The organism is Brevibacterium sp. Marseille-P9724 (genome assembly GCF_902500275.1).
Taxonomy (GTDB): Bacteria; Actinomycetota; Actinomycetes; order Actinomycetales; family Brevibacteriaceae; genus Brevibacterium.
The window spans coordinates 1-57,671 of sequence record NZ_LR722999.1; the positions used below are offsets into that span (position 1 = coordinate 1).

General features: G+C 61.4%; 44 protein-coding genes, 1 pseudogene and 1 riboswitch (1 of these 46 running past the window's edge). Of the genes and pseudogenes, 13 read left to right on the plus strand and 32 right to left on the minus strand.

The window, feature by feature from the left end; genetic code table 11:
* Positions 1-260: 260 nt before the first annotated feature.
* From guaA to guaB, 9 genes are all read right to left on the minus strand, one after another.
* Positions 261-1,850, minus strand: a complete 1,590-nt coding sequence (gene guaA, locus GC119_RS09790; RefSeq protein WP_151953035.1) for a glutamine-hydrolyzing GMP synthase — start codon at positions 1,848-1,850, stop codon at positions 261-263.
* A gap of 50 nt (positions 1,851-1,900) precedes the next feature.
* A complete protein-coding gene (locus GC119_RS09795; protein WP_151953036.1) occupies positions 1,901-2,380 on the minus strand; it encodes a DUF3817 domain-containing protein in 480 nt (159 codons plus the stop codon).
* A complete protein-coding gene (locus GC119_RS09800; protein ID WP_226829398.1) occupies positions 2,377-3,216 on the minus strand; it encodes an SURF1 family protein in 840 nt (279 codons plus the stop codon). Before GC119_RS09800 ends, GC119_RS09795 begins: the two co-directional genes overlap by 4 nt.
* Positions 3,217-3,239: 23 nt before the next feature.
* The gene (locus GC119_RS09805) at positions 3,240-4,358 is read right to left on the minus strand and encodes a GuaB3 family IMP dehydrogenase-related protein (RefSeq protein WP_151953038.1); all 1,119 of its coding nucleotides are present in this window, start codon (positions 4,356-4,358) and stop codon (positions 3,240-3,242) included.
* Positions 4,359-4,414: 56 nt separating this feature from the next.
* Complete coding sequence (locus GC119_RS09810) at positions 4,415-5,188, minus strand: TenA family protein (protein WP_070574606.1); 774 nt, start codon at positions 5,186-5,188, stop codon at positions 4,415-4,417.
* Positions 5,189-5,300: 112 nt separating this feature from the next.
* Positions 5,301-6,200: a bifunctional hydroxymethylpyrimidine kinase/phosphomethylpyrimidine kinase gene (thiD, locus tag GC119_RS09815; RefSeq protein WP_151953039.1), complete on the minus strand. Its 900-nt coding sequence runs from the start codon at positions 6,198-6,200 to the stop codon at positions 5,301-5,303.
* The gene (gene thiE, locus GC119_RS09820) at positions 6,197-6,895 is read right to left on the minus strand and encodes a thiamine phosphate synthase (RefSeq protein WP_151953040.1); all 699 of its coding nucleotides are present in this window, start codon (positions 6,893-6,895) and stop codon (positions 6,197-6,199) included. Before thiE ends, thiD begins: the two co-directional genes overlap by 4 nt.
* Positions 6,892-7,749, minus strand: coding sequence for a hydroxyethylthiazole kinase (gene thiM, locus GC119_RS09825; protein WP_151953041.1), 858 nt, complete (start codon positions 7,747-7,749; stop codon positions 6,892-6,894). The genes thiE and thiM overlap by 4 nt, the downstream gene beginning before the upstream one ends.
* A riboswitch (TPP riboswitch) is annotated at positions 7,737-7,830 on the minus strand. It overlaps the preceding gene by 13 nt.
* A 191-nt stretch (positions 7,831-8,021) precedes the next feature.
* A complete protein-coding gene (guaB, locus tag GC119_RS09830; RefSeq protein WP_151953042.1) occupies positions 8,022-9,542 on the minus strand; it encodes an IMP dehydrogenase in 1,521 nt (506 codons plus the stop codon).
* Between the two features lie 194 nt (positions 9,543-9,736).
* On the opposite strand from guaB, the gene GC119_RS09835 reads away from it, so the two are divergent.
* Positions 9,737-10,147, plus strand: coding sequence for an HsmA family protein (locus tag GC119_RS09835; protein ID WP_070574616.1), 411 nt, complete (start codon positions 9,737-9,739; stop codon positions 10,145-10,147).
* A gap of 6 nt (positions 10,148-10,153) precedes the next feature.
* Here the strand turns inward: GC119_RS09835 and GC119_RS09840 are convergent, their stop codons facing one another.
* Entirely contained in the window at positions 10,154-11,194 is a 1,041-nt protein-coding gene (locus tag GC119_RS09840) for a pseudouridine synthase (RefSeq protein ID WP_151953043.1), read from the minus strand.
* 157 nt (positions 11,195-11,351) lie between these two features.
* On the opposite strand from GC119_RS09840, the gene GC119_RS09845 reads away from it, so the two are divergent.
* Entirely contained in the window at positions 11,352-12,683 is a 1,332-nt protein-coding gene (locus tag GC119_RS09845; protein WP_151953044.1) for an AMP-binding protein, read from the plus strand.
* A gap of 85 nt (positions 12,684-12,768) precedes the next feature.
* Here GC119_RS09845 and GC119_RS09850 read toward each other — a convergent pair whose 3' ends face one another.
* The 7 genes from GC119_RS09850 to GC119_RS09880 all read right to left on the minus strand — a co-directional run bounded on the left by GC119_RS09850 (position 12,769) and on the right by GC119_RS09880 (position 21,439).
* Positions 12,769-14,862, minus strand: coding sequence for an acyltransferase family protein (locus GC119_RS09850; protein ID WP_151953045.1), 2,094 nt, complete (start codon positions 14,860-14,862; stop codon positions 12,769-12,771).
* A 349-nt stretch (positions 14,863-15,211) separates the two neighbouring features.
* Positions 15,212-16,798, minus strand: coding sequence for a chaperonin GroEL (gene groL, locus GC119_RS09855; protein ID WP_070574625.1), 1,587 nt, complete (start codon positions 16,796-16,798; stop codon positions 15,212-15,214).
* A gap of 104 nt (positions 16,799-16,902) precedes the next feature.
* Positions 16,903-17,196, minus strand: coding sequence for a co-chaperone GroES (groES, locus tag GC119_RS09860; protein ID WP_070574627.1), 294 nt, complete (start codon positions 17,194-17,196; stop codon positions 16,903-16,905).
* 289 nt (positions 17,197-17,485) lie between these two features.
* Complete coding sequence (locus tag GC119_RS09865; RefSeq protein WP_151953046.1) at positions 17,486-18,415, minus strand: TatD family hydrolase; 930 nt, start codon at positions 18,413-18,415, stop codon at positions 17,486-17,488.
* 5 nt (positions 18,416-18,420) lie between these two features.
* Positions 18,421-20,001 carry a methionine--tRNA ligase gene (gene metG / locus GC119_RS09870; RefSeq protein ID WP_151953047.1) on the minus strand — a complete coding sequence of 527 codons (1,581 nt, stop codon included), beginning with the start codon at positions 19,999-20,001 and terminating at the stop codon, positions 18,421-18,423.
* A gap of 89 nt (positions 20,002-20,090) precedes the next feature.
* Entirely contained in the window at positions 20,091-20,897 is an 807-nt protein-coding gene (gene rsmI / locus GC119_RS09875; protein WP_264291082.1) for a 16S rRNA (cytidine(1402)-2'-O)-methyltransferase, read from the minus strand.
* Between the two features lie 32 nt (positions 20,898-20,929).
* Entirely contained in the window at positions 20,930-21,439 is a 510-nt protein-coding gene (locus GC119_RS09880; RefSeq protein ID WP_226829399.1) for a DUF4190 domain-containing protein, read from the minus strand.
* 102 nt (positions 21,440-21,541) lie between these two features.
* Between GC119_RS09880 and GC119_RS09885 the strand changes: the two genes are divergently transcribed.
* The 5 genes from GC119_RS09885 to GC119_RS09905 all read left to right on the plus strand — a co-directional run bounded on the left by GC119_RS09885 (position 21,542) and on the right by GC119_RS09905 (position 28,384).
* Positions 21,542-23,200 carry a dolichyl-phosphate-mannose--protein mannosyltransferase gene (locus GC119_RS09885; RefSeq protein ID WP_226829400.1) on the plus strand — a complete coding sequence of 553 codons (1,659 nt, stop codon included), beginning with the start codon at positions 21,542-21,544 and terminating at the stop codon, positions 23,198-23,200.
* A gap of 207 nt (positions 23,201-23,407) precedes the next feature.
* Positions 23,408-24,676, plus strand: coding sequence for an acylneuraminate cytidylyltransferase (locus tag GC119_RS09890; protein WP_151953050.1), 1,269 nt, complete (start codon positions 23,408-23,410; stop codon positions 24,674-24,676).
* 30 nt (positions 24,677-24,706) lie between these two features.
* Entirely contained in the window at positions 24,707-25,618 is a 912-nt protein-coding gene (locus tag GC119_RS09895; protein ID WP_151953051.1) for an N-acetylneuraminate synthase family protein, read from the plus strand.
* Between the two features lie 100 nt (positions 25,619-25,718).
* Entirely contained in the window at positions 25,719-26,924 is a 1,206-nt protein-coding gene (locus tag GC119_RS09900; RefSeq protein WP_151953052.1) for a glycosyltransferase family 2 protein, read from the plus strand.
* Entirely contained in the window at positions 26,921-28,384 is a 1,464-nt protein-coding gene (locus GC119_RS09905; protein ID WP_151953053.1) for a polysialyltransferase family glycosyltransferase, read from the plus strand. Before GC119_RS09900 ends, GC119_RS09905 begins: the two co-directional genes overlap by 4 nt.
* Here GC119_RS09905 and GC119_RS09910 read toward each other — a convergent pair.
* The 5 genes from GC119_RS09910 to galE form a co-directional block, all read right to left on the minus strand.
* On the minus strand, positions 28,373-29,830 hold the full coding sequence (locus GC119_RS09910; RefSeq protein ID WP_070776953.1) for a hypothetical protein: 1,458 nt from the start codon (positions 29,828-29,830) through the stop codon (positions 28,373-28,375). The genes GC119_RS09905 and GC119_RS09910 overlap by 12 nt on opposite strands.
* Positions 29,827-32,031 carry an acyltransferase family protein gene (locus GC119_RS09915; protein ID WP_151953054.1) on the minus strand — a complete coding sequence of 735 codons (2,205 nt, stop codon included), beginning with the start codon at positions 32,029-32,031 and terminating at the stop codon, positions 29,827-29,829. The genes GC119_RS09910 and GC119_RS09915 overlap by 4 nt, the downstream gene beginning before the upstream one ends.
* 55 nt (positions 32,032-32,086) lie before the next feature.
* Positions 32,087-33,592, minus strand: a complete 1,506-nt coding sequence (locus tag GC119_RS09920) for a hypothetical protein (protein WP_151953055.1) — start codon at positions 33,590-33,592, stop codon at positions 32,087-32,089.
* 68 nt (positions 33,593-33,660) lie between these two features.
* Positions 33,661-35,112: a hypothetical protein gene (locus tag GC119_RS09925; RefSeq protein ID WP_151953056.1), complete on the minus strand. Its 1,452-nt coding sequence runs from the start codon at positions 35,110-35,112 to the stop codon at positions 33,661-33,663.
* Positions 35,109-36,071, minus strand: coding sequence for a UDP-glucose 4-epimerase GalE (galE, locus tag GC119_RS09930; protein ID WP_151953057.1), 963 nt, complete (start codon positions 36,069-36,071; stop codon positions 35,109-35,111). The genes GC119_RS09925 and galE overlap by 4 nt, the downstream gene beginning before the upstream one ends.
* Positions 36,072-37,176: 1,105 nt before the next feature.
* Here galE and GC119_RS11220 point away from each other — a divergent pair.
* Positions 37,177-38,226: pseudogene (locus GC119_RS11220) on the plus strand (DUF6716 putative glycosyltransferase); the annotation flags it as partial.
* 141 nt (positions 38,227-38,367) lie between these two features.
* Here GC119_RS11220 and GC119_RS09935 read toward each other — a convergent pair.
* The 3 genes from GC119_RS09935 to GC119_RS09945 all read right to left on the minus strand — a co-directional run bounded on the left by GC119_RS09935 (position 38,368) and on the right by GC119_RS09945 (position 41,983).
* A complete protein-coding gene (locus GC119_RS09935; protein ID WP_083304162.1) occupies positions 38,368-38,835 on the minus strand; it encodes a GtrA family protein in 468 nt (155 codons plus the stop codon).
* A complete protein-coding gene (locus GC119_RS09940; RefSeq protein WP_226829401.1) occupies positions 38,828-39,787 on the minus strand; it encodes a glycosyltransferase in 960 nt (319 codons plus the stop codon). Before GC119_RS09940 ends, GC119_RS09935 begins: the two co-directional genes overlap by 8 nt.
* Positions 39,788-39,856: 69 nt before the next feature.
* Positions 39,857-41,983 carry an acyltransferase family protein gene (locus GC119_RS09945; protein ID WP_151953058.1) on the minus strand — a complete coding sequence of 709 codons (2,127 nt, stop codon included), beginning with the start codon at positions 41,981-41,983 and terminating at the stop codon, positions 39,857-39,859.
* A 178-nt stretch (positions 41,984-42,161) separates the two neighbouring features.
* Here GC119_RS09945 and GC119_RS09950 point away from each other — a divergent pair, with 178 nt between their 5' ends.
* Together GC119_RS09950 and GC119_RS09955 are read left to right on the plus strand one after the other, a co-directional pair.
* Positions 42,162-43,136, plus strand: a complete 975-nt coding sequence (locus tag GC119_RS09950; RefSeq protein ID WP_151953059.1) for a methionine ABC transporter ATP-binding protein — start codon at positions 42,162-42,164, stop codon at positions 43,134-43,136.
* A complete protein-coding gene (locus GC119_RS09955) occupies positions 43,136-43,840 on the plus strand; it encodes a methionine ABC transporter permease (protein ID WP_151953060.1) in 705 nt (234 codons plus the stop codon). The genes GC119_RS09950 and GC119_RS09955 overlap by 1 nt, the downstream gene beginning before the upstream one ends.
* An 87-nt stretch (positions 43,841-43,927) precedes the next feature.
* Here GC119_RS09955 and GC119_RS09960 read toward each other — a convergent pair whose 3' ends face one another.
* Together GC119_RS09960 and GC119_RS09965 are read right to left on the minus strand one after the other, a co-directional pair.
* Positions 43,928-45,634 (minus strand): formate--tetrahydrofolate ligase, encoded by a 1,707-nt coding sequence (locus GC119_RS09960; RefSeq protein WP_151953061.1) that lies wholly within the window; start codon positions 45,632-45,634, stop codon positions 43,928-43,930.
* 146 nt (positions 45,635-45,780) lie between these two features.
* Entirely contained in the window at positions 45,781-49,455 is a 3,675-nt protein-coding gene (locus tag GC119_RS09965) for a CDP-glycerol glycerophosphotransferase family protein (RefSeq protein ID WP_151953062.1), read from the minus strand.
* A gap of 156 nt (positions 49,456-49,611) precedes the next feature.
* Here GC119_RS09965 and GC119_RS09970 point away from each other — a divergent pair, with 156 nt between their 5' ends.
* On the plus strand, positions 49,612-50,889 hold the full coding sequence (locus GC119_RS09970; protein WP_151953063.1) for a CDP-glycerol glycerophosphotransferase family protein: 1,278 nt from the start codon (positions 49,612-49,614) through the stop codon (positions 50,887-50,889).
* 86 nt (positions 50,890-50,975) lie between these two features.
* On the opposite strand, the gene GC119_RS09975 is transcribed toward GC119_RS09970, so the two are convergent.
* From GC119_RS09975 to tagD, 4 genes are all read right to left on the minus strand, one after another.
* On the minus strand, positions 50,976-51,884 hold the full coding sequence (locus tag GC119_RS09975) for a glycosyltransferase family 32 protein (RefSeq protein WP_193215653.1): 909 nt from the start codon (positions 51,882-51,884) through the stop codon (positions 50,976-50,978).
* A gap of 132 nt (positions 51,885-52,016) precedes the next feature.
* Positions 52,017-52,898, minus strand: coding sequence for a glycosyltransferase family 2 protein (locus GC119_RS09980; RefSeq protein WP_151953065.1), 882 nt, complete (start codon positions 52,896-52,898; stop codon positions 52,017-52,019).
* Positions 52,898-53,734 (minus strand): CDP-alcohol phosphatidyltransferase family protein, encoded by an 837-nt coding sequence (locus tag GC119_RS09985; protein WP_151953066.1) that lies wholly within the window; start codon positions 53,732-53,734, stop codon positions 52,898-52,900. The genes GC119_RS09980 and GC119_RS09985 overlap by 1 nt, the downstream gene beginning before the upstream one ends.
* A 40-nt stretch (positions 53,735-53,774) precedes the next feature.
* Entirely contained in the window at positions 53,775-54,161 is a 387-nt protein-coding gene (gene tagD, locus GC119_RS09990) for a glycerol-3-phosphate cytidylyltransferase (protein WP_070574670.1), read from the minus strand.
* A gap of 168 nt (positions 54,162-54,329) precedes the next feature.
* Between tagD and GC119_RS09995 the strand changes: the two genes are divergently transcribed.
* The gene (locus GC119_RS09995) at positions 54,330-56,171 is read left to right on the plus strand and encodes a glycosyltransferase (protein ID WP_151953067.1); all 1,842 of its coding nucleotides are present in this window, start codon (positions 54,330-54,332) and stop codon (positions 56,169-56,171) included.
* 11 nt (positions 56,172-56,182) lie between these two features.
* Here GC119_RS09995 and GC119_RS10000 read toward each other — a convergent pair whose 3' ends face one another.
* On the minus strand, positions 56,183-57,469 hold the full coding sequence (locus tag GC119_RS10000; RefSeq protein ID WP_151953068.1) for a CDP-glycerol glycerophosphotransferase family protein: 1,287 nt from the start codon (positions 57,467-57,469) through the stop codon (positions 56,183-56,185).
* Positions 57,470-57,613: 144 nt separating this feature from the next.
* Here GC119_RS10000 and GC119_RS10005 point away from each other — a divergent pair, with 144 nt between their 5' ends.
* A protein-coding gene (locus tag GC119_RS10005; protein WP_151953069.1) for a DUF805 domain-containing protein crosses the window boundary here: on the plus strand, positions 57,614-57,671 show its 5' portion. The gene runs 596 nt beyond the window's last position; only the first 58 of its 654 coding nucleotides appear in the window; the start codon lies at positions 57,614-57,616; its stop codon lies beyond the right edge, outside the window.

Genomic DNA, 57,671 nt, shown 5'->3' on the forward strand with positions numbered 1-57,671 from the left:
GATGGTCATCGGGGCGTTACGGTGTGTCATGGAAGACCTCCGGGTCAGGGTGCGTGTCGTTACCCACCTCGATACCGGGGGTCTTCTCTGACCTCAAATCCCGTTCACAACCTCCCGAGGAACTACAGCTAACGGGTGTTGTTCTTGGCAAGAGGCGCCAGCAGCTGGCCAGGTCAGGCCGCACCCGCGCCTAAACGCAACTGCGCCGACAAGCATTCGCTTGTCGGCGCAGTGTTCTGAGTGGAAGGGCTACACCCCGCTCACTCCCATTCGATGGTGCCCGGAGGCTTCGAGGTGATGTCGAGGACGACGCGGTTAATCTCGTCGACTTCGTTGGTGATCCGGTTGGAGATCTTCGACAGCGTGTCGTAGGGCACGCGGGTCCAGTCTGCGGTCATGGCATCTTCGCTCGAAACGGGACGCAGCACAACGGGGTGGCCATAGGTGCGGCCGTCACCGGCAACACCGACGGAGCGGACGTCTGCCAGCAGCACAACGGGGCACTGCCAGATGGTGTTGTCAAGGCCGGCGGCGGTGAGTTCTTCGCGGGCAATCGCATCGGCTTCGCGCAGAATGCTCAGGCGCTCTTCGCTGACCGCCCCGACAATGCGGATGGCCAGGCCGGGGCCGGGGAACGGCTGACGGGCAACGATCACTTCCGGCAGACCGAGTTCGCGGCCGACGGCCCGAACTTCGTCCTTGAACAGCGCGCGCAGCGGTTCGACGAGTTCGAACTGGAGGTCCTCCGGCAGACCGCCGACGTTGTGGTGGCTCTTGATGTTCGCGGTGCCCGATCCCCCACCGGATTCGACAACGTCCGGATACAGGGTTCCCTGCACCAGGAATTCGATGTTTTCGCCGTCGCCTTCGCGCGATTCTGCAACGAGTTCAGCCGCGGTCTGTTCAAAGGTGCGGATGAATTCGCGGCCGATGATCTTGCGCTTGCGTTCGGGATCTTCAACACCGTCGAGTTCGCCCAGGAACTTCTGCGAAGCGTCGACTGTCACCAGTCGAACGCCGGTCGCTGCCACGTAGTCCTGTTCGACCTGTTCGCGTTCGTTTTTGCGCAGCAGGCCGTGATCGACGAAAACGCAGGTCAGCTGATCGCCCACGGCGCGGTGGACGAGAGCTGCGGCGACCGCGGAGTCAACGCCGCCGGACAGACCGCAGATGACCTTCTTGGTGCCGATCTGTTCGCGGATGCGGGCAACCTGTTCGTCGATGATCGAGTCAGCCGACCAGTCCGCACTGAGGCCGGCGACCTTGAACAAGAAGTTCTCGATGGTCTGCTTGCCGTATTCGCTGTGCATGACTTCCGGGTGCCACTGCACCCCGGCAAAACGACGCTCGCTGTCTTCTATTGCGGCGATGGGAGCCCCGGCTGTGCTGGCTAGGACCGTGAAGCCCTCGGGTGCGGTTTCAGCGGAGTCGCGGTGGGACATCCAGACGGTCTGCGCTGCGGGCAGGCCGGACAGCAGAGCCCCTTCTTCTGTCACTTCGAGTGCCGTCGATCCGTACTCACTGGCCCCGGTGCGGGCCACACGACCGCCGAGTGCCTGCACCATGGTCTGGAAGCCGTAGCATATGCCCAGCATGGGAACGCCGAGGTTGAACACCTCCGCGTCAATGGACAGGGCGTCTTCTGCGTTGACGGATGAAGGTCCGCCCGAAAGCACGATGGCGACCGGATTCTTGGCCGCGAATTCGTCAGCGCTTGCGGTGTGGGCAATGATTTCGGAGAAGAGCCCGGCTTCGCGTACACGACGTGCGATCAGCTGCGCGGTCTGCGCACCGAAGTCGACGACGAGGACGGGGCGAGCGTCCGTACCGGTTTCGGGGGTCTGGGTCATGCTTCTATCCTAAGCCTTCGCAGAGCTGATTCTGCTGGTGCAGACGGTGGTCAGAGGGCTGATTTCGGTGCGACGACGACAGCGTCGTCGAGTTCTTTTTCACCGCGGCGGTGGATTTTCGCTTCGACGATGAACGACATGACCGGAACAACCCCGGCCAGGGCCAAGATGATGAGGTTCTTCAGCCCCCACTTCATCTGCGAGTTCAGCCAGAAGCACACGATCAGGTAGGCCACGTAGCACCAGCCGTGTGCAATGGCGACGGCTGCGGCGGCGTTGAAGCTGCCGAAGGTCAGCGCTTCGGAGGGGTCGCCGCCCATCATGAGCCCCCAGATGAGGTACTTGAAGATCATTTCGACCGTCAGGATCAGCAGCATGACGCCGGTGATGATCGCCATGATCCGGTAGAACCGCAGTGCATTGCGGGCGGACTGCCAGCGGTTGAGGGTGAACACCGCATTGGGGTCGTCCTCGTTGAAGTCGGGACGGCGGTCCAGAGGGTCGCCGCCGTTCTGGGGATCCTGGCTCACTGGTCGTCTCCGTTCGTTCGAGTGCGGGGCATCTTTTCGCCGGCGTCTTTGACCACCACGTATTCAACGGGTCCCTGTTCTTCCCGGCGGAGAGAATTGTATTCGTCGCGCAGCAATCGGAACCAGATGTACACGGCGAAGACTGCGAACACGATCCATTCGACCGCGTAGAACGCCGATTGGAGGTCAAAGCCCGCATCCTGCGGTTCCTGGTAGGGAACATAGGACAGCTGGTCGCCGCCGATGCCGACTTCCGGATTCTCCTGCGGGAAGAGGAACGCGGAGTAGGTGTAGACGTCGAACAGGTTGACAAGCTGTGAGGTTGAAACGGACCGGACTACGCCTTCGGGCAGGCCCTTTGTGTCCAGGGGGCCTTCAATGGGGGCGATGCGGGCGTCAAGTGTGACTTCCGCGTCCGAGGCGGTGCTTGCCTTGGCCGTTTCGAGGTCTTCTGTCCATCCGCGCACCACCGGGATGGCGACGGGTTTGGATTCGAGTTCGTCGGTGTCTGCGTCCTGGGAGAACTGCGGGTCGTCAGGGGCGAACATGGTGACGACCCAGTAGCCCTTGACGCGGTTCAGGTAGCGGTCGTCGATGATGATCTGCTGGTCTGGCAGGAAGTGCCCGCTGATGGTGACCCGCTGGTCGGCCAGGTAGCCCGGCATGGGCCCCTGGGCTTGCATGATGTCGTTGAAGGGCTTCGCCACCGCCAGTTCGGGGTTGTCGGCCTGCTGGCTTTTGGACTGGGCGCGGTCAATCTGCCATGCAGAAAGCGTGACGAAAGCGGTGACCAGCAGCAGAACGAGCGCCAGGAATCCCAGCCATCTGGGTTTCAAGGCAAGACGAAGCACGGCGCCCCTCAGCTTTCGGCGTCGACGACCACGTTGACGCGCTGGAAGGATTTGAGGTCCGTGTAGCCCGTCGTGGCAAGGGCGCGGCGGAGGGCACCGGCGAGGTTGACTTCGCCCACTGCGGAGTGGCCCGGCCCGTGGATGAGCTGCTCCAGTGGTGCGACGGTGCCCATGTGCACGCGGCGGCCGCGCGGGAGTTCCGGGTGGTGGGCTTCTGCACCCCAGTGGAAGCCCTGACCGGGGGCTTCTTCGGCCCGGGACAGGGCTGAGCCGAGCATGACGGCGTCAGCGCCCATGGCGAAGGCCTTGACGATCGAACCGGTGGAGCCCAGTCCGCCGTCGGCGATCACGTGCACGTAGCGGCCGCCGGATTCGTCCATGTAGTCGCGGCGGGCAGCCTGGACGTCGGCGATTGCCGTGGCCATGGGCACCTGAATGCCGAGAGTGTGGCGGGTGGTGGATGCTGCACCGCCTCCGAAGCCCACCAGCACCCCGGCGGCACCGGTGCGCATGAGGTGCAGGGCAGGTGTGTAGGCGCTGACACCGCCGACGATCACGGGGACGTCGAGTTCGTAGATGAACTGTTTGAGGTTGAGCGGGTCGGTTGTGTTGGACACGTGTTCGGCGGAGACCGTGGTGCCGCGGATGACGAAAAGGTCAACCCCGGCGTCGACGACGGTCTGGTAAAACTCCTGGGTCCGCTGCGGTGTGAGCGCACCGGCAACGGTCACACCGGCTTCGCGGATCTGCGCCAGGCGGGCCGTGATGAGTTCGGCCTTGATGGGTTCGCGGTAGATCTCCTGCATGCGCTCGGTGGCGCGCTGGTCGTCGAGACCTGCGATTTCGTCAAGCAGCGGCTGGGGGTCTTCGTAGCGAGTCCACAGACCTTCGAGGTCGAGCACACCGAGCATGCCGAGTCGGCCCAGAGCAATGGCTGTTGTCGGGCTGACGACAGAGTCCATGGGTGCGGCAAGGTAGGGCAGGTCGAACTGGAAGGCGTCGATCTGCCAGTGGAGTGAAACATCCCGGGGATCGCGGGTGCGCCGCGAGGGGATAACCGCTACGTCGTCTAGTGAATAGGCCCTGCGTCCGCGCTTTCCGCGGCCGATTTCCAACTCTGTGCTCACGTATCCCAGCTTATCCCAGCGCACTGACGCGGTGCGGGTGGGCGGCACCTCGTCAATCAGGGCTTCGGCGTCGTCCAGTCCTCGTAGACGTGGGCGCTGGCCCAGAAGTGCAGTTCGTACAGGCTGGCCTGTTCGAACACGGCCTTCATTTCGGCGCGCATTACCGGGGTGGCCTGTTCCATTTCGCGTTCGAGGATCGCAACGGCTCCGCGGGTGGCTTCGTCGAATTCGGGGCTGTCGTACATGGTGATCCACGAAGCGAAGGGGTGCCCGTCGAGGTTGGATCCGGCTTTCTTCATGAGCACCTTGCCGATGTGGGCGTACACCCAGAAGCACGGCAGCACACCGGCGACACCCACCTCGTAGGGGCGCAGTGCGGCTGTGGCCATGAGGAATGACACGTAGCCCAGGGAAGTGGGACTGGCGATGACGGTTTCGGCGTCACGGCCTTCGTCCGAGCCGCGCTCACCGTGGCGCAGACCGCGAGCCTGCGCGGTTTCCTGCTGGATTTCCCTGACCAGCGGGGCGAAGCCCTCGTCTGCGAAGACGGCTTCGTGGAGTTCGTTTTCGGCAACAACGGCTTCTGATGTCGCTCCTGCCCAGAACTCCATGTCGTCGTTGCGGGAGGACTTGCTCGACAGCTGGGCCATTGCCCGGCCGTAGCCGTCCAGGTAGACCTCGTCCTGCAGCAGGTAGTGGACGAAGACCTTCGGGTCGAGGCTGCCGTCCGAGAGCTGTTCGATGAAGGGCAGGGCTTCGATGTCGTTGATGATGGGGGCCACGTGTTCCCAGAGTTCACGGCTGTGGGGGCCTGCGATGAATTCGCTCATTGTGTCTCCTGACAGTCGTTTTGCGGTCGTTGTTCCGCTTCGGTCTATTGCAGGGGTGCGCTGATGTGCTCAGCACTGTGCGGACACTGCTGCAGCGTTCAGTGCTCTGCGCTCAGCGGGTGATGTCGACAATGTGGTCGACCGGCCCGTGGGCACCGTCGGAGTTCAGCGACAGCTGCCAGTCGGCTGCGCTGCCGATGGCGCGGGCCAGGTAGTCAAGTGCCGCACCGACGGCATCCCCCAGCGCCTCCCCGCTCGAAGCGCCCGCAGGGTCTTCTCCCGCAGCCTCCAGGGCGTGCCTGCGGTGGGCGACCTCTGCGGCTATGGCCGCCGAAAGCGTGCAGCCGGTGCCGTGGGTGTTGGCCGAAAAGACGCGCGGGTGGCTGAATTCGCGCCACGCGATGTCGTCGCCTTCGGCAACCGCGAGGATGTCTGTGACGATGGAGTCTGCTGCGTGCCCGCCTTTGAGAAGCACGGCCCTCGGCCCCATTTTCAGCAGGCGGGCGGCCTGTTCACGCATCTGTGCGGGAGTGCCGGCTTCGTCTTGTTCATCCCCCAGCAGGAGTGCTGCTTCAGGCAGGTTGGGAGTGATGAGACCGGCTTGCGGCAGCAGAGCAGTGCGCACCGCGTCGATTGCGCTCTCTGCCAGCAGTCGGTGGCCGGAGGTTGCGACCATGACGGGGTCGACCACCAAAAAGCCCAGTCTGCCGGCCGCCGCATAGTCTGCCGTGGTCTGCACGAGTTCCGGTGTGCCTAGCATGCCGGATTTGCTCGCGTCAACGTGGATGTCATCGACGACCGAATCGAACTGGTCGATTACGAAGTCGTGGTCGATCTCGTAGATGCGGCTGACTCCGTGGGTGTTCTGCGCTACGAGGGCCGTGATGATGCTGGCTCCATATGCGCCGCGAGCCGTGAAGGTTTTCAGATCCGCCTGGATTCCCGCACCGCCGGAAGGGTCGGTGCCGGCGATGGTGACGGCGACGGGAGGACGATGGTCTGCTGCGGTCATAAGCTTTCTCCTGTGTAGGCCGCCAGAATGTCCCGGGCTGCTCCGGCCGGGTTTGTTGCGGTCATGATGGCTGACACAACGCAGATTCCCGCGGCACCCGTACCGCGCAGCGCTGCGGCGTTGTGGTCTTTGATCCCGCCGATGGCAAATGCGGGCAGGCCCGCTTTTCCGGCGCGGTCGCGGAAACCTTCCGGGCCGATGGCACTGCGTCCGGTCTCTTTGGTCTGGGTGGCGTACACCGGCCCGATGCCGACCAGATCGACGTTCTGGCTTCGAGCGCGCGCAAAGTGTTCGGGCTCCTGGGCTGAAACACCCAGCAGCGGTTCCGCACCGATGCGCTGGCGCACATCGTCTGCCGACATGTCGCCTTGACCCACGTGCACGTGGACTTTTCTGCCGCGCTCCAGAAGGCGGGCTGCGACATCGACGCGGTCATTGACGAAGACGGGGACGTCAGTTTTGATGCTGTGCTCAGCGCGTGCGCGCTCAACGGCATCGAGCACGCTCAGGGTGAGCTTTTCGAAGCCTGCGTCGTCAATGTGCTTATCGCGCACCTGCACGATGCCCACTCCCCCGGCAACTGCCTGGGCGACGGTCTCGGCCACCGTGCGCCCGGCGCTTTCGGCCATGGCGGTGTCAGTGACCAGGTAGAGGTCGGTGCGGTAGTCGGACAGGCGGTCCAGTGGTGCGCTCATGCGGTTCCTCCCGTTGTCCACGCGGTCTCAATGCGGGCCAGGTCGTCTGGCCCCACGGCGTGCAGGCCATCGAGGAAGTGCGCGGCGAATGTTCCGGGTCCGCTGGCTTGTGTGTGGGCTGCCTGGGCGGCCGAGGTGAAGTGCAGGTGCGCTGCTGCCGCGGCCATGCCTGTTCTCACCCGGGGGCTGAGGTCCTGTGTCTGCCGGGTGTGGGCAGCTGTCGCGGCGTAGGCGGCGGTAAGCGCTCCGAGCGAGCACCCGGTGCCGATGACGCTGGGCATATAGGGACTGCCGCCTGTGATCGTCACGGTGTGGGTTGCGGAGTCGTCGGCGAACACAATGGCGTCAGACTCCCCAGAAACGGCGGCGACAATGCCGGCCTGGGCGAGGCTTGCCGCGGCTGCCAGGGCGTCGTCGACTGAGTGCGTTGAGTCGGTTCCGCGGGCGCTGCCGGACTGCTGGGCCAGGCCGATGATTTCGGAGGCATTGCCGCGCACAATGGCCGGGCCGCTGTTCAGAGCGCGCATAATCCTGGAGGTGCGGTGCGCGGAAATCCCAAAGCCCACGGGGTCGAGCACCCACGGTTTGCCGGACTGAGCGAAAGTGTCGATGGCACCGTCAGCTGACAGGTACTGGTGCGATGTTGGTGTGCCGAAGTTGATGAGCAGGCCGTCTGCGATTTCGGCGAAGTCTGCAGCGTCGGCTTCATGATCGATCATGGCGGGGCTGGCACCTGCCGCCAAAAGCACATTTGCGGCGAACTGCTGAACGACCGTGTTCACAATGCACTGCACGAGCGGCGTGCGCTGCCGCAGAGTTTCAAGCAGTGCGCCCGCATAGTCTTTGAGTTCCATGACATCCCTTCGCTGGTCCTAACCACACAGGTTCAACGGGTTAATCTCAGCCGCCGCGTGGCGGCACCCCGTGTCACTTCGCTCACCCTAACACCCACCCCTGACACAGACCGACAGCGCAAGCCCACGACGCAGACCCAATCCTGTACCGCAGACCAGCGCAGCGGGCCCGGCGGCCGCGACCTCCGCCTCGTGAGCAGACAGCTGTGCGCCCGGCCATAGGCACGGGCGCACAGAAGACGATCACAGACAGCCGGATCGGCTGCGGCGGATCAGTGGTAGTTGGGGGCTTCCTGGGTGATCTGAATGTCGTGCGGGTGGCTTTCCTTCAGACCCGCCGTGGTCAGGCGCACGAACTGGCCCTTGGCCTTCAGTTCGGCAATGGAGCGCGCACCCACGTAGAACATGGTCTGGCGCAGGCCGCCCGTGAGCTGATAGGCCACCTGGCGCAGCGGACCGCGGTAGGAAACGCGGCCCTCAATGCCTTCGGGCACAAGGTCGGTGTCGGTGACGACATCGGCCTGGAAGTAGCGGTCTTTGGAATAGGAGCGTCCCTTGCGCGGAGCCATAGCCCCAAGTGAGCCCATACCGCGGTATGCCTTGTACTGCTTGCCGTTGACCAGGATGAGTTCGCCGGGGCTTTCCTCACAGCCTGCCAGCAGCGAACCGAGCATGACCGAATCGGCACCGGCGACAAGAGCCTTGCCGATGTCGCCCGAATACTGCAGGCCGCCATCGCCGATGACCGGCACACCGGCTTCGCGGGCAGCCTGGTAGGCCAGGTTGATTGCGGTGACCTGCGGGACACCCACACCGGCGACAATGCGCGTGGTGCAGATGGAGCCCGGGCCCACACCCACCTTGATGGCGTCAGCCCCGGCGTCGATGAGCGCCTGAGCTCCCGCGCGGGTGGCCACATTGCCGCCGATGACCTGCACGTCCTTAAACGCCGGATCCTTTTTGAGCGACGTGATCATGTCGGTCACACCGCGGGCGTGGCCATTGGCGGTGTCGACCACCAGGACGTCCACACCTGCTTCGGCCAGCAGACCCGCCCGCTCAAAAGCATCGCCGTAGAAGCCGACCGCAGCACCCACGAGCAGGCGGCCTTCGCCGTCCTTTGAGGCGTTGGGGTATTCGTCGCGCTTGACGAAGTCCTTGACCGTTATAAGGCCCTGGATCTTGTTGTTCTCGTCAACCAGCGGAAGCTTTTCGATCTTGTGCTCCGCCAGCAGTTCGTAGGCCTTTTCGGCGGACACATTGTGGGGAGCGGTGATAAGCGGCATCTTCGTCATGATTTCGCCGACCGTGGTGGTGGCGAAGTCAGTGCGCGGCACAAAGCGGAGGTCGCGGTTGGTGATGATGCCCACGAGAGTGTTGTCATCATCAACCACCGGAAGGCCGGAAATGCGGTACTGACCGCACATGTGGTCAAGCTCTTCGAGTGACTTTTCAGCAGTGATCGTCACCGGATCGGTGATCATTCCCGATTCCGAGCGCTTCACATAGTCGACCTGAGCGGCCTGATCTTCTTTCGACAGGTTGCGGTGAATGATTCCCACACCGCCGAAGCGGGCCATGGCGATTGCCATGCGGGATTCCGTCACGGTGTCCATAGCGGCTGAGACCAGCGGAACCGCAATGTCGAGTTCGCGCGTCAGGCGAGTTTTCGTTGTGGCCTCCGACGGGATGACGTCTGTGTCTCCCGGCAGCAGCAGGACGTCGTCATAGGTCAGACCGGTAAGCGAAAACGGATCTTCTGCGTCTTTGAAATGCTGGTGAACCTCTGGCAAGAGAACCCTTCCTCCGGTAGAGACCATAACCGCGTGCCATTCGCATGACATCCGCGGTGTTTTTATGAACCTATCCTAAGGGGTTCGCGCTGGTCTTCCCGATGCGGGTGAAGCGCAGAATCAGCCGAAAGTATGACCCCGAATTCAGCTTTCTGCGCGATGTGCCGAAGAATTGAGCACGCCAAGCTGAAGGCATGCTGATTCTTGCGATTGTCCTCATTTCACTGGCACTGGTCTTCTACACGATCGGCGTGTGGGCCGAGCGTCTGAAGAAGACCCTCACCTGGCCGCACGTGGCCCTGTTCGGAATGGGTCTGCTCTTCGATGCGTCAGGGACCGAGGTGATGCGCCGCATTGCTGCCGCCGGCGCATCGACAATGTCGAACGCACCCGATGGTTCTCTCGCCCAGATTCTGTCGATCACCATGGCGATCACCGGCCTGATCGCGCTCATCCTCATGGCAGTGCACTTCTTCTGGGCTCTCATCGTGATGATCAAGGGCACCCAGCGGGCCAAGGCCGTCTTCCACAGATTCTCTGTCACTGTGTGGGCCATCTGGCTGGTCCCCTACCTGACAGGCATGGTGTCCTCAATGGTCGCCTGAGCACATTCACCGAGCCGGCCCCTCCGGCAGCGTGAGCGGGAAGTTCGACTGGAACTCCCGTTCCTTCCCGCTGAGCGGATCGGCAAAGCGCAGCCCGTCTGCCACCAGCTGCAGCGGGTCGGAGAAATCGTACGGGTCCGGTGCCCAATCGGCCGGGTAGACGGGATCACCCACCATCGGGACGCCCAGCCCGTTGAGGTGTACGCGCAGCTGGTGGGTCTTCCCGGTGACCGGCTCCAAGGCGAACTCTCCGATCGAGGTGAGCTCCGCCTCGTGAGCCGGCGTCGAGGCTTTCGGCCCTACGAGGGGTGCCGATTCCGGCGGAAGCCTGCGGGCAGCCCAGCCGCGGATGCCCTCGAACCGCAGGCGGGTTTCGGTGTTGGGGTTCCCGGGCAGTTCGACCACTTGGCGCTCGCCCTTGGTTTTGTGCAGGCGGGTGCGGCGGACGGCAGGCAGGGTCTCAGGGTCGAAGTCGGGCGGCAGCCAGGCGAGCGCGCGGTAGGTCTTGTGCACGCGGCGGTTTTGGAAGAGAACCTGGTAGGCGCCTCGGGTTTCGCGGCGCCGTGAGAACAGCAGCAGGCCTGCGGTCACGCGGTCTAGCCGGTGAACGGCAACCAAATCAGGTTCGTTCAGCTCAACGCGCAGGCGAGTCACCGCCGACTGGCGCACAAAGCGGCCGTTGGGGGTCGAAGCGAGGAAATGCGGTTTGTCGACCACCACGATGTCGCGATCTTCATAGAGGACGGTGAGGTCAAAGGGGACGGGATCTTCGTGCGGAACCGGCCGGTGGAAGAAGTAGAAGCCGCCGGGAATGACGGGATCTTCCGGGCCGACTGGGCGGCCGGTTTCATCTGTCAGGCATCCGCCGTCGGGGTGTTCGGTCAGCCAGGTGCGCTCCTGCGGAGAGTGGTCGGGGAATTCCTGAGCCAGCCACGCGTGAACGGTCTTCGGCACCGGCAGGTGGGCTTTTGCGGAGGTCTGGTTCCCGCCGGGAGCACGCAGGCGGTTTGCGCTGATCCCCTCACGAGGAGGAAGAGGGCTTCGCATCACAACCTCCATGCAGTCTCGGGGCGGGTGTGGGATGGACAAGGTTCGGCCTGGTGACACCGCGATTTTGCAATCCATTTGAAATAAGAAAACCCGCCGAATTCAGCGTATTCGCGATAAAGTCGACCGGGCCGGAATTTTATCGACAGGAGAAGCTGTGAAGCTCACCACCATGCTGCAGAACGTTGTTTCCGACCATGGGGACCGTATCGCACTGGTCACTCCGACAGAGCGCGTGACCTACGCGCAGCTGGACGATAGGGCGCGGCGGGCGGCCGCGGTGCTCGCCGCTCACCAGGTGTTTCCCGGTGATCGGATCGGCGTGATGACCCTCAACAGCGCTTCAGCCGCATATACGCTGTTCGGCGCGTGGTACCTCGGGGCGATTCCCGTTCCCCTGAACCCGAAGATGGATTCGGGTGACCTCGAAGCAGTCATCAGCCACGCGGGCATTGAAGTTGCTCTTGTGTCCGCCGAACTGTGGAAAGCCGCCAAACGCGTTGACCTGGGCATCGAGTGGATTGTGTCCGACGCCGGTCGTGTTCGGCAGGCAGATGGTCGCGGTGGAACCGGTCGTTTTGGCAGCACTGTTTTCGAAACGACCATCGACGCTGTCGACCCGTACACGGAAGCTGAATACGAAGACGCCGCGACCGCGCTTATTCAGTACATTGACCTTGTTGACGGAATTCCGCGCGGCGCGGTGTTCACGCACGCCGGCCTTGCCGAAGCGCAGCCTGCTGTTGCACACGCCATGGGAATCGACGGCTACGACGTGGTGCAGACTGCCTCTCCCCTGTGGAATCCCGCGGCCTTGCACACCTCGATTCTCACTCCGCTGTCGTTGGGTGCCGCGGTGGTGCTGTCGGCTGATCCCAAGCCGGCCTCGACGGCAGCACTCGTGCAGAAGGCCGGTTCGACGGTGGTCACCGGCACGGAAGCGGCGCTTCTTGCAACTCTGCCGGGGGCGACCTCTGCTGGTTTTGCGCCGGGTGACATTGAGCGGATTTTTGTGCTCGGCACCGTGTCGTCACCGCGAGTGGGTGCTGAAATTGCGCGCGCCTATCGGGCTAAGCACTTCTATGGCCTGTACTCCCCCGGTGCTGCCGCGGGTGTCGGTCTGCTGATCACGGCTCAGGACATTGTGAAGGCTCCCGGAGCTGTGGGCACCGCCGAACAGGGAACCGGCATTGACGTTCGAATTGTTGAAGGCTCCGGCACCGCCATGGGCGGAGCCTCCCCTGACGAGGTGGAAGCCCGGGACTCGGCTGCTGCTTCCGGTGGGGATACAGCGGCGGCGGGGGACGACGAGCGTTCGGCCTCTGGAGAGGTCTCGGCTTCGCACGGTGAGCTGCAGCTGCGCGGTCCCGGCCTGCTGAAGAGCTTCTGGCGCAATCCGCTTGCAACCGCCGATTCGCTTGACGGCGAATGGCTGCGCACCGGAGTGACAGCCCACCTCGACGGCGAAGGGCGAATTCACGTGGACTGAGGCGCAGACCGATTGGCTCACGCCCAGGTGTTTCACGGTCAGGGCCGGGTGCAAGCGGCAGACTGCCTGCACCCGGCCGCTGCTGTCAGGTGGCGCTGCTCTGCTGCATCAGCCAGCCGAAGTCCTGCCGCATTTCCTTTTCCAGTCCGTCCGCCAGGGAACGCGCAAACGGCGCCGTGAAGTGGCCGTGGTCGTAGCTGGTCAGGATGTTGCCCACAATCGCATCGCAGTTGTCGGCTTGTGGATCGTTGACGGCGGGACAAACGTATTCCTTCATGTCCAGCGAATAGGCGCCGTCGGGAAGATCCGTCTGCGGATCTTCTTTCAGCCACTTCTTCGGTATGCCGCATTCCTGCGATGTTCCGCCGTCGGACAAGCATCGGGGGATGTCGAGGTTGCTGTCCTTGGGTGCAGCGCGCATGAGCATCAGCTGCGTGTCGGTCTCGGTGATCTGCTTCCACCAGTACGGGGCGCGATCAAGAATGTACTCTTCATGCTGCGCTTCATCCGTGCGGGATCCCGACGCAACCACCAAGTCGACGTCGTTGGCGGCGAGCCATTCCACAAGATTTTCGTTGTATCGTCCGCACATTGAGTCTGGAGACAGTTCTCCGCCGAGCGGGCAGCCGCCCTTATCCAGCACGATGACTTCCCAGCCGTATTTGCGTGCCAGGCTTTTGAACGTCGTCTCCCAGTGGCCGCCGAATGACCCGCCGGTCAGAACAATCGTCGCCGTGGGCTGCGACGGCGCACCTTCGTCCTCACAGACCAATACAACATCCGTGCCCGGGTCATCGCCCGAGCTCTGCTCACAGCCCTGATCGAAATACGGGGACTTGAAGTCTCGTGCCTCTTCTGGCATCGGAACCATGTCTGCCTCCGGAAGATCGCGGTCGTCCTCCCAAAAGGCGATGTGTGCCCCGGGGTATACGTCCTGGTTCAGGTCTTCATATGCGGTCCGGACTTCACCGTTGGAATGGGCCAAAGGGGTGATGACAAGCGCCCCGACAAGCATTGCCGCTGCTCCTGCCGGGATCATGGTCTTGTTGCGTTTGAAGATCGTGCCTATGCGCGAAGTCGACCGCGGCGCCAGGCGCAGCTCGACAGACCGATAGGTTGCTGCCGCGAGAACCAAGGTGATGAAGAAGACAAGGGCCGCGCCCTTAATGCCGACGGCGGATCGGTCTCTTATGTTCAGGTAGAAGATGAGAACCGGCCAGTGCCACAGGTAGATGCCATAGGACCGGTCAGCAAACCAGCGCACCGTGGGCGACTTCAGGAACCTCGAAGCCGAGAACCGATCTGCGGGCGTACCGCTGAGGTCCCCAGAAACCATCACGAGCAGCCAGCCGAACAGCGGCCACAGAGCCAAGGGTCCGGGAAACACCTGGCCGCCGTCGAACACAAATCCAGTTGTGGCGATCATTGCAAGGCCAATCCACCCGGCTGGCAGGCGCCAGCTGCTGCGCACACGGATCCGGTCAAGGACAAGAGCAGCAAGACCGCCGAACGCGAACTCCCAAAGCCTGGTCCAGGTCGACAGATAGGCCTTGTCCTGGGCATAGAAGCCCTGGATGGCCGCCCACAGCAGTGAGATGATCAGAACACCGCTGAGGGCCAGGGCGATCGCCCGGACAAAGCGCATCCCCCGGACTGTGCCGGCAGAAATCGCCACTGCGACGAAGAAGACAGGCAGCACAGCATAGAACTGTCCCTGTACTGACAGTGACCAAAAATGTTGGTACAGCGACGTCTGCGGCCCCGCTGCCCCGTAGGCCAACTGCGAGCGGATGAGCTCGAAGTTCTCAAAGTACAGAAGCGAGGCGCGCGCCTCAGCAAATGCCTGACGGTGAGCGGTTTTGGGCAGGATGAAGTATGCGAAGGCTGCCGTAATGCCGATGACGAGGGCTGCGGGTATGAAGATTCGCCTGTACAGTCTGCCGAAGTATTGCGTCAGGTTGACCTGGCCATCGGCGGTGAACTCCCGCACCAGCATGCTGACAAAGAGAAAACCGGTAACCGCAAGAAATATGTCAATGCCACCGGAGACTCGCCCTTGGCCGAAAAGGTGGAAGAGCACAACACCCAGCAGCGCAAGCCCGCGAACACCGTGAAGCTCTGGACGAAATCTGCGTTCGGGAACACCCAACATCGAAGATACTCGCACCGGCGTACTCACTACAGCGAACTTTCATCTCGACTCAACGTGCACAGCATGCTGGCCGGAGCATGCTCGATTTTCGTACGGCTGAAAGCCAATTCGCTCAGTATTCCGACTACGAGTGTCAGGAACGTGAACTCAGGGTTTCGGCAAGGGGTAAGTTCCTCTGGCAGCTGAGATCCACCTCGTTTTTCTGAGTCACCCGCGCCCTGCGCACAAGGACTCCCTTTAGCAACAGAAACTCCCGTTAGCAGTCCGGCTAACGGGAGTTTCTGTTGCTAAAGGGTGGGCACACCCAAATCCAGACGGCTCAGGCGCTGAGCCTGAGCCTCAAACTCAGGCAATAAGCCAATCCTCAGCTAGACGCTCAGTCGTCTTCGTCTTCTTCCTGCTTCTCGACCACGAGCGATTCGGTGGTGAGAACCAGGGCTGCGATCGATGCTGCATTGCGCAGTGCCGAACGGGTGACCTTGACCGGGTCGATGATGCCCTTGCCGATGAGGTCGCCGTATTCGCCGGTTGCTGCGTTGTAGCCCTCGCCGAGGTCGAGTTCTTCGACCTTGGACACGACGACGAAGCCGTCCTGTCCGGCGTTTTCGGCAATCCAGCGAAGCGGCTGGCGCACAGCGCGGCGAACAATCTCCGCGCCGGTGGCTGCGTCGCCTTCCAGGCCGAGGCCTTCGGCAGCAGCGGATGCGTGCACGAGTGCGGTGCCGCCGCCGGCGACGATGCCCTCTTCGATGGCTGCGCGCGTAGCCGCAACTGCGTCTTCGACGCGGTGCTTGCGCTCCTTGAGCTCAACTTCGGTGGCTGCTCCGACCTTGATGACGGCAACGCCGCCGGCCAGCTTAGCCAGGCGCTCCTGCAGCTTTTCGCGGTCCCATTCGGAATCGGTCTTTTCGACCTCTGCGCGGATCTGGGCGACGCGTCCGGCAACAGCTTCGTCTGCTCCGCCGCCGTTGACGACCGTGGTGTTGTCCTTGGTCACGGTGACGGTGCGTGCGGTGCCGAGCTGTTCGAGGGTGGCCTGTTCGAGCTTCATGCCCATGTCGGGCGTGATGACTTCGCCGCCGGTGAGGACTGCGAGGTCTTCCAGGATTGCCTTGCGGCGGTCGCCGAAGCCGGGAGCCTTGACGGCGGCAACGTTGAGGATGCCGCGCATCTTGTTGACAACCAGCGTCGACAGGGCTTCGCCTTCGACGTCTTCGGCAATGATCAACAGCGGCTTGGATGCCTGCTGGACCTTTTCGAGCACCGGGAGGAGGTCCTGGATGTTCGAGATCTTGCCCTGGTTGATGAGGATGTAGGGGTCCTCAAGAACAGCTTCCTGGCGGTCTGCATCGGTGATGAAGTACGGCGACAGGTAGCCCTTGTCGAACTGCATGCCCTCGGTGAATTCGAGTTCGACCGCGGAGGCCTGCGATTCGTCGATGGTGATGACGCCGTCCTTGCCGACCTTTTCGAAGGCCTCGGCGATCAGTTCGCCGATTTCCTCCGACTGTGCCGACAGTGCTGCGACGTGTGCGATTTCCTCAGATCCGGACACTTCGCGGGCGTTTTCGCGCAGGCGGGCCTCGACGGCTTCGACTGCGGCTTCGATACCGGCTTTGAGCTGGCCGGGGGCTGCGCCGGCGGCCACGTTGCGCAGGCCTTCGGACACGAGCGCCTGTGCCAGTACGGTTGCTGTGGTGGTGCCGTCACCTGCGACGTCATTGGTCTTGGTGGCGACTTCCTTGGCCAGCTGGGCACCGAGGTTTTCGTAGGAGTCGTTGAGTTCGACTTCGCGGGCGATGGTCACACCGTCGTTGGTGATGGTGGGTGCGCCCCACGCCTTGTCGAGGACGACGTTGCGGCCCTTGGGTCCCAGCGTCACCTTGACGGTGTCGGCCAGGACGTTGACGCCCTTTTCGAGTGCCTTGCGGGCTTCGTCGTCGAACAGAAGGGTCTTAGCCATGGTTCACTTCTCTTTCTGTAAGCCTTTGCCTATTGGGTGAGCGCCTTGCCCGTGGGGCGGGCTCTGCCTCTAGGGAACGGCAGCTGCTGTTGGTGCGGAAGTGATCAGGCGATGACTGCGAGGACATCGCGAGCCGAGAGCACCAGGTACTCTTCGCCTGCGTACTTGACTTCGGTGCCGCCGTACTTGGAGTAGATGACTTTGTCGCCGACTTCAACGTCGACGGGCACGCGGGTGCCGTTTTCGGCAACGCGTCCGGGTCCGACTGCGACGACTTCGCCTTCCTGCGGCTTTTCCTTGGCGGTGTCCGGGATGACGAGGCCGGAGGCAGTGGTCTGCTCGGCTTCGACCTGACGGACGACGATCCGGTCTTCAAGCGGCTTGATGTTCACCGACATGGAGGAAACTCCTTCGATCAGTTGTATGAAGGTTGCTGTGGTCAACTTGAGCGGAGGGGACAGCTGGGGCGCTGTCTTCTGACGAGGCGCCGCCCGCTTTGGTCTGTTTCCTGCCGTCGTCGCGGGTGCCGGCGGGAACGGTCCTTGACGAGTGCGGTGTGCTGAGGTTTCCGGCTGAGCCCTGTGCTCAGCTCACTGTTCAGCGATTAGCACTCGCACCACTCAGGTGCTAATTCAGACTGTAGTCCGCCCCTGGCACTCGGTCAAGCCGAGTGCTAACCGCTGTCAGTCAGGACCACTCCCCGATTGCCCGCAGAGCATTGGCGGTGGTGACGTTCGCAATGTGCTCTTCGGTGACTCCGCGCACTTCGGCCAGCTTGCGCGCGTTGAGTGCCGCGAGATACGGCCCGCCGGGCTTGCCGCGGTGCGGGTGAGGCGTAAGGAACGGCGCATCGGTTTCAGTCAGCAGGAGTTCATCTGGCACGACCGCTGCGGCTTCGCGCAGCCCGTCGGCGTTTTTGAACGTGATGTTTCCAGCAAAGGACATGAAGTATCCGCGGCGAGCGCACTCTTGGGCCATCGCAACATCGCCGGAGAAGCAGTGGAGGATGGTGACCTCTGGCGCCCCGACTTCAGCAAGGGTGTCCAGAACGTCACTGTGTGCCTCGCGGTCGTGGATCTGCAGTGCCAGACCGCGGCGCTTGGCGATTTCGATGTGCGCGCGGAACGATTCTTTCTGTGCCTGAATATCCGCACTGTCCGATGCGTCGGTGCGGAAGTAGTCGAGTCCGGTTTCCCCGACAACTCGCACGCGCTCACGGCCTGCGAGTTCGTCGATTTCCGCCAGGGCTTCGTCCAGTTGGCCCGCGCGGGCCAACGTCGGCGCTTCGTTCGGATGCAGTGCAACCCCGCCCAGCAGCCACGGCCTTCCAGCGGCAGCTTCGGAGGCCACGGTGTCGGCCGTCCAGCGGGCGGCCGGCAGGTTGCAGCCAATCTGGACTACGCGTTCGATGCCGGCGGCCATGGCGGATTCGTAGAAGAACGACATCGGCGGAAACTCTTCGTCTTCGCCGGGTTGGACGTCTTCTGCGATGACTTCGCCTGCTTTCAGCGGCAGGCGCACGCCGGTGCAGATGTCCAGGTGGGTGTGGGTGTCAACACCGGGTGTCGCCAGACGTTCCGGTACTTCCGGGTACTCCCCCGCTGCGCGTGAGGCCACGCCTATCAGTCCTCCGGTTCTGTGTATTTGGGAAATACGGGTTCGGGCTTGGGCAGTTCGGTGCCGCCGCTCAAGCGCACATCCAAAGCTGCGAAGCTGCGCGGGTCATCGGCTTCGATATTGTGCGCACCAGCTTCTGCCGTGCCGGTTTCCACACCCAGAAGGTCGAGCACTTTGGACGCGGATTCGGGCATGACCGGCTGAACCAGAATGGTGACTCGGCGCAGGACTTCGAGAGTCGTGTAGAGAACTACCGCCATGCGGCGCTCGTCGGTTTTGCGCAGCTTCCACGGTTCCTGCGCGGAGAAATAGCGGTTGGCGGCTTCGAGCACCCGCCACAGGGCGCCCACATAGCGGTGGAGTTCCTGCAGCTGCACTTCCGAACGGGCCTTGTTCAGCAGGGCCTCGGCCGCGTTCAGAAGTTCGCGGTCGTCGTCAGTGAATTCGTCGTCGGAAACGTCCGGCACAGTCCCGCCGAGGTTTTTGGCGACCATGGACAGCGAGCGCTGCGCCAGATTGCCGTATTCATTGGCGAGGTCAGCGTTCTTGCGCGAAATGATGCCTTCGGCGGAATAGGAGCCGTCCTGACCGTAGGAGATCTCCCGCAGCACAAAGTAGCGCAGGGTATCGAGTCCGAAGCTGTCGATGAGGTCATAGGGGTCGACCACATTGCCGATCGACTTGGACATCTTTTCGCCCTTGTTGAACAGGAAGCCGTGGGCGTGGACGCGCTTGGGCAGTTCGAGGCCCGCGCTCATGAGGAATGCCGGCCAGTAGACCGAGTGGAAGCGCAGGATGTCTTTGCCGATGATGTGTACATCAGCCGGCCAGAATTCGCGGAACGACTCAGATTCGACATCCGGGTAGCCCACGCCGGTGAGGTAGTTGGTCAGCGCGTCGACCCACACGTACATGACGTGCTTGTCATCGCCTGGAACCGGCACGCCCCAGTCGAAGGTCGTGCGCGAAATCGAGAGGTCCTGCAGCCCCTGTGACACAAAGCCGATGACTTCGTTGCGGCGGCTGTCCGGGCCGACGTATTCGGGGTGCTCTTCGTAGAGTTTAAGCAGTTTGTCCTGGTAGGCCGACAGGCGGAAGAAGTAGGACTCTTCCTCTGTCCATTCGACTTCCGTGTCGGTGCTGATGGAAACGCGGGTGCCGTCTTCGCGCAGCGTGGTTTCGTCGTCAGCGTAGTAGGCCTCGTCCCGCACCGAGTACCAGCCGGAGTATTTGTCCAGGTAGATGTCCCCGGCATCGACCATCTTCTGCCAGATGAACTGACTGGCCTTGAGGTGGTCTTCGTCCGTTGTGCGGATGAAGCGGTCGTAGCTGCAGTTGAGGTCGTCGTGGAGCTTCTGGAATTTCGCGGCGTTGCGATCGGCGAGTTCGCGGGTGCTGATGCCCTCTTTTTGGGCGGTCTGCTGCATTTTCAGACCGTGTTCGTCAGTGCCGGTCATGAAGAACGTGTTTTCGCCGTCCAGGCGCTTGAACCGCGCGATCGTGTCCGCTGCGATGTATTCGTAGGCGTGGCCGATGTGCGGCTGGCCGTTGGGGTAGGCGATCGCCGTGGTCATATAGAAGCTCATGTGGCACAGTCTACGGGCGGTCACTGACATCACGAGGCGCCGCCCACCTTCGGCTGCACCGCCCTGGTTCTCTTCGCCGCAGGCCGGGGTCAGTCCCGGTGCAGATAGGCTTCGTAGACCTCGCGAGTCTTCAGTCCCGCGGTTTTGGCAACCTGAGCGGCCGCGTCTTTGCCGCGCATGCCCTGAGTGACGAGTTCTGAAACCCGTTCGAGCACATCATCCGGTTCGAGCCCTGGACCGTCAGTGCCAGATACGACCAGGGCGATTTCACCTCTCACCCCGTCGGCTATGTCGGCCAGCACGTCCACGGCGCGGCCGCGGATGACTTCCTCGTGCAGTTTGGTGAGCTCTCGGCACAGTGCGATCCTGCGGTTGGGGCCGAACACTTCGACAATCGCTTCGACTGACTGGACGATCCTGTGTGGGGCTTCGTAGAAGACCATGGTGCGCTCTTCGCTCTGCAGTGACTGCAGGAGACTGCGGCGCTTGCCGGCTTTGCGCGGCAGGAAGCCCTCGAAGGTGAAGCGGTCGGTGGGCAGTCCCGACAGCGCCAGCGCGGTTGTCACGGCGGTGGGGCCGGGCGCACTGGTCACGGGCAGGCCGCGATCGGATACGGCTTTGACCACGTGGTATCCGGGGTCGGAAACGCCGGGCATACCGGCGTCGGTGAGCAGCACGACGCGCATGCCAGAATCGACGGCATCGGCGATTCTTTCGGCGCGGGACTGTTCGTTGTGGTCGAACAGGCTCATGATCTTGGCCGTGTGCTGAACACCGAGCCGTTCGGCCAGGTCGAGGAACCGGCGAGTGTCTTCTGCCGCGATGAGGTCAGCCGCGGCGATCTCTTCGCGCATGCGCGGCGAAGCGTCACCGAGGTTGCCAAGCGGCGTGCCCACTAGCACGAGTGCAGCTCGGTCCTGATGGTCGTTCACGAGTTTGCGAGCGTTCCCGCACCGATAATAAGGCCGAAGAACGCGAGCATGCCCAACAGGAACAGCACAACAAGGCCAGTGCCGATGTAGCCGCAGATCAGCCCGCCCAATGCCATGCCTCGACCCTGTTCGCCCGTCTTCTTGATCTGGGACAGAGAGACGTGCCCCAGAACGATGCCGACCAGCAGACCCAGGAAGAGCGGGCTGAAGGTCCACCCCAGAACGAATCCGACAAGCGAGCTGACCAGCGATCCGATTGCCAAGCCGTTGGTGCCCGGCGATTGGTAATAGCCCGCCGGCTGGCCGTAGAGCTGTCCATAAGCCTGCCCGTGCGCTGGACCATAGCCGTACTGCCCAAACGCCCGCTGACCGTAGGGGTGCTCCTGGTGGCCGTACTGCGACTGCCCGTAGGACGGGCTTGTATAGCCGCTTTCAGAGTGCGAATACGGCTGCAGACTGCTCTGCGGCTGTTCGTCCGGCGGCTGGGGGATGTGTGAACTGGACACGGCGGCTCCTCGAATATCGGGATGCGTATCCGCCCAGTGTAGTCATGACCGCCCCGGCACTGTCAGCTCAGCTGTGTCAGAGCCTGGCTTTAGACTGGCGTCGTGAGTTTCTTGACAGCAGACGCGCGCAGCGGCACCGGATCAACGCGCATCCGGCACCCCAGACCGCGCGCTCAGGTGCCGCAGAATCCCGCACTGAGTTCTGTGTGGGGCTGGGTGTGGCCGCTGCTGATCGCCGCGATCGGCGGGGTGCTGCGAATGCTGCGCCTGGATCATCCGCGCGAACTCGTGTTCGATGAAACGTACTACGTCAAAGACGCCCACTCCGTTGCCCACCACGGGGTCGAACTCAAATGGGCAGAAGACGCCAATGACAAGTTCGCCGCCGGTGATTTCTCAGCTCTGAGCGGCGATCCTTCCTATGTAGTCCACCCGCCGCTGGGCAAATGGATGCTCGGCGCAGGGCAACTGCTCTTCGACGGCGGCGCAAACCCCTTCGGGTGGCGCTTTGCCGCAGCGCTCATCGGCACGCTCACCATCGTGATCATCGCCCGCATTGCCATCCGCATGTTCGGTTCGGTATGGCTGGGCGTCGCGGCGGCTCTTCTCCTGGCCGCTGACGGTCAGCACTTCGTCCATTCGCGCACCGGCCTGCTGGACATCTTCGTCATGTTCTTCGTGCTCATCGCATTCTGGCTGCTGCTCATTGACCGCGATGACGCCCGCCGGAAGATCCTGCAGCGCACCGCAGGCCTGCTTGGCGCCGAGGCCGGCGTCGGAAAACAACACAGCGCGGGCCCCAAATCATGGTTCATGCCTGCGTCTTTCGGCCCTTCTCTTGGGCTTCGCCCCTGGCGGCTGGCCGGCGGCATTGCCCTGGGCCTCGCCTGCGGTGTCAAGTGGAACGGCCTGTACGCACTGGCTGTTTTCGGCATCATGATCGTGCTGTGGGATGTTGCCAACCGCCGCGCAGCCGGTGTCAGCCGCCCGTGGCTTGCCGCTCTCGGCAAGGACTCCGTGCCTGCGTTCATGTCGCTCGTCCCGGTTGCCGGAATCGTGTACCTGCTGTGCTGGACCGGGTGGATTCTCAGCCCCAAGGGCTGGGACCGCGGCTGGGCGGCTGACAACAGCGGCTGGTGGGACTTCCTGCCGGACTGGCTGGTCAGCCTCGCGCACTACCACTACACGGCCTACAACTTCCACGTAGGACTGGACAAACCGCACACCTACATGTCGAATCCATGGGGCTGGACAGTTCAGTGGCGGCCCACCAGCTTCTACTACCGCTCCTATGGCCCTGGCGAACACGGCTGCGCAGTGGACAAGTGTTCGGCTGCGATTCTCGCCGTGGGCAACCCGGTGGTGTGGGGTCTGGGCACCGCGGCACTCGTCGTAGTGCTGCTGGCCTGGGTGCTGCGCCGTGACTGGCGAGCCGGCGCAGTTCTTGCCGGACTGGCGGCCGTGTGGCTGCCGTGGTTCAACTACCAGCACCGCACCATCTTCACCTTCTACACCATCGTCATGGTGCCGTTCATTGTTCTCGCACTCGTCTACGCTCTGGGGATCGTCTGGGGAAGAGCCACAGGCGGCACGGCCGTCCAGGATGCGGCAGCACAGTCCCTGCGTGCGCGCCGACTGGCGGTTGCCGTGATTCTGGCAGCCGCGGTCCTCGTGTTTGCCTTCTACTACCCCATTTGGACGGGCGCCACGATCCCCTACGATTCGTGGCGCATGCGCATGCTCAACCCCACCTGGATCTGACCGGCCCTGCCGCACACAGCCAACCTCCCCGGCACATCCGCACCGGCAGAAGCCGGGCAACTCAATCGCGCCTGCCTACAACACCGCATGCAAACACACCCTCAGCAAAACCCGTCCAGTTTCGGAAGGAAGGTTAACCGGAAACCAACTGGAGTGTTGCTTTGATTTAAAGTTCTGTTCGCAACGGAGTCCTGATAATGGCCCCCTATGACCATTTCAGCCAACACTCCCCCGCCCCCCGCCACAGCAAACACATCGGATGCACAACGCGCATCGGCGGTGGCAATCATTCCGGCCCGCGGCGGTTCCAAGGGAATCCCCCTGAAGAACCTGCAGAAGATCGGCGGACGCTCCCTCTTGGCGCGTGCTATCGAAGCGGCACAGAGAAGCACGGGAATCGATACCGTCGTCGTTTCCACCGACCACCAGGGCATTGCAGAAGAAGCACGCGCTCACGGGGCCGAAGTCGTCATGCGCCCCGACGACATCAGCGGTGACACAGCTTCCAGCGAATCCGCCCTGCTCTACACGCTCGCGCAGCTCAGCCGCACCCACCGCCCCTTTGACATCACGGTGTTCATTCAGTGCACCTCGCCGTTCATCAGCCCGCAGGACCTCGACGAAGCAACAGAGGCCGTGGCCGCCGGACGCCACGACGTTGTCTTCTCAGCCGCTGTTGACCATTCGTTCCTGTGGAAGCTCAGCTCGGACAACACCGCCGAAGCCGTCGGCCACAGCGCGGAATTTCGACCCCGCCGCCAAGACCGCGAACCGCACTACTCCGAAACCGGCGCGTTCTACGTCATGCGCACCGCGGGCTTTCAGGAATCGGGCCACCGCTTCTTCGGTTCGATCGGCATCCAGGAAGTCCCGGAAGACGACGCCCGCGAAATCGATTCGCTGTCCGATCTCACGCTGCTGCGCGCGCTGGCTGATCAGCGCCAGCAGGACACATCACAGCTGAGCGAACTCGACATCGACGCGGTTGTCACGGACTTCGACGGCGTGCACACTGACGACCGCGTGTTCACCGCAGAGGACGGCACCGAGACCGTGCCGGTCCACCGCGGCGACGGCATGGGAGTCTCCCGCCTGGTCAAGGCAGGTGTTCCGTTCCTCATCCTGTCCAAGGAGCGCAACCCCGTGGTCACCCGCCGCGCAGAGAAGCTGCGGGTGGAAGTCGCCCAGGGCATCGACAACAAGGCCAGCGTGATCGCCGACTGGATGGCTTCGCACGGGCTGGACCCCGCCCGGGTCGCCTATGTCGGCAATGACGTCAACGACCTCGAAGCGTTCAGCGAAGTCGGCTGGCCGATTGCCGTCGCCGACGCCCACCCGGCTGTTCTCGCCGCCGCCCGCCACGTGTTGGCAGCAGAAGGCGGCCGAGGTGCCGTCCGCGAGGTCTGCGACCTCGTCCATGTGCCCACTCGCCATTCTGCGAGTGCCCAAGAACCCGACTCACCCACCACACTCTGAGCCGAAAACCACCTACCCGAAAGGATTGACATGACCGCTGTCCCCTACTCCACCACCAGCGCAGGAAAGACCATCACCCCCGTCGCCATCGGCGAACACAAGGTCGGACCGGGCAACCCCACCTACCTGATCGGCGAAATCGGCATCAACCACAACGGTGACGTCGAACTGGCCAAGCAGCTCATGGACGTGTCGAAGGTTGCCGGCGCACAGGCCGTGAAGTTCCAGAAGCGCAACCCCGAAGTTGCGGTACCGGAACACCAGAAGTCGAAGCCGCGCTCCACACCGTGGGGCGAAATGACCTACCTGGAATACAAGTACCGCGTTGAGTTCGAAGACGAGCAGTACACCGAAATCGACCGCTACGCCAAGGAGCTGGGCCTGCAGTGGTTTGCAAGCCCGTGGGATGTTGACTCGGTGAACTTCCTGGAGAAGTTCGACGCTGTCACCCACAAGGTTGCTTCGGCCTCCATCACGGACGTCAAGCTGCTCGAAGCTCTGCGCGACACAGGCAAGCCGCTCATCATGTCCACCGGAATGTCGACTCTCGAACAGATCGACCGCGCCGTGGAGATCCTCGGCACCGACAACCTGGTGCTCATGCACGCAACTTCGACCTACCCGCTGCCTGCGGACGAAGTGAACCTCTTGGCGATTCCGGCTCTGCGCGAACGCTACGGCATTCCGGTCGGCTACTCCGGCCACGAACTGGGCACCACCATCACCACCGCCGCAGTCGCCCTGGGCGCTGTGACCGTTGAACGTCACATCACGCTGGATTCGACCATGTGGGGTTCGGACCAGTCGGCTTCCATGGAGCCGGCTGAGTTCATTGCGCTGGGACGTCACATCCGGGAAATCGAAACTGCTCTGGGTGACGGCAACAAGCGCGTCATGCCGGGCGAAGAACCCAAGATCGCGTCCCTGCGCGTCCACAGCTGAGTCGCGCCGACCACCTCTACCGACATTCAGTTCGCACCCCGGCTCCCTCGCTGGGGTGCGAACTGAATTGACCGCAGTTTCAGAGCACCGAAAGATCCCCATGCCCAAGCTTTCGCTTATCGTTCCCGCAAAGGACTGTGCGCACTACCTGCCGCAGGTCTACCGGTCTATTCTCATGCAGGCCGAACCCCACCCACTGCAGCCAGACCCCATTGACCTCAAAGAGCTGCAGGTCATAGCAGTCGACGACGGAAGCTCGGACGGGACTGCCCAAGTCCTCGATGAGTTCGGTGCGAAGTTCGACAACTTCGAAGTCATCACCAACCCCACCAATGTCGGCCTGGCCAATGGCCGCAATCAGGGCCTTGACCGGGCCGAGGGCGAATACATCGTCTTCCTCGACGGCGATGACTGGCTGGCCCCGAACCACCTGCCCACCATGCTCGCGGCAATGGAGAGTCTGCACGTCGATTTTGTGCGCTGCGACCACACGACCGTCACCGGCAACAAGCGCGGTCTCAAGCGGGCACCCATGTCGGTTAGGAATCGCGCGCTCAATCCCCGCACCGGAATCCTCCCGGCCCACACCAACACCATGGTCGATTACCCCTACGCGTGGGCGGGAATCTTCCATAGGCGCCTGCGCGATTCAGGACTGCTGTACTTTCCCAAGGACTTCATGACGGCCGAAGACCGCAGCTGGATCTGGGGGCTGCACCTGGATGCTGAATCATTTGCCGTGGTTGATGCTCCCGGCATCATGTATCGGCGCAATGTCAGCGGTTCTCTCACCCAGATTCTGGATGAGCGCCAGCTGATGTTCCTCGATGCCTTTGATCTCATCTTCGAACGCTTGGACAACGACTCTGAGGGTCACACCTTCTACCCCAAAGCAGCCCGCAACCTGTTTGCGCTCATGGAACATCACCATAAGCGCTATATCCAGGCGGTCGCCTATGCCCAGGCGGTTGCAGAGCTCGGGGTCGACGCAGCAGAGACGAGCGCAGATTCTTCAGTTTTCGACCATCTCAAGCTTCGCGTTGCCGGCCGTCGTGGGCGTTCGCAGATGTTTCTGGCGGCGGTCGAGGAAGAGCGCAGGAGCATTCAGGCCACGAAGGATCCCAGCGATCTCCCGCCCGTGCAGATCATTCCGCAGGAAGTGCTGGATGCCCTTCGTGCTCGTGGCGGACGGGTGGCTCAGCGCATCCCGCGGGATGTTTTCAGCGAAGTCTTCGCAGCCAGCACTGACAAACGCCAGGCGCATATTTCCTGGTATCTTCCGGAAACGGAAAGGACATCGGCATGAAACAGCTGTTCTTTGTTTCCACTATGTCTCAGGTGATTACGCTTGCCGCAGGCATTGACGACGGCGCGTATGACACCGGATGGCTTCCGCAGGTGGCGTCTTTGTCGATCGGCGAACCTTTCAGCACACTTGAGGCTATGCCCGCCGAGCGGCGCGTGCGAGATGACTTCCCGTCGGTTTCTGAGCGCGTCCTCGTTGTATCGAACCATTCGCTTGCCCCTGAAACAGCGACACCGCTGTGGGAGCTGCCCGAAGCGCAGCCTGCGCTGAGCCGCTTTGACCGTGTCGTCGACCTCAATGCCACGCTGTCGCCCATTCATCCTTCCACGTGGTCCCCGGAAGACACCGAACTTCCCGTATGGGAGCGCCTGCTGCGTCAGCGTTGGGAGCTCGGCGATGCTGAGCTCGAGCTGATTGTCGAATCACCGCAGGTCAACCCTGCCGTGGCGATTGGCCGTGTCTTTCACACCGCTTTTCAGAGGGTGCACGCTGACGGTCTGATGTCCTATGCGGCAACGCGCAATCATCTGCATCTGAGCAATGGTCAGCGCATGACTTCTCTGCACTACCTGCCCTACATTGAGCAGCTGGACCCGGTGCTGTTGAGCGAACACGGAATCGTCCCGGTTGCACTGAGCTGGGACGCGTATCGGCGTGTGGTTGTCGAAAGCCTGGAGACTGTCAGGGCTGTTCTCGATGCACAGCTGGGCTCTCTGTCCGGTTCTTCCACCGCGCTGGTGGTCGGTCAGTACCTGGCTGCTCTCGATATTCTCACGCCGGATGAAGAGGACCGGATGCACGTGAGCATGCTGGAAGAAGCACACCGCCGAGGTGCCGCTCACGTGGTCTTCAAACCGCACCCTGCAGCGCCGCCGGCTGCTGTCAGTGCTCTGCGCGATGCTGCTGAGGGTTTGGGGCTGGGCTTCACGATATTCAACCGTCCGGTCATCGCCGAAGCAATCCTGGAGCATCTGTCACCGGCGCTTGTAATCGGGTGCTTCTCAACGACGCTTGCCACGGCGCGCTCGGCCTACGGCATTCCCGCTGTTGCAGTCGGCACGCAGACCGTGTTGAATGCGCTGACCCCGTTTGAGAACTCCAACCGCATTCCGGCTGTCCTCTGTGACGCCGTCATGGACGGTTCGGCCGGTGCACTGACCTCCGATGACATTGAGCGTCTGCAGGGTCTGATCGAAGCCATTGCCTATGCGTCGCGCCCCAAGGTCGTTCCGCATCTGCGCACTCATGCGGAATCCTATTTGAAGACCGCGCAGCACACGGACGATATTCGGTACTTCCGCAGGCGCCGACTGACCAAGCTCAATCTTCCGGGAGCTTTGCCGAAGAAGGAAAAGGTCCAGAACGGCAAGATTGAAAGACGCCTGCCCACAAATCTGCGGGAGCCCTATCGCAGGCTCCGAAGGCGCGTGAAGAGGACGGTCAGGCCCTTACAGCGCTGAAGTCTTCTCGCGCAGCGGCCCGTCGGCTGTTTCGGCGGGCCGCTTGCTTTTGCCCCTGAAATGTTCCGTGAAAGCAGCTATCAGGGCTATAGACACCGCTACGGCAGGCCAGTGGGTGTAGCGGAAGTGAGCTTCGGGGATCACCGGAAAGTACGCGGCTGTGTAGAGGAAGGCTGACGCCGTCAGCGTGAGCACGGCGGCTGCCGCACGCCTGCGCTTCAGAGCCACAGCTGCGACTAGAACGCAGCCTGTCAGCCAGAACCAAGGTTTGAATGTGAACCCAAGCTTCTCAACGCCGAAATCCAAAACATATGTTTTCACCGCACGTTCAAACGGCTCAGGCCCGGTGCCGAACCCGATCTCCTGCGCAGTGTTTACGGGATATTGGAAATACTCCAGCGCGGAAGTCGTCAAATAGAAGCGGTACACAGACCAGCGGTAGGAAAGATAGCGCGCGGGGTGTGTGATGACGTTCTCACGCCACAGTTTTTCCAGACCTTGTCTGTGGGATTCTTCAATAGGCTGATAGTCTCCGCCGTGGCCTCTTCCGAAACAGTTCCAATAGGCGTCGTAGAATACGCCTCTTTCATAGCAGAGAGCTCTAGACGTGTTGATGCGCTTCTTCAGCTTCGGAGTAACATCGGCTGCGTTGAGTTCATCTTCGGGAACCGAAAACATGACGTCATCGAGCATCACCTGATATTCCTGGTGGGTTTCCTTGACGTGCCAGACTCTTGCGATTCCGGCATCGGCGACGACAGCCGCCCCACCAACCGCAAAGATGAGAACAAAGGACCCAGCGAGCCATGCGACGAACCTGCGCAAACTCGAACTGGCCGCGCTGTTGCGCGCCTGCAGCTTCCGCATCGTACGGTGTGCAATCGGCAGCAGCTGCCAGGCCAGGTAGAAGCAGATGGGCACAACTGCGGCTATGGCGTTTTTGCGCACCAGAGTCGCAAAGATCAGCGCTCCCACCGCGACCAGCGCGAGAACTGCGGTCCGCTTTGACCGGGCGCCGCGGCGTATGAGCATGACGCAGCCGCACCCGGCCAGCAGTGCACCGGTGAGGATTGTGTCTTTCCATGGGATGTTGATCTGGCTGTACGCCCACGGGCTGATGGATACGGCCAAAACGCCGAGCGAACCCAGTCGGCTGCCCAACCGCCGGTGAACATACTCGGCGGTCAGCAGCACTCCGGTGAAGTACAGGAGCGCCGAGCACACGAACAGCGATCCGATCCAACCGGTCAGCCCGTACAGGCCTCTCCACACAACGGCGACGATCGGCGGATGCCAGTCGCTCATCTGCTTCTGGCCGACAGCCTGCTTGAACTGTTCAACAATGTCGTATTCGGCCCGGCCGGTGCCGAAGCCGATGATCGTCCCAGCGGCGCAGAATGCTGTCAGTGCGACGAGCAGCAGGCTCCACCGGGACGACTTCTTCACTGTTCGGCTGTTTCTATCTTCAGGGCCTTGGCCACGTAGTCAGCCAAAGTTTCCGAATAGGCTGCCGAAATGTGGTCATTGTCGCGGTAGACGACCACCGACCCGACCACAGCGGGACACGTTGTGGACTGGCCGCAGAAATACGGTGTGGGATCCCAGTGGCGGATGCCAAGGTCTTCCGCAGCCTGTTTCAAAGCGAGATCCGCACCGTCAGGTTTGGGGTCTTCGCGTTTGAAATTGCATTCTTCCGGGTTGGCTTCATTCAAACCCATACAGTCGGCCATATTGGAAGGCGGGATGGGGGTATCGCCGAATGCGACGACATCGATTCCGGCTTCCTTCAGCGGCTTGAGAGTTTCAATGTAGCCATCGTAGCCGACAACGTCAGAGTCAGCGAGACCCTGCTCGCGCGCCGCGTCGACGTCGTAGTCGTCAACGTCGAGGTTCGCAATGAGCACCTTGTCCGGTTTGTCTTCTACAAGGTGTTTGACGAGCTTCTTCACCGGCTCAACACAGTTGAGCCCTTCGTTTTTGTAGTCACGAGGGGTCGTGTTCAGACCGCAGGCGTTCTTCGCGTAGACGCGCAGCTTCCAGTCTGTGCCGTCAAGGGCCTTTTCCAGTCCCGGCACCCACTGTGCCGCATGGGAATCCCCCACCACGGCCAGTTCTTTTGACCCTCCCGGGTTGAGGACAGTGCAGCCGCGTATGGTGTCGGCTTCCCTCTTGTTCGGGTACGGGTCACACTCGTCAGGGAACTGGGGACGGTCTTCAATAAGATCGACCGCCTTCGGGAAATAGTCTTCCTGGCCCTCAGCGTGCATTGGCAGGTCGAACGTGTCCAGCGGATCGCTGATTGCGCGAGCACCGAACAGCGGCTCACTGTCTTCCTGTTTCTGCTGCGCCTGATCATCGGCAACCGTGTCGTATGTTTCCTGTGCTTCCGGCACCCTGTCGTATTCACGGTTGACCGCCCACTGCGGAACAAGTGCGAGCACCGCGGCAAGCACCATGGACACCGCCGCGATTTCCACTGTCAGCCACCTGCGCTTCTTCAGAAGTTCGCTGCGGCGCAGGGGCTCTTCAACAAAGGTGAAGCTCAGATAAGCCAGCGCCACCGCGAAGGCCAGCAGGCCGGTGCCTTCGATGGTATTGGCATGGCGTTCGAACTGCGCGGTGAAGAAGACCACCAGGGGGAAGTGCCACAGGTACAGCGAGTACGACCAATTGCCGATCTTCTGCACTGCCCGCAGATCGACAATCGGAGTGAGCGAGCCCAGCCCCTGCGTCCGTCCGGCCGCAATGACCGCCATGGTGCCCAGCACGGGCAGGAGCGCTGATATTCCCGGAAACGCCGGTGTGGTGCCGTCGTAGAAAATACATGCCACGACAATCGCGGTGACGCCGGCAAGGGCCAACAGCGTGCGCAGACGCGCAAAGCGCTCCGTATCGACCATAACCACGGCCAGCAGACCGCCGGCGCCGAGTTCCCAAATGCGGGACTGGGTGACGAAGTACGCGGTGGGATCACCGGAGCCCACAAGCACCGCCGACCACACGAACGACGCCAGGATGATGACGGCAAAGAGAATGCCGACGCAGATGCGGAACGTCCGGTGGAAACGATGCTCGGGTGACACATGGTGCGCCCCCGCCGTGCCGAGCTTGCGCAGAATACCGGGGACGGCGCCTCGTGAGTGGCGAGCGGTGGTCCGTCCCGCAACCCACACGGCCAGGATCACCACCAGCGGCCACAGAATGTAGAACTGCTCTTCGATCGACAGCGACCAGAAGTGCTGGTACGGCGATGGCGAGTTCTGGGCGCCCAGATAGTCAACCGCGCCGGAAGCCAGCGCCCAGTTCTGCACGTAGAACGCTGAGGACAGTCCTTCAACCGCGGCTTGAGATAAAGCGCTGCGCGGCAGAAAGTACAGGGATGCCAGGGCGGTGACCACAATCGCGACCGTCGCCGCCGGAAGGATGCGGCGAGCCCGGTTCGCCCAGAATGTCAGCAGGTTGACCGTCTGGGTGCGTTCGGCTTCGCGCAGCATGTGCGCTGTGATGAGGAACCCGGATATGACGAAGAAGACATCAACGCCCACAAAGCCGCCCGGCAGGAAATCCGGGTTGATGTGATAGACGACCACGGTGACGACGGCCAGTGCGCGCAGCATCTGGATCTCCGGCCGAAACCTACGGTGCATGGTCTCCTCGCGTTCGTTTGACGGTCAGTGGGCAGTCCGGGTTCGAATTCTAAGGCTACTGAGAAGTGTCGGCGGAATCGTGCACGACTGTCCGGCTGCGTTTGACCATCGGGCGCTGCTTTTCACAGCGGAGCCTGCGGGTGTGCCTGCGCGACGCCGCGATCAGCAGCCAGCCGAACATAGCTCCGGCAAACGGCCAGTAGCTGTAGCGGTACAGGTCTGCTGGCGCGGTGGGGAAATACGTCAGGACGTAGAGGATGACGGATGTGAAAACGGCGCACGCCCCCAGGGAACGGGTGCGTGTGCGCAGACTGACGACTGCGCCCACTATGCAGGCCGCGAGCGCCGTTATGCCCAGAAACATGAACGGCATGAACCCGTAGGCGGCTGAGTAGACGTAGCCGGAGTGAATGTCGCGTGCCTTCGGGTGGGTGGGCGGTAAGTCCACCTGGTCACCGCGGACCGGTGCGGCGGCCACGGACGATGTGTGGGTCAGGAACCGCCAGGTGGTTTTGGCCCGGTACTTGGCGTAGTCGCCCAGGTGGTGAGGCACTGTTGCCTTCCACAGTGTGACCACGGCATCGGGGTCCTCAACTTCCGTGTATGCCCCGTTGACGCCTAGGCCGTAGCAGTTCCAGTAGGCGTCCCATATGATTTCACGCCCTTCTTGTTCTTCGCGCTTCTTGCAGGTTTCGCGGGCGAACATGATGCGGTCTTTTTCTGCTTGCGGGGCATCTGCCGCAAAGATCGCCTCTTCGGGCATGCCGAAGACGATGTCGTCGATGAACACCTGGGTGAACTGCGAGTTCTGGGTGGCACCGGTGGCGGTGGCAAGTGCTTTGTCCGCTGCGAGCACCGTCCCGCCGACAATGCCGGTGGCAAGAACAGAGATGACGCCGACTTTGACCAGTTCTGCCCGAACACGGCTGCCGCGGGCGCGCAGGAACCACAGCACGAACACCGCAACAATGGGCAGCACCGCTACGGCGGAGTTCTTGCGCACAAGTGCCGCATAGACCAAACTGCCGAACGCCACGGCGGCCCAGACCCAGCGCCCTTTCGGCTGGAGCAGCACCAGGAACATCATAAGAACAGCCAGGTACAGCGCCAGCGCTAAGTGCACGTCCTTGTAGAAGACGCCCAGGATGTTGACCATGTTCGGCATGAAAAGCATGAACAGGCCCAGTGCGGCAACCCAGGTGCGCCGGGAGATCTTCAGCAGCACATAGCTGGTCAGCAGCGCGCACACCCAGCCGAAGAGGACCTGCGCCCACAGCAGGGCCGTGACAGTGCCGAAGATGTTTGTCAGCTGGTGCCACGTCCAGGTCATAGAGACCGGCTGCCAGTCGTTGTACGGAACCTCGCCGCGAATCTGCCTGACCTGGAAAACTCCGTCAGGGCTGATACCGCCGGGGTACATGGCAAAAATGATGAGGCCTGCGAGCACTGTGCCGATGACTGAGAGCACGCCCATCACCCTGCGGTGCTCAGGGCTTAGAGGAGCGCGCTCAGACACGGCCTTCGGCGCGGCGGTTTCATTTTCAACAGTGGTTTGGGGCACAGGAGAACTGTACGGGCTGTTCCTCCAAAACCAGTGAACACCCCTTTACGGCCCCTGTGAGCGCCGTCTCATCCCATGCGGCGGCGCTTCTGGCCTTCGGCCCACAGCACCAGCCAGCCCAGCATCGCGGCAAGCCACGGCCAGAAAACATAGCGGTAGTCATTCGCCGGAGCGGTCGGCACGTAGGTCATGAGGTACAGAATGGCTGAACTGAATACAACGAGCGCACCCGGTGAACGTCGTCTCTTCTTGGCACCCACAGCGATTCCGACTGCAGACAGCCCAGCTGCGACTGCCCCCAGGAACAGCCACGGGAAGACTGCAACTCCGAAGTCAACAACATAGGTGCGCAGGGAGGCGCGAAGCATCTGCTGCTGTGCGGGGTAATCGCGGTCGCGGTCGCGGATGAACTGGAGTTTCGATGTGAAGAGGAACTTCGTCGTGGTCTGAATGCGGTAGGCGGCATAGCTGTCCAGGTGCTGCGGCATTGTCTGCTTCCAGATGCTGGTCACGGCCGCTGGATCTTGGATCTGCGTGTATTCACCGTTCGCGCCCATGCCGTAGCAGTCCCAGTAGGCGTCCCAGATGATCTCCGCTTTGCCGGCTTCGCGGCGTTCGGTGTTCTTGTCAGCGCACGAAATTTTGGCCCGGGCCAGTCGCGTCTTCTCCGCCGCGGGAGCCGCAGCTGCGTCAATGGATTCCTGCGGCACCGCGAATACGAGGTCATCGAGCATCACCTGCGTGAACTGCGAATTCTCGGTTGGCTGGAGCGATGCTTTGAGACCCGTGTCAACCCCTACGAGCACGGCACCGAAGCTCACTGCTGCCACGACGGCGGCTGTCAGTCTGCGCCGCCTGGACAGTGTCCGCTTCTGCCCCGTCGTCCGCTTCTGTTCCTTTGACTTCTTGCCCTTGATGCGGACCAGCAGCCACACGGCGATGAGCGCGATGATCGGCAGGACTGCAACGGCTGAGTTCTTGCGCACCAGCCCGCCGTAGACCAGGGCGCCGAAGGCAAGCGCCGCAAGCACCCAGCGAAGCCTGGGCACCACCGGCATGAGCAGCGTGAGAATCACCGCGAAGTACAGCGCCAGGCCCAGGTGGGTGTCCTTCCACACGATCCCGACGATGTTGACGGTGTTGGGCATGAACAGGATGAACAGACCTGCCAGCGCGCTCCATCCGCGCCGGGACACTTTGAGCAGGTAGTACGCGGTCAGCACCGCGCAGACCCACGCGGCGCAGACCTGCATGAAGAGCATCGAGTTGATGGTCCCCGTGAGGTCTATGAGCCACTGCCACGTCCAGGTCATGGCTATGGGGTGCCAGTCGTTGAGCGGAAGCGTCCGCTGAGCCTGACCCAGCTGGAAGACGGTGTCCTTGCTGAAGCCGCCGGGAGCCATTGCTCCATACAGCAGCCAGGCCAGTGCTGTGGCTATGCCCGCAGAAGCAGCGAAAATGCAGCGGTGACGGCGGTTGAGAGGAGCCTCAGCGGTCACCGCTGATCGAGCAGGAGTCACCGAGTGCGGCTTTCAACCGCGCTGCGAGCAATGTCGTCCAGGGTGAACTGCGCTTTCCAGGCCAAGTCTGCGTTGATTGCCGTGGGATCGGCAATCAGCTGTGGTGGGTCGCCTGCCCGGCGGTCGGCCATGATGGGTTCGAGATCTTCGCCAAGAGCCTTGGAAACGGCGTCGATGACTTCGAGGACCGAAGCGCCCGTGCCCGTGCCCACGTTGAACGAGGTTCCGCGGATATTGCCGCCCTTGAGGTAGTCGAGAGCGGAAATATGGGCTTCGGCGAGATCCGCCACGTGAATGTAGTCGCGAATGCACGTGCCGTCGGGGGTGTCGTAGTCATCGCCGAAGACAACCGGCTGCTGGCCCTGATCGAAGCGGTTGAGCACGATGGGAATGAGGTTCATCACGGCGGTGTCGGCAAGGTCGGACCAGCCGGTGCCTGCAACGTTGAAGTAGCGCAGCTTCACCGCGGAAAGCCTGCCGGCTGCCATTTGGGCGTCGATGAGCCATTCGCCGATGAGCTTGGTGTGACCGTACGGGTTGATGGGGTGGCAGTCTGTTGTTTCGCGCACCATTTCGACGTCTGGCATGCCGTACACGGCTGCCGAAGACGAGAACACGAGCGTTTCGATGCCGGAGTCTTCCATGGCCTGCAGCAGATTGGTGAGCCCGCCGACGTTCTGCTGGTAGTACCAGAGGGGACGCTCAACGGATTCTCCCACCTGCTTCTTGGCGGCAAAGTGGATGACGGAGTCGACGCTGTAGTCGGCGAACACTCCGCGCAGGGCTTCAGGTGCCTGCGGGGATGCGAGGTCGACTTCGACAACCGGAAGCCCTTCAACACGCGAACGCACTCCGTTGGACATGTCATCGACGATGACCACGTCATCGCCGCGCTGTTTGAGCAGTCGCACAACGTGCGAACCGATGTAACCGGCACCGCCGGTCACCATGACTGCCATGTGTTTACCTTCCGGTCATCTGTTTGATTCACTCTTGGCCCATAATCTCACAGCGCTTCCCGGTTGCTGTCACTGTCTGCGCCGGGTCGTGCACATTTAGGGAGGGTATTGCGTGGCACGAACGTACATTCTGGCTGAATCACCTCTGCAGCTTCTGTCAGGGCTGGAGGCTCTGCACGCTGCTCAGCACAGAGACGACGTGGTGGTCTGCATTCGCGAAGACAGTCCGTCACTGGCCGCGTTCGCCAGCAACCTGCCCGAGGGTCTGCTGCGGGACGACTCTCGCCTGCAGTCGGGCTTCCCCTCCCCCGCGCAAGCCGCGCAGGCTGGCCATCTGCTTTTGGGTGACCCTCTGTCCGGCAGGATTCAGCGGCTGCTTGCCGAATGTGCGGTGCGGCCGGGAGGGCTGCCGCACATCACGGTTCTTGATGACGGCTTTGCCACGGTGCGCGCTATCCGACTTATTCTGAGCCCCAACCGGCAGGCGCTTGTCCGTGCGCGCATCAAACCGACGGTGCGGCGGACCGCGCTGGGCCATGCCGCCGCAGCGGTGCTGCGCAGCGCCATCAAGCTGGGCAGGCTCACGTGGTTCAGCGCTCTGACGCCCGATGAGTCCCTGCCGCAGCGCTTTACGGCCGCCGGTGGGAAGCTCGTCCGTCATTCCTTCGCGCAGGTGCGCAGGTGTTTGGAGGCCACCGCGCCCGACACTCCCACCGACCGCGCTGTCATCGTGGGCACTGCACTTGCCGCTGACGGGCTGATCAACCAGCAGGCGCTTATCGACTGGGCCGCTGGTATCGGCAGGCAGCAGCCTGCACTGTATTTCGCTCACCGCCGCCAGACAGCTGACGAACTCGCTGCCATCGGCGCCTTGCAGGGCATCACCGTCGTGGAATCGGGCACGCCTCTCGAACTGCGATTGGCGCCGTTTCCCGCGCACACACCGGTCTATTCGATGCCGTCAACGGCGGTGCAGACACTGCCGCTGGTCATGGACTGCCCCGAAATCCACATCACCGAAATTCCGCGCGCGTGGTGGGAAACATCCGCCCCGGACTCGTTGCGTCGTGAACTCAATGCCCAGTCGGCTCTCTCTCCGGGCCGGATGCTCGATTCTCACGGGGCGAGGCGCCACCGGCTTGTCGCTGTCTGTGACAGCGAGTCCTATCTCAAGTGGGCGGCTGCGCTGCTGGACGGCTTGGACGACAGCTTTGAAACGGACCTGTGGATTGTCGAGTCTCCCATCCAGCCCACGGGCGAGCAGATTGCCAATGCGGTTGCCGGAACATCGCGGGCCGAGGCGGAGGTCCCCGTGATCCCCGTGTCTCGTTTGGAGGGCGAACTGTCGGCTGCCAGCCCGGACGTGGTGTTGGCAGCGGCCACCGGCCCGGTGGTGCAGACGGTGTATTCGACTGCCGCTCGTCTGCCGCGCCGACCCGGTTTGGTGTCCGGTCTGCCCGGTGTGGGCCTGCCTGCAACGTTCAAGGGCCAGCGCTATCGCCGCCGCGGGGATGCTTTCATCGCCCATTCTGAACACGAGCGCCAGCTGTACCGCGAGGTCAATCGACGGCTGGGCCTGCCGGTGGATGTGTGGGTGGGACGCCTGCCCATGCTGAAGTCCGTCGGTGCTCCGCAGCCGCAGTTTGCCGACGGCACAGCCCCGAACCGCATTATCTTCGCCCCGCAGGCAAAGGTTCCCAAGGAGCGCTGTGACCGTCGCACCGCTCTGCTGGAACTTGCCCGTGCCGGAAGACAGCTCGATGTTCCTGTCATCATCAAGGTCCGCAGCCGCCCAGGCGAGCACGAAACCCACCACGAAGAGCACACCTATATTGAGATCCTGTCGGAGCTCATTGCCGAAGGTGCTTTGGGACCTGACGACCTCCAGGTTGAAGTCGGCCCCATGGCTGATTTCCTCACAGACGGGGCTGCGCTTGTGACGGTGTCATCAACTGCAGCGCTGGAGTCTCTGGACCGGGGCCTGCGCACTTTCATCATCGGCGATTTCGGGGTGACCAAGAAAATGCTCAATGAGGTCTTCGCCGGTTCAAACCTCATAGGAACTTTCGATAACCTCGCGGCGGGCAATTTCCGCCACCCGGACCCGGCCTGGCTGGAGGAGAACTACTTTCAAAAGCCCAGCGAGGAGGTCCCTTCGCAGCTGGCGTGCTTGGCGCGACGCTCGGAGAACTATGAACTCGCGGGCCGAAAGACTCGGGATTCACTTCAGTCCTGGCCGACTCTGCGCGCAGAGCTGCGCGCGCACTCACCCAAACCGGTGGTGCGTGCTTACAGGTCAGGACGCAGGGCCGTCAAGAACTTCGCGCGTGTCGCGAAAGACCCAGGTTCGGTAGGCGTAGAAGCGGAACACCATGGCCAGGCCGATGCCGACGATGTTCGTCGAAATGTTGTAGGCAATGGGGCCGCGCAGTCCCAGCACGTACCAGGTGAAGGCCAGCGGCAGCACGGTGATGATCATGCCGGCGCCGTTGACTAGGACGAACAGCACAAAACCGCGCAGGTTTGAGCCGGTCTCCCTGTCCCCGTAGGTCCACAGCTTATTGCCCATCCAGGCGACAATGACGGACGCGATAGTCGAAATGATCTTCGCTTTGATGGGGCCGTCGTGCAGGAGTGCGGGCACTGCCCACAGGCCGTACACCAGGAGGTTGGACAGCCCCACATCGACGATGTAGCTGATGCCGCCGACGGTCAGAAACTGCAGCGCCTCTTTTATCAGCGAGCTGTGCCGACTCTCACTCATTTCCGGGCGCCGGCAGTGCCAGGTAGTGCAGGCGGGAGGTCTCTCGGCGGGCTCGGCGCACACCGTCCATGATGATTCCCACCGATCCCATAAGGAACGCAAGGATCATGCAGCCTGCTGACAGCAGCGCGGTGGGCAGGCGCGGCACGTAGCCGGTTTGGAAGTACTCCCACACCACGGGAAGGCCCAGAATGAGCGAAATGAGGGCAAACAGAACGGTCAGACCGCCGTAGAACAGCCGGGGCCTTTCGTGGGCGGTCAGCTGGGTGATCAGGCCGAGGATTCTGAATCCGTCTTTGACAGTGGACAGTTTCGAGAAGCTGCCTTCCGGACGGTCGCGAAAGCCCACCGGGTATTCGGCGTTGGGCAGTCGCAGCGACATGGTGTGCACCGTGAGTTCGGTTTCGATTTCGAAGTGCCGACTGACGGCGGGGAAGGATTTGACGAACCGGCGTGAGAACACCCGGAAGCCCGACAGCATGTCAGTGACCTTGTCGCGGAATGTCCAGCTGGTCAGAACGTTGAACGCTCGGTTGCCGCTTTCGTGGCCGGGCCTGTACGCAGATGAATCGGCGGGGGTGCGCACCCCGAGCACGTGGTCGTAGTTGCCGTCGATCATCGTCTGGACCATGCCGGGGGCGTCTGCGGCTTCGTAGGTGTCGTCACCGTCGATGATCAGGTAGATGTCCGCTTCGATGTCAGCGAAAGCCCGCCGGATGACATTGCCTTTGCCGGGCCGGTCTTCGAAGCGCACGACAGCACCTGCTTCCCGTGCGACTTCGGCAGTGTTGTCGGAGCAGTTGTTGGCGTAGACGTAGACTGCCGCGCCGGGCAGGGCGGCGCGCAGGTCGGTGACGACTTTCCCGACCGTCAGCTCTTCGTTGTGGCACGGGACGATGGCGGCGATGCGGCGCGAGCCGAAGGGATTGTTCTCTTGCACTCTCAGCTTCACAGGTTTGAGGGGACTGTATCCAGAGCAATGGTAGCCGCATGCGCCTGAAGCGGCGGTGCAGAAACGCTTTTATTCTGCAGTTGTGATCAGCGGAACGACATCACGGCTGATATAGCTGTCGAGTGTGGTCGCATACTCCACTGTGATGTGGTTGGAGTCACGGTAGACGGCGCGAGACCCAATGACCGCCGGGCAGGTGGTGTCGGTGCAGAAGGCGTCGAGGGTGTCTGCGTAGTCGACGCTGTCACCGGCTCTGTCTGCGGCCCCTCGCAGCGCCCGGTTGGACTTCTCTTCTGCCTGCCCTGGCCGCGGGAAGTCACAGGCGCTGGTGTCGTCACCGGCTGCGGCCACGCAGTCGGCCATGTTCTCCTCGTTCGCAGCTTCGGGAGAATCGCCCAGCGCAATGATCTTCGCTCCGGTGTCGGACAGCTGCTCGAAGACCTCTTCGTAGCCGCGCTGGGCATTTGGCTGCCCGCCGGCGAAGTCGTCGTAGCGGCGGTTGGTGATCACGATGGCGTCTGGCTTCTGCTTTTGAATGCTGGTGAGCATGTCCGGCACGGCCTGTGAGCAGACAAAGCCGCTTTCCTGCTGCTCGAAAGTGCGCGGCTGAGGGTTCAGCGGGCAGTTTTCACGCGCTATGACGACGATCTTCCACCCCTGACGGCCCAGTGCTTCTTCAAATGCCGGCACCCACTGCACCGCGTGGGAGTCACCTGCCACAACGAGTGTTTTGGTTCCGTTGCTGTCTCCGGCAGTGCACGGTGGGGTGTTTGCCGAGGTGCCGGTTGCGGGGACATCTCCGCACCCGTCGAATGTGGGGTAATCGTCGCCGATCGAACCCAGTCCCGGTTTGATGGGCTGGTCTTGGTAGACCGGTTCGTACATGGTGGTCCGCAGGGACTTGAATCCCGGCCCGAATTCCCCGGCGGCAGTCAGTTCCGGCGGGTCGAAGACCTGAGCTTCAGCGGCAGCGGCTTTCGCCTCGTCCATTTTGACCAGAGCGTGCGGCACGGTGCCGATGCCCACCGCTGCGGTGACGGCCACGAGCGCTCCGGCCAGGGTCAGCGGAGATGAGCGGCGCATGGTCGGTGAGCGCAGGATCGGCTTTTCGAACAGGTAGAAGCTGAATCCGGCGATGAGTATAGAGGCCAGCACAATGATGACCGCTTCGAGCACAGTTGCTTTGCGTCCTGCGAGCGCTTCGAAGAAGACGATGATCGGAAAGTGCCACAGGTACATGGAATAGGACCAGTCGCCGATTCTCTGCACGGGCCACAGTTCGAAGATTCGCTGTGGGGACCCCCAACCGGTGGTGTGGCCTGCGGTGATCACTGCGGCGGTTGCCGCCACCGGCACGAGGGCGGTCAGACCGGGGAAGGGAATGTCGCCGGAATATGCAAAGGCGCAGGCGAGGATTGTGAGCGTGCCGGTCAGTGCCAGCCACTTGCGGGTGCGGGGGAATTTCACGGGGTCGCCCAGGTAGACGGCGAGGATGCCGCCGACTCCCAGTTCCCACACGCGTGACAGGGTGTAGAAGTAGGCGCTGGTGGGGTTGTGTGCGGTGATGTAGACGCTGTATGCGAAGGACCCTCCGACTACAGCGAAGAACAGCACTGTGGCTGCCACTCTGACGCGGCGTCGGTGGCGGATGTCGTCGGTGGGGCTGGCCCAGCGGATGCGCTGAGCTATGTGCCATGCGGCGACTACCAGCATGGGCCAGAAGATGTAGAACTGCTCTTCGATCGACAGGGACCAGAAGTGCTGGAAGGGTGTGGGGGCTGTGTCGGCGGCCAAGTAGTCAACCGACTGTCTGGCAAGTGCGTAGTTCTGAATGTAGAAGCCGGAGGCGACTGCCTGCAGGCTCAGGGTGGGAAACTGTGAGCGCGGCAGAATGAACAGCGACGCGATGGTCACCGTGATGATGGTCAGCGTTGCCGCCGGCAGTATTCGGCGGGCCCGGTTGGCCCAGAAGTCAGCTGCGGAGATTCTGCCGTGTTCGGCTACGCGGCGCAGCAGCCCCGTGGTGATGAGGTAGCCGGAGATGACGAAGAACACGTCCACGCCGATGAATCCGCCGGGCAGCCAGTTCGGGTTGATGTGGTAGATGACGACGGCGAGCACTGCGATTGTTCGCAGGGCTTGAATTTCGCCGCGGTATTTCCTCACCATCGGGGTCATCTTAGTGAAAATCCGCACCAACGTGCTTCACGACGCTTTATGACGGGCCGGATAGCCGGGATAGTCATCTGGTGTCACACTTTCTTTGCCGCCTGTGTTTCGGCGCCGAATGCTCCGCACATCGAAGGTGTGCGGCGTTTGGACTCCCTCGCGTGTTTCGCACAGCGGCTTATCCCCACGGAAAGGAAACTGCCGGGTGATCACTCTGACTGGCCTGACGAAGGAATTCGCGGGCACCACGGCTTTAGACGGCATTGACCTGCAGGTTGATGCTGGTCTCATCCACGGCATTGTCGGCCGTTCCGGTGCTGGCAAGTCGACCCTGATCCGCTGTTTGACCGGGTTGGAGCGGCCCACGTCTGGGACAGTGGAAATCGACGGGGTCGATGTGACCGGTCTGCGCGGGGCGGCGCTGAGGAAGGCCCGCCGCAATATCGGCATGGTGTTTCAGCACGCTGAGCTGCTGTCGGCGAAGACTGCGCTGCAGAACATTGCCCACCCTCTGCTGGTTGCCAGTGTGCCCAAGAAGGATGCTTTCGCAAAAGCGGAATCGCTGCTGGGCCGCGTTGGCTTGGAAGGACGCGGGAACAGCTACCCCGCGCAGCTGTCAGGTGGGCAGCGTCAGCGTGTGGGCATTGCCCGCGCCCTGGCTGCCGACCCGCAGATTCTGCTGTGTGACGAGCCCACCTCGGCCCTTGACACCACCACGACCGCCCAGATTCTGGGGCTTATCCGCCAGCTGCGTGACGAACTGGGCATCACGGTGCTCATCATCACCCACGAAATGTCAGTTGTGCGTGAAATCTGCGACTCGGTCACTCTGCTGGCTGACGGCAAGAACATGAAGACTGGCCGTCTGCGCGACATTCTGGCTGACCCTTCATCGCCCTTGGCGAAGGAACTCATTCCTCTGCCGTCAGCGCCTTTGCCGCAGGAAGGTGAGGAGCGCAGGACTCTGGAAGTCAGTTTGGCTGGGACGTCGGCATCAGAGCTGTTTGCGCTGGCGGATTCCGCTGGTGTTCCGATTGCCGAGGTGCAGGCGGGAACCCTTGAGACGATTGACGGTTTGGAGGTCGGCAGGCTGCGTGTGCGCGGGGCCGATGACCCTGCTACGCAGCGCTTGGCTCAGGCCCTGGCGGATGCCGGAATCTACTGCAAGGAGGCTCGCTGATGTTTGCTTCTGATGTTGTGCTTGCAGCCGGCGACAAACCGCGTTGGCTGAACAACCCGGCGATCACCAAGGATCTGCTTCCGGCGACGATTGAGACGCTGCAGATGACGGCGTTCTCTACCCTGTTTGCGGTTCTGCTGGGCTTGCCGTTGGGCATTTGGCTGTGGGTGACAGCGAAGGGTTCGCTGGCTCCACAGCTGACTGTGCACCGGATTGTCAGTGCGATTGTGGATTTCGGCCGTTCGATCCCGTTCATCATTCTGATGATTGCGATCATCCCGTTCACCCGCTTTGTGGTCGGCAGTGCTTTGGGTTGGCAGGCGACTGTTGTGCCGCTGGCAATCGGCGCCATTCCGTTCTTTGCCCGCTTGGTCGAGGCTGCTCTGCGCGAGGTTGCCGGCGGCAAGATCGAAGCTGTCCAGATGATGGGTGCGACGAATTTTCAGATCATCCGTCAGGTGCTGATTCCCGAAGCCCTGCCGGGTTTGATTTCGGCGGCGACGGTCACAGCGGTCAACCTGGTGTCATACACGGCGATGGCCGGGGCTGTGGGCGGCGGAGGCTTGGGTGCTTTGGCGATTTCCTATGGCTACCAGCGCTATCAGGGCGATGTCATGATTGCCTGCATTGTGCTGCTGGTGGCGGTTGTCGTCATCATTCAGCGCGTGGGCGACTGGCCGGCCCGCCTGGTGGACCATCGCTGATCTGAGCTGTCTCACTTCTTACGAGGCGGAGGTCCAGTTCCGCGGTGACCCGCGGGAGTTCTGGACCTCCGCCTCGGGCGTGTGGGCTTAGAACAGGCCGGAGATGACCCCGTCATCGTCGACGTCGATGGACAGTGCTGCCGGTTTTTTAGGCAGGCCCGGCATGGTCATGATGTCACCGCAGATGACCACTATGAAGCCCGCACCTGCGGACAGGCGCACGTCGCGCACTGTGACGGTGTGGCCGGTGGGCGCACCCAGGCGGGCCGCGTCGGTGCTGAATGAGTACTGGGTTTTAGCGATGCACACCGGCAGGTCGCCGTAGCCGTCGGCGGTGAACATGTCGAGTTTGCGCTTGACCTTGGCGGGTACGTCGATGCCGTCGGCGTTGTAGATGCGCGTGGCGATCGCCTCGATTTTGGCCTCTAGCGGCTGGTCGAGTTCATAGGCGAATTTCGGCTGCGGCTGGCTGCCGTCGGCGGCTGCGATGACTGCTTGTGCAAGCTCGATTGCACCGGCGCCGCCTTTGCCCCAGTGTTCGGCAATGGCGACCGTGGCGGTGCCGTCAAGTTCTGTTTTCAGCGCTTTAAGTTCCGCGTCGGTGTCTGTGGGGAAGCGGTTGACGGCTACGACAGTGGGGATGCCGTAGACCTCACGCAGGTTGTTCAGGTGTTTGCGCAGGTTGGGAAGCCCGGCTTTGAGGGCGTCAATGTCTTCGGCTTCGAGGTCAGCTTTGGCCACTCCCCCGTGGTATTTGAGGGCGCGGACGGTGGCGACGACTACTGCCGCGCTGGGGAAGATTCCCGCGGTTCGGCATTTGATGTCGAGGAACTTTTCGGCCCCAAGATCTGCACCGAAGCCGGCTTCTGTGATTGCGTACTGGCCGTGGGTCATTGCTGCCGTTGTGGCGAGCACGCTGTTGCAGCCGTGGGCGATGTTGGCAAAGGGGCCGCCGTGGACGAACGCCGGGGTGTGTTCGATGGACTGCACCAGATTGGGTGAGAGTGCTTCAGCAAGGAGGGCTGCCATGGAGCCCTGCACGCCGAGGTCGGCGACTGTGACGGGCTTTTTGCTGAAGGTGCGGGCTACGACAATGCGGCCCAGCCGGTCTTTGAGGTCTTTGATGGAGGTGGCCAGGCAGAACACTGCCATGACTTCGCTGGCAACGACGATGTCGAAGGCGTCTTCGCGGGGCATGCCCCCGGTGAAGCCGCCCAGGCCTATGGCGATTTGGCGCAGGGCACGGTCATTGAGGTCGACTACGCGGCGGATTTCAACCCGGCGCGGGTCGATGCCGAGTTCGTTGCCGTGCTGCAGGTGGTTGTCGAGAACAGCTACCGCGAGGTTGTTGGCAAGGGCGATGGCGTTGAAGTCGCCGGTGAAGTGCAGGTTGATGTCTTCCATGGGCAGCACTTGCGCGTATCCGCCGCCGGCTGCGCCGCCTTTCATTCCGAACACAGGGCCCAGGGATGGTTCGCGCAGGGCAAGCACGGCAGGCTGTTTGCCGTCTGGGACGTCCCAGTTCTCCTGCTGGGCCAGCTGGTTGATGCCGTCGGCCAGGCCGATGCTCGTGGTTGTCTTGCCTTCGCCCGCCGGCGTTGGGCTCATGGCGGTGACCAGGATGAGCTTGCCGAGATCGGTGCTGTTTCCGCGCTGCACAACGTCAGGTGCGGGGACTTTCGCTTTGTAATGGCCGTAGGGAATGATGTCATCAGCGCTGAGCCCGACTGCCTGAGCAATTGAGTCGATGCGCTCAATCTGAGCCTTGCGTGCAATCTCCTGATCAACAGTCATGAGACCAGTGTCTCACTGAAGTGGGTGAGCGCAATGATTCGCAGGCGGGGATCGCTGCCCTGCATTTTCCGAGCCTGAATACAGAAGGAGGCGCTGACGTGAAGTCAGCGCCTCCCCTAGCAGAAGCTCAGCGGACCAGTATGTTTTCAGTTCTCCTGTGACCGGGCGGCACGGACGATTTCATCGGCAATGCGTTCGGCCGAGTGCCCATCCTCGTGGGGCAGGTAATCAGCCACAAACTCCGCGTACTTAGCCCCGTATGCCTCTGATCCCTTCTCAATGACAGTGTTCAATGCGTCCGCCAGTTCGGCCGTCGTGCGCACCAGCGGGCCTGGGACGGTTGACTCGTAGTCCAAGTACATGCCGCGGCTCTTCTCCAAGTAGTCCTCTAGGTCCGGGGCGAAGAACACCATCGGTCGGCGGGTCGCTGCGAAGTCGAACATGATGGACGAATAGTCAGCAACCAGCACGTCGGTAGCCGCGAGAAGCGTTTGCGCGTCGGGAAATTCGGTGACATCAATGACAAACTCGTCACCGGCCAACTGCATGGCCCTGACATTTGAGTGCGCTCGAAGTCCCAGGCGAACATTGCCAGGCAGCGCCTGCTTTAAACGCTCAAAGTCAATGGCAATGTCCAGGTGGTATCCAACACCGGCCTTTTTCGACGCATCACGGAAGGTCGGTGCATAGAGGACGAAGATGTCATCATCACTCAGTCCCAGGTTCGCCCGGGTTGCTGCGCGCGCTGCACGCATCCGCTCAGGGTCCACAAGCACATCCACGCGCGGGTATCCATCAACAATAGTCCGGGCGTGTGACGAAAAGGCTGACTCAAACTTCTCGGCGGCAAAATCAGACTGGGCCAACAGAATGTCCCAATACTGCGTTTCGCGTCGCACCTTTGCACGGTACTCAGGAGACAGTCCCGCGCTGTGAACGTCTGCCCCAATCATTTTGAGTGGAGTTCCATGCCACGTCTGCACGTACAGTTGTCCTGGCTGCTTTCGGAAGTACGCCGGGAATTCGCAGTTATTGACGATGATCTGACTGGTGAACAGGGCCCTGATGTACTTTTCGGAGTGGGTGACAACGGTTTCTGTACCCTCGGGGCTTTCGAAGCTCTCCTGCGCGTTCGACCAATAGAATTTCCAATCCGGCAGACGCTTGCGAAGTTCGAAGTACAGGGGCTCTGGAATATCCCCCGCTCGTCTTCCGAAGAAAGATTCAAACAGGATAGCTTTCTCCAGTGGTCTGTCGGCGTGGGCGCGAACAGCGTCCTCGATAACCCGAGCCCGGTTATACGCGCTCCGTTCCGCAAACTTAACCGGCGGTGTGAGTCGCAACCACAGCGACCGAGTTTTGACTGTGCGGGTGATGACGACGGCAGGCGTCGAATCATCAGACAATCCGGGCAATGACATAGCCGCCGAATCTGACAGCCGGAGCCACTTGCGCGCGGTGTGCCCAGTGCGACTGTCAGTTCCTTCGACTTTAAAGTGATACCCGCCCGCAGGCAGAGGCACGGTGTTGTCAAACCAGTCTTGGGAGGTCAGGTTGACAGTGGCAGAAAATTCTCCCGCAGCCCATTCGACATCTGCATGAGCAACCGTCTTGGTTTCGGAGCACAGCTCCAGAGCGGAGGGTCTCCACCCGGTCGGCAGTTCGAAGCGACCGTTGATGCTGATTCGCGTATGACCGCTGTCCGAATCAATGGCATAAGAGTCGGTCATAACGAACCACGGGTTTTCATGGATTTTGAGGTTCCCGGCAGTCGTGACACCGGCATGGACAGCCCCAGCGTCTAGAAAACTCCGGACCCCGCTGTATCCGAGATGCGGCTTCAACGGCATCTGCTTTTTGCCGTTGACTGCGCGAAGCGTCCATGCGTTGTCAGTGTTCTTTTCGGCTAAAGACCCGCCAAGCGTCGGCAGTTCAAACTCAAACCGGCAACTTCCATCGGGCGTGGGCTGGCCGGCAACCACAAGTTCATGCGATGAACGGCGATTGTAGATCCGCAGTTTATTGAAGTCTGCCGCACGGTCGCCGCGTGTGACCACAGCGAATCGACGGCCGCCAACTTCTTCAATCTCTGCCGACAGCGTCACCTGTTGGGGTTTGAACCACAAGTTGCCGTCCGGGGCTGGTTCAAGAATCCAGCGCCGACCATCTCGTACATCCGAAAATCCAGGATCAGCAGCTGCCTTCGCTTGGTCGAGTGCCCCAACGGGGTGGTCAATATCGATGTCGTTGACGGAAACTCGAGCGATGAGGCGCCACTCTTCGATCGCATCAAAGTTCTCTGTGTTGATTCGCACCGAGTAGGCAGTCTTTGTCGGCGCAACCAGCTGAGACTTGAAAGGATGAAGAAGCAGCGGTTGCGTGCGATCGGCGGAGAGTTCGATTTCCCGGTCACCGGACTTGTTAACCAAAAGCAAGCGGGGCGTCACTTCGCTGCCGTTGAACAGGTGATCACAGTGCGCGTGCCCGGCGATCTCAACGACGGAACCGGTTACCCATTCGACCCGGTTAACAGCACAATTGAGTACAACGGAGTCCGGTGCGACCTGAAGTATCTCTGATGGAACGGTGCCAAACGCTTCTTCGAAGTCTGCGCCGTCAACCACAAACCCAGCGTCAGTTGACTTGAGGTTGAGTCCGGTTCCATGCTCACTGCGCCAGAGCACCGCGGCAAATGCCTCACTCCTCCCTTTATGGACAGCAAGCCACATGGGCAACCTGAGCCAAAACGGGAGGTCACTCCACAGATCGTCTCCGCTGAGGGCGACAATCTTCTTCAGTCCACCGCTGAAAACGTCCCAGTATTCTTGGCCGGTTCTCTGCGCTACGTGCAGGTACTGAATCAGATCACCGGTCAAGACCTTTTTGAACCACCCACGGCGCGCAGCATGTGAGCCTTCGCTGAATACGTGTTGTGTCCCGGCTTCAAGCACTGCCAGCCGGTCTGTAAGGTCATCAATGTTTTCTTTACCTTGGGTAATGGACGAACCGTCATCGCGGAGCAGCCAGTAGTAGACCGGGTGCCGAAGAACATCAAAAGATCGCGCCCGCAAATACGCCTTCGCCATTGGTTCCTGGTCCTCATAGCGAATGCCGACAGGGAATTCTCCGACGGCCCGCTGAAAGAATTCCATGGAAAAGATCTTGTTGCAGGCCATGGCGTCTTCGAAGATTTCCGGGAAATCATCAATGGTGATGCTGAGCCGGTCTTCCGAATGGAACTTTTTTGTCCACGCAGAGAGCCAGACCTTTGTCCCCTTCTGCCGGTACACTCCACCGCTGACCATGTCGGAGCCAGTGCGCCGTATAGTGCGCATCATCACTTGGTACGCGTCACGCGGGATACGATCGTCAGAATCGACAAACGTCAGATACTCGCCGGTCACGTGTTCAAGACCAGTGTTGCGAGCAGCTCCAAGCCCGCCGTTGACCTTGCTGATCACCTTGACACGGTTGTCCCACCGAGCGTATTGGCGAGCGATCGCTGCCGAATTGTCAGGGCTTCCGTCATCAACAACGATGATTTCCAAGTTCCGGTAGGTTTGCTGAATCAGACTGTTCAGGCATTTGGCAATATATGGTTCTACGTTGTAGACGGGTACGATGACCGACAGCTTGGGTTTGCCAGACTGAGATCCTGCCAAAAGGGTCACGATTCGCTGCCGCAGCGCTGGGTGAACGCCGTCGCGAACTCTGCGCCTTGTTTCTGCCGGCACACGCTTTACTGCACGCCCCAGGATTTTCCGTACTGCCTGCTTCATTGCGCCCTTCTGTTCACTTACGATTTGCTGTACGTTCAGCATCACTAACCGTGTATTGTACCGAGGCGGCAGCTTTCGCGACCGTATAGCCGATTGGCGAGGCGCATTTTCTGCAACGCCAGCTGTGGATACAGTGCCCCAGCACCAGTCAAGCGGCCAGTAGAATGTGCCCGATCTGCTCTATCCCCAGGAGGACGTGTGCGCCAGCTTGTACGAAACGCCATTCTCGCAGTCCTGCGATCGCGCGCTTGGAAGGCCACCAGCCAGCGTATACGCGGCACGCGCGACTTCACGCTGACTGCCCGCGAGTTCGCAGACAGCGCCGCACCGGGCGCCAAGGCTCTCGTTTACTTCGGCGACACTCACTCAAAGCTCTACCAGCTTCAACAGTGGCTTCCCGTACTCGAAGAGCTGAACAGAACCGTCCCAACTGCAGTATTTCTTCGCCGCCCTTCCTCAATCCAGGAAACCGCTGACTGCACATCCCTGCCCATTGTCTTCCGGCAGTCTTTCGACGACATGATGACGTACGTGGAGGAGCACCAGCCAAAGCTCATCCTGTACGTCAACAACGGTCAATCAAACTTTCAGGTTCTGAGTTACGCGCCTGCAGTTCACGTCCACATCAACCACGGTGAATCTGACAAGCTGTCCATGGTGTCGAACCAAGCCAAGGCATACGACGCTGTCTTCACGGCCGGCCCGGCTGCATTGCGCAGGCACCAGCGCGCGCTTGTCGACTTCGACGAATCCAAACTGATCGAAGTTGGCAGGCCTCAGCTTGACCTCGATTACGAACCCGAACTTCCAACCAGCGATAAGCGCACCATCATGTATGCCCCCACGTGGGAAGGCGAAAACGACAACAACAACTACACCTCAGTTGACTGCTTCGGCCCGGCCATCGCTGCGGCTGCTCTGGCAACACCGAACACTCGCCTTGTCTACAAGCCGCACCCGCGTGTGGCTGGTTCGCACGACGAGGGCATGCAGGGTGGTCACGCCATGATCCTCGAGCTGATCGAAAAAGCCAATGCTGGCGGCGGCGAGCACTTGGTCTTGACCGACGGAAACATCCTGGCCATGTTCGAGGATGTTGACCTCATGATCACCGACATTTCCAGCGTTGGCTTGGACTTCCTTTACCTCAAAGCAGACAGCCCGCTCCTGTTGACTGACCGCCGCACAAACCGGGATAAGCTCGTTGACGAGTCCCCCATCGCATCCAGTGTGCCGATCATCGACGATTCAACTGTCAATGGCCTTCAGACAATGATCGAAGCTGAATTGGCCAGCGGCGGCAATGCAGAAGCCCGTGCCGAAGCCCGAGAACTGTACTTCGGCAATCACAATGTAGGAGAGTCAAAGCAGACATTCATCTCCACGGTCGAACGGCTGATTGCCGAACGGGAAGCCCAGAACATTGATCAGGCCTACATGGTGTCAGCGGCCGAGGCCAAAGACGGCAACCCCTGACCGAAAAATACACCAGCCCACCAAACCAGGCGAGAGTCACCTTCCGGTCAGATCAACCGCAGAGGTCAACAGCCCATTCGGCCAAGTCATTTGCGTCCTAAAGTTCGCTGCAGTTTACGGCTGGCCCGCTTCAGCAACGGATTCTTGGATTTATAGACACGGCGCATCGCCTCATCGACGTAAACAGAAACCGGATCGAGATCTTTCGCGGCCGCTGAGCCGAACGCCTTATCAGCCATTGAAGGGTCCGCACTCATCTTTCCAGACACCTTCTCCCAGTGCGGATCGTCACTGAGTGCGCGTTTAAACATTTTACTGAGACGCGTATTAGATTCCACGACTTCGTCGCGACTTGCCTTGCCAAACTTCGGGAAAAGCATTTTGTTGTACAACTGGATCAGCAGGGTTCGCTTGTGCAGAATATCTGCAGGACGGCCAGGTTCGAGAAGAAGGTCAGTCTCCGTGTAATGAATCGGAGCACAGATCGTTCGGTCCATCTGGACGTAGTCTATTTCTTCAGCAAGCGGCCACAAGATGTCGTAGCCTATACCTGCCCACTTCTGCTTGAGATCTCCGTCCAGCACACGGTCCGCACCTTCCAGCCATTTCCGAATCAAGGGGTGGCCAGGAACCGACGCGACCAATCCAATACTTGGCTGGTTCGGCTGCCAACCATAGAACAACGCGCCAGACTTTTCGATCAGGTCTGTAATCATGCTTAATGGACGAAACACAATCGTGTCCACATCCATCCACATCCCACCGTTCTGTGCCAGCACCGCAGCTCGAATATAGTCGGCCTTATGGGCCACTTCGGGAATATCGGAAAAGTCAGACCTCAAACCGGAAACGTAGTCATTTACGTTTTCAGGATTCAACTCAACTAGATCCCAATCCCCTTTATGTTTGAGGATCGTATCCTTGCAGAGACTGATGTAGCCAGGCATCTGACTTGAGTATTTGTTCTCCCAGTAGATCCAGATGGTTTTGTTCACGAAACGCTGACCCCTTTTTGGCAGGCTGTTGCAATCGCCAGCGCAACAGACGTTTGACCCTATGAGACAAAGTTCGGCGCTGAACCTTCAGTTCGGACGAAATTGCTATTTTCCGGCAAAGCATAGCATTGCTCAAATAACCGGCGGGCGTCCTTTGAAGCTCATGCGCAGGACTCCGCGTTTGCTGAGTTTGGCTTCGTCTTCTTCGCCGTCCCACGGGTCGTCCCGCCAACCGTCAGCCCAGCCCTTGAACCACGGTTTGAGCTGTTCAGGTTTGCGTGCCCACCGGAGAACCTGAACTCCTGTCCATGAGCCCACATAGGCCCAGCTGAAGGGCCAGGGCAGGTTCCTGCGGGCCAGCCACACCCTGTTGCGGGCGTTCATGTAGAAGTATTCGTCGTGGCGCTTCGGGTCTATCACGGGGTGGGCTACTGCAAGGTCGCCCATGTACCACACGTCATAGCCTGCATCCCATACTCGCCAGGCCAGTTCGATTCCTTCGTGGGCGTACCAAAACGATCCCGGCCAGCCGCCGCATTCGTCGAATGCCTTCCTCTGCATGCCGATAGCGCCTTCCCACACGGAGAACACGTTCGACGAATGGCTTGCCGACCTTTTGCGCAGGCGCGGGATCCAGCGCTTGGGCGCGTTGGGGTTCTCAGGGTCGACCACACGGGGCTGCACCATTCCCACATTCGGGTTTTCGCGCATGTACTGCGCCATCCTCCACAGGGTGTCCTGGTCGGGCAGCCATGCATCATCGTCGAGGAAGAACAGGAACTCACCGCTGACCAGCGGAACACCGGCATTGCGCCCGGCGGGAATCCCAACGTTTTCGGGCAGCATGTGGGTTCTGACTTCGTCTGGCAGGCCCACGGGGTCCCAGCCGTTGCCCACGCACACAACGTCAAGATTGACGTTCCGCTGGGCCAACAGCGAGTCAATGCCCCGCTTAAGGTCGTCCACCCTTTTGCCCATGGTGAGGATGACAACGCCGTAATCGAATACTTCCATCAGCCCAACCTTCGGGAAAACCAGATCGACACGAAGTGCCCCACCACGGAAAGCGCGGCAAGCGGCACCATCGCCAGAATCATCCAACGTTCACCGGCGAGCTCCGGGCCGCCGGCTGCACTCACAATGAGCGAGACCACGCTCGCGACAACAGCCAGCATCGACATTTCAACCGAATGCCAGATGCGATGGAACGGCACAAACCGAGCCAGCTGTTTCACACGGGCGAGACCGCCGTGGGTGACAGCAGTTGCGGCAGCGGAGTCTTCCAGTCTGTCCAAGCCGTTGAAAGCTCGGCTCATGTGGACCAGGCTGTTGAGCGCCTTGTTCAGCAGCACGAGCGATGCGACTACTCCCCCGGCCACCAAGTAGGGGTAGGCGAAACCGGGATCAGACTTCAGCAGACCCAGATCGCTGACTGCTCGCACGCCCAGCATGAAGGCGACAAAACCTTCGGTTGTGTAGTGGCCTACCGCGTCGAGGAAAACTCCCTTCGCGCTGCGAGTGCCGCGCCAACGTGCGACTTCGCCGTCACAGCAGTCGAAGTACAGCTGCAGCTGCGAAAAGAAAAGAGCCAGCAGCGCTCCCCAGATGCCCGGGATGAGCAGAGCAAAGCCGATCGCCCACCCCGACAGGATCATCAGCCCTGTTACGCCGTTGGCGGTAATCGGCGTGCGCACCAGCAGCGCAGTCAGATAAATGGAGATGTGCCGCAGGTACAGTTCCGCTGTCCAGTGCTCGGCGTTTTTGCGCGCACGCACTTCCGGTGGCTGGGCAACAGCTCGCAGCTGTTCCAGCGTCGGATTCTTAGGACGGTCAGAGTGTGCTTCGCTCATGTCTAAAGGCTATGTAGCACCCCAGCAGGAAAGCTGGAGCTCACTGGCTGAGATCGCCCTTGATCTTGGTGGTTGAGATTTCCGGTGTGCGCGGCAGATAGACCACGTCGCACAGGTCTTTGAGATCGTCGAACTTGCCTTCCCAGTCATCGCCCATGACGAAGGTATCGATGTGGTACTTCTCGATGTCTGTCCGCTTCTGTTCCCACGTGTTCTCGGGGATGACCAGGTCAACAAAGCGGATGGCTTCGAGCATGTTCTTGCGGTCGTCCCACGAAAAATAGGACTTCTTGCCCTTGCCGGCGTTGAATTCGTCAGTGGACAGGGCAACGACCAGGTAGTCGCCCTGTGCCTTGCAGCGCTGCAGCAGTCGGATGTGGCCGTAGTGCAGCAAGTCAAAGGTGCCGTAGGTGATGACACGGCGCATAAAAGAGCCCTCGCTTAACTTGGAGTTAACTTGAAGATCATATAGACGATACCCCAGAGGTCTTGTGAAGTCGTGCCCAGACGCCCGCCGAGCGGGTGCCGTTTACCACAGCAGCGGCAGCGCATTCCTGAGTTTCCACTCAGCGGCTGCGCAATAAAGTGGCTGTTGATGAACTCGTCACTGCCTCGGCGTGTGCGCCGCATTATTCCCGCCCTGCTCCGCTCTGAGCCCAAGGGCATTCTTCCTGCTGGCAACTACTACACCATGCTGTGGGCCATTCCCGAGACCTTTGGCGGGATGACCTCAGTCGCGCTGGAGCGGTCCTCGGCATTTGCCCGCCGAGACAACCGCCCCGTCGAGATCCTCACATTTTCGCGTGACAACAGCGGCAAAGAACGTGAACGAGCCCTCAAAGCTGAAGGCCGACTGGATAAGCGCGTTTCCCTGCGCAACGTCTGGGAAGACCTCAGCCAATGGTCAGATGACGAACTTGCCCGCATGAAGGGCACAGCTCAGCCCGTACCGGAAGCGGTCGACGACGCCCTCCCCCGCACGTCGGGCGAGGCACGCGAGCAGCGAACCGATGATGTTGGCACAGTTCTGCAGACTGATCATTACAGCGCACAGGGCAACCTGCTGGTCATCGACCGCCAAGACACAAAAACCCGCGGCACCAAGGGCGGACGCCTGTTGACCCTCCTGAACTCACAGGGGGAAATCATCGGCCAGTGGCGTACCGCCACCGCTTTCTACAAGGCATGGCTCAACGCTGTCTTCGGAAATAAGCCCAGCTATGTCATCGTCGATTCGTCCTATGCGGGGTCCCTCTTCAGCACCTACAGGAAAAAGAACGTCATCTTCTGCACTGCGATGCACAGCAATTTCCTCGAGAACCACAAAACCGATGCGCGCAGGCTGATCCGCGGCAAGTTCAAGATCCTGCGCAACCTTGACCGTTTCGACCGGGCAATCACGCTGACCCACGCCCAACAGCGGGACATGCTCGAGCACCATTTGTCCTCCGGCAACCTCACCGTTATGCCCAACCTGATTCGCAATCTCAAGGGCAACCCCAAGAAACCCCGCACCAAGACACACGGGCTCATGCTGGCCCGACTCACCAAGGGCAAAAGGATCGACCACGCTATCCGTGCTGTGACTGCAGCATGTGCCAGTGCACCAGGACTGCAGCTGGAGATCTGCGGTGATGGCGATATGCACAGCAAACTCGCCCAGCAGATCGACGCCAACAGCGGGGGCGGGCACATCACCCTGCGCGGTTATGTCAGCAACGCCAAAGAGCACTTCCACGATGCCTCGTTCAGCCTGCTGACCAGCACTCAAGAAGGACAACCGTTGGTGATCCTCGAAAGCATGTCAGCCGGCTGCATTCCGATTGCCTACGACATCAAATACGGTCCGAGTGACATCATCACCGACGGAGTGGACGGCTTCCTCGTACCCGATGGCGACATTGAGGCCCTCACCCAGGCAATCATCCGGATAGCCACAATGGACGATGCCGAACTCACCACCATGCGCCGCAACGCCATTAAGCGGGCACAAGACTTCTACGAAGCCACCATCGTCGAAAAATGGGCGGCCATGTTCCGCGGCTGTTCATTCGATCCGTTTCAACGCTCGCAGGCCATCGCGAACCTGACCTCACTGACAGTCACAGACACCGGCGTCGCAATCGAAGCATCCGTTGAAGACCACCCCTGGGAGCAGACCGCCCACACCTACGTGTCATGGTGCCTGACGGGCACAACCTACTACGGCCGCACCCCGGCTGATTTTGACGGAGCCACTCTTCGCGCGCACATTCCCCTGTCCGAACTGCGCTTATTGCCAGCAGGAACCCTAGAACTGTCCGCGGACTTCGCAGACGGCCGTTCGTTCCGCCGCACCCGCATCCTGGCTGACGAGCCTCCAACAGCAGCTGGCTCGTTCTTCACCTCGGCCCTCGATGACGAAGGACAGCTGAGCCTGCAGATCAGCAAACACTGAACCGGCAGACTTCAACTGTTGCCGGCATTGAGCTGCCGATCGGCCCAGCGCTGCTCCACAACACCGGCAACAGCCGCCGCAAAGCGCCGCCTCTGGCTTCCGGGGCTCGTATCGCCCAAGTAGTAACGGCACACTTTTTCGCGTTCTGCTCGACCAGAATCCCTTGAGTCGAGTTGCTGCCGAACCATCTGCGCTGCCTGCCGACCCCCTTCGGCAGTGCCCGCAGCCGACGGCACCCGCTCAAACAGACCACCGGCAGCCACCTCGGCACCCGGATCGGTCGGAGCCAGCGCCACCAGCGGCTTATGCGTTGCCAACCAGTCGAACGCAACTGACGACATTTCCGCAACACACGCATCTGCTGCGGCAAACTGCCACGACACCGTCGGCGAATCATCAAAAACAGAGCCTTCTGCGGCCGCCACAATTTCACGGATCTGGGCATCAGCCCGAGCACACTCCGGCTTGACCACCCCGGTGCGCGGATGCGGCCGGTAGATGACACCGAAACCGGCGTTCACCAGCCCCTCTACCAAAGGCACGCCCGACTGGGCGACGGTGCCGTAGGCCATTGACGGCGAATCGCCTTCCCACGTGGGTGCATAGAACACAGTGGGCCTGCTGCCATCGAGCACCTGCTGGAAGCGCTGGGGCAGAGGCTGCGCATAGTCCAACTGGGGCCTGCCAACATCCCTCATGTCCGGCAGCCGCCCCAGAAGCGCCTTCTCAATCCGCTGCCTAGCAGCCAAACCGGCCGTGAATACACAGTCATAGGCCTTCAGCTGATTCGACACCATTGAGATCTTTTCGCTCTCACCGTGCGACAAATGCACATGAGCTGGCCCCGGATACCGCAGAGCCTGAAAATTCAGCACAGCCTGATTGACATACAGCACCGCGCACAGCGTGGGCTGAGTCATAAAGCGATCAAGGTCAGCCGTCAGGCGCGCATAGCGAACCGGCAGTTCCGTCAGCTGGGCGATTTCGCGGGCGTTGTCCAGATTGCGCATCAGAATGCCCACCGGCCACGGTGCACTATCGCCCGGACCGTCCAAAGTGGTGCCCGACTCCAAACTCATGGTGGCCGCAAGGTCCTCAATCGGGGCCAGCCACTGCTTGAGCTGATACGACGACGCCCTGTCACCCGCGTGATACACCCCGACCACAAAGCCGTCATCACGTGACGGCCTGAACTTCGGATCCAACCGCCGTTCTGCTGCACGCACCGACAGTTCACGGCCCATCTGGGCTGAGAATCGCTTCGCCGATGAAAGCACGTGGGACACCCTGTTCATCATGCTGACAAGTATGCCAGCGTGAAGCTGTCAAAGCGCTCGGGTTCCGGCTGCCAAGGCGGGGGTCTAGACACGCCGAGACTTCCCATACAACTGTCAGAAAACACTAGACTGGCGGTCAGCAGCATCACCCAACCGTGGAGAAACATGAGCTCGAATCCCAACGACCCGCATCCGACATACGGCAGCTACGAGCCTCCGACAT

What these genes read in the sequence shown, in the direction of transcription:
- guaA (WP_151953035.1), bottom strand. Translation starts at nt 1,850, where the DNA reads ATGACCCAGACCCCCGAAACCGGTACGGACGCTCGCCCCGTCCTCGTC.
- GC119_RS09810 (WP_070574606.1), bottom strand. Translation starts at nt 5,188, where the DNA reads ATGAGCGAATTCATCGCAGGCCCCCACAGCCGTGAACTCTGGGAACAC.
- thiD (WP_151953039.1), bottom strand. Translation starts at nt 6,200, where the DNA reads ATGACCGCAGCAGACCATCGTCCTCCCGTCGCCGTCACCATCGCCGGC.
- thiE (WP_151953040.1), bottom strand. Translation starts at nt 6,895, where the DNA reads ATGAGCGCACCACTGGACCGCCTGTCCGACTACCGCACCGACCTCTAC.
- thiM (WP_151953041.1), bottom strand. Translation starts at nt 7,749, where the DNA reads ATGGAACTCAAAGACTATGCGGGCGCACTGCTTGAAACTCTGCGGCAG.
- GC119_RS09835 (WP_070574616.1), top strand. Translation starts at nt 9,737, where the DNA reads ATGCTGATTCTTGCGATTGTCCTCATTTCACTGGCACTGGTCTTCTAC.
- GC119_RS09840 (WP_151953043.1), bottom strand. Translation starts at nt 11,194, where the DNA reads ATGCGAAGCCCTCTTCCTCCTCGTGAGGGGATCAGCGCAAACCGCCTG.
- groL (WP_070574625.1), bottom strand. Translation starts at nt 16,798, where the DNA reads ATGGCTAAGACCCTTCTGTTCGACGACGAAGCCCGCAAGGCACTCGAA.
- groES (WP_070574627.1), bottom strand. Translation starts at nt 17,196, where the DNA reads ATGTCGGTGAACATCAAGCCGCTTGAAGACCGGATCGTCGTCCGTCAG.
- metG (WP_151953047.1), bottom strand. Translation starts at nt 20,001, where the DNA reads ATGAGCTTCTATATGACCACGGCGATCGCCTACCCCAACGGCCAGCCG.
- GC119_RS09890 (WP_151953050.1), top strand. Translation starts at nt 23,408, where the DNA reads ATGACCATTTCAGCCAACACTCCCCCGCCCCCCGCCACAGCAAACACA.
- GC119_RS09895 (WP_151953051.1), top strand. Translation starts at nt 24,707, where the DNA reads ATGACCGCTGTCCCCTACTCCACCACCAGCGCAGGAAAGACCATCACC.
- GC119_RS09900 (WP_151953052.1), top strand. Translation starts at nt 25,719, where the DNA reads ATGCCCAAGCTTTCGCTTATCGTTCCCGCAAAGGACTGTGCGCACTAC.
- GC119_RS09905 (WP_151953053.1), top strand. Translation starts at nt 26,921, where the DNA reads ATGAAACAGCTGTTCTTTGTTTCCACTATGTCTCAGGTGATTACGCTT.
- GC119_RS09915 (WP_151953054.1), bottom strand. Translation starts at nt 32,031, where the DNA reads ATGCACCGTAGGTTTCGGCCGGAGATCCAGATGCTGCGCGCACTGGCC.
- galE (WP_151953057.1), bottom strand. Translation starts at nt 36,071, where the DNA reads ATGGCAGTCATGGTGACCGGCGGTGCCGGTTACATCGGTTCGCACGTT.
- GC119_RS09935 (WP_083304162.1), bottom strand. Translation starts at nt 38,835, where the DNA reads ATGAGTGAGAGTCGGCACAGCTCGCTGATAAAAGAGGCGCTGCAGTTT.
- GC119_RS09955 (WP_151953060.1), top strand. Translation starts at nt 43,136, where the DNA reads ATGTTTGCTTCTGATGTTGTGCTTGCAGCCGGCGACAAACCGCGTTGG.
- GC119_RS09960 (WP_151953061.1), bottom strand. Translation starts at nt 45,634, where the DNA reads ATGACTGTTGATCAGGAGATTGCACGCAAGGCTCAGATTGAGCGCATC.
- GC119_RS09965 (WP_151953062.1), bottom strand. Translation starts at nt 49,455, where the DNA reads ATGCTGAACGTACAGCAAATCGTAAGTGAACAGAAGGGCGCAATGAAG.
- GC119_RS09980 (WP_151953065.1), bottom strand. Translation starts at nt 52,898, where the DNA reads ATGGAAGTATTCGATTACGGCGTTGTCATCCTCACCATGGGCAAAAGG.
- GC119_RS09985 (WP_151953066.1), bottom strand. Translation starts at nt 53,734, where the DNA reads ATGAGCGAAGCACACTCTGACCGTCCTAAGAATCCGACGCTGGAACAG.
- tagD (WP_070574670.1), bottom strand. Translation starts at nt 54,161, where the DNA reads ATGCGCCGTGTCATCACCTACGGCACCTTTGACTTGCTGCACTACGGC.
- GC119_RS09995 (WP_151953067.1), top strand. Translation starts at nt 54,330, where the DNA reads ATGAACTCGTCACTGCCTCGGCGTGTGCGCCGCATTATTCCCGCCCTG.
- GC119_RS10000 (WP_151953068.1), bottom strand. Translation starts at nt 57,469, where the DNA reads ATGATGAACAGGGTGTCCCACGTGCTTTCATCGGCGAAGCGATTCTCA.